We start from the raw sequence: 56043 nt of genomic DNA on the forward strand, positions 1-56043 counted from the left end.
CACCCTCGGCATGAGCTTTTTGAGCCACACCCGCCACCCCTGGGCCTCCCGATCGTACGAATGAGCGGAACGGACCCGCCAAGAAGGTAAGGAGCTTCTTCAGCTTGGGCTTCAGCGGAGATCTGCGCGATGGCCTGACCTGCGCAGTTGCTCCGGCAGTGTCACCCCGATCGGTGGGCGGGTTGAAGAGCTCAGTACTTCGCATCGATGTAATCGATGCCCGTCACCTCGACCTCCTCCAGCTGCTGGGCGCGGGCGCCGCGCTCCTGGAAGTACAGCTCTTTGGCAGCCTGGGCAAGGACCTCGTTCGGGCTCTCTCTGCTGCGTCCGGCCTGGGCGTCCAGCAGACGACCGGCCCACGCAGGGGGCAGGTGGAGGGTGAGCAGCCGGAAACGGGCTTCGTCGGCGGTGCCGACGGGGGCCTTGTAGCCGAAGGTGGCGCGGAACTCGACGGTCATGCCGGTCTGCGCGGCGGCGCGCTGCCGGGCCCGTTCCCGCACGCGGGGCTGCCAGCGGGAGCGGACGGCTTCGTTGATGCGGTCCTGCACCGGCTTGGGTGGGTGCTTGCGGGCCCCACGGCGGTAGCGGTTCACGCTGTCCGCGGTGACGCCGAGCTCGGCGGCGACCGCGCGGGCGGAGCCGAGCTGCCGCATCAGGTAGTTGATCGGGTCTGATGCAGGTTTGGGTGACAGGTTGAGTCACGCGGCCGGGAGGGCCGGTGTGGTCATGACGGTCTCGAATTCGACGGGGGTCAGTCGGCCGAGTGCGGCTTGCCGGCGACGGCGGTGGTAGGTCCGCTCGATCCAGGTCACGATGGCGATCCGTAGTTCCTCGCAGGTGGCCGCCCACTTCCTGCGGTCGAGGACGTTCTTCTGCAGCAGGCTGAAGAAGGACTCCATGGCTGCGTTGTCGCCGGCTGCCCCGACTCTTCCTATCGATCCGGCCATCCGGTGGCGGTCGAGCGTCCGGACGAACTTCCGGGACCTGAATTGCGAGCCGCGATCGGTGTGCAGGATGCAGCCGTCGACGTTTTCACGCCGGGTCACGGCGTTGTCCAGGGCGGTCACGGCCAGGCGGGACTTCATCCGCTCGTCGATGGAGTGGCCCACGATCCTGTTGCTGAAGGCGTCCTTGATCGCGCAGAGATAGAGCTTGCCGTTGCCGGTGGCGTGTTCGGTGATGTCTGCGAGCCAGAGCCGGTTCGGGCCGGCCGCGGTGAAGTCACGCCGGACGAGATCGTCGTGCACTGGCGGGCCGGCCTTCTTGCCCCGGCCGCGCTTCTTGCCGAACACGCTCCACCAGCGGTGGTCCCGGCAGATCCGCCACGCCGTCCGGTCCGCCATCGCGGCCCCGGTGCTGCGGGCCTCGTCGGCCAGGAAGCGGTAGCCGAACTCAGGGTCCTCACGGTGGGCACCGAACAACGCGTTCGCGCGATACGCCTCAGCGAGTACGGCGTCGGTCACCGGCTTGTCGAGCCAGTGGTAGTAGGGCTGTCTGGCGAGCTTCAGGACCCGGCACGTCACCGTGACGGGCACCCCGTCCCCGGCCAGCTCCTTCACGAGCGGGTAGATCCTTTTCCCGGCAGATGCGCCTGCGGCAGATAGGCCGCGGCCCGCCGCAGGACCTCGTTCTCCTGCTCCAGCAGCTTGATCCGCCGACGTGCTTCCCGCAGTTCCGCGCTCTCCTGGCTGGAGATTCCGGGCTTGGAACCGTCATCGATGCCCGCCCGACGCATCCACTTCCACAACGTCATCGGGCGAAACCCGAAATCGGTGGCCACCTGCTCGACCGTCACACCTGGGCCGCGGTTCCTCGCGACCCGCACGACGTCCTGGCGGAACTCTTCCGGATAGGGCTTGGGCACAGCGACATCCTTCCCACCTGCCCTACAGGGCAAGCCAGTTCAGATGTCACCCGATCGTGCGGCAGACCCGCCGATCCCGAGCAGAGACCCCGCTAGGAGGAGATCCACGCGAACCTGCTCGACCGGCTCCAGGAGGCCAAGGAACAAGGCTGGCTCGGCGAGATCGCCGCGATCGAGGCCAGCCTCGCCGCCGCCGAGCAGAAACTCGCCGCCATGCGCGACCTCGCTGCCCAGCACACCACCGTCCACCTGGGCATGCCAAATCTCCGTGGCGTCGTTGCGCGCATCGGCTCCGAGCAGCGAAACGAGGATGCGAAGGGGCAGTCCTGAGCACTACAACGAGAGGATGACCGTCTTCCTTTGTTCCAAGTGCGGCACCGCGATCACGCCGGAGTTGGCCGAGCTTGCCGCCATTCCTTACCTCTCAGACGACGAGCGCGACCGGGACAAGGAGACACGCCGGGCACCTTCCACCGTTCCGCAGGGCCACTACGCGATCGATCCCGAGCCCTGGGGACCTCCCTACGTCGTGCAGGACGATCAGGAGCACCCGAAGCCAGCTCAGTCGCGCGGACCCGTGGTCTGCCGTAAAGAAGGCTTCGTCATCTCGGCCGGCAGCCGACACACAGTGCTGGTGCACCCTGATGACGCCAGCGGCCTTCAGCCGCTGCCCAACTGGGAGAACAGCAATGGGTGCTGCGGACCGACAGGCGACGAGGGACTCAACCGGGCCTGCCCCTGCGGCGCTCCGGTCGCGACACTCGCGGCCGACTGTTTCGGGCCCTTCGAACTACACCTCGACCCCGTCCGGACCTACGCGTTCTCCCAGTAAGACCGCGAAGCCTGCTCCCGCAGGCTCACCAAATGAGATGACGTCTCAACGCCAACGGCTGTACCGCTGGTCCTACCACTCTCACACCCGGATCAGCGGGGCAGGATGCGCAGTACTGCCTCGTGTTCGCCGCTGAGCCGCAGGCCTTGCTGTACTGCGGCGCTCAGATCGAGGTCGCCGAGCAGGGTCGCGGCCAGCAGGTGCGGCGGTCCGGTCAGGGACGCGGTGGGGTGGTCGACCCGGCCGGCGTGGGTGTGCACCGAGCCGTCCTTGACTTCGATGACCAGGTCTTCGTTGCCGTCGGCGTGCAATTGCAGGGCGATTGCCGGCTGGTCGGGGCGGTGGTCGGTCAGTGCCCGGGCGGGCATGTCCAGCCAGTGGGTGCGGAAGGTGTCGCTGCTGGCCGGCTCACGCAACAGCGGAATTCCCCATCGGCTCAGTTCCTGCAGCACCGGCTCCAGCTCGCGGCCACGCTCGGTGAGGGAGAACAGGGTGGTGGCCACCGGCGGCGGGGCGGCCTCGCGGTGGATCAGGCCGACTTCCTCGAGTTCGCGGAGCCGGTCGACCAGCAGGTTGCTGGCGATCCCGGGCAGCCCGTTGCGCAGGTCGGTGTGCCGGCAAGGACCCAGGGCGAGCAGTTCGCGGACGATCAGCAGGGTCCATCGGTCGCCGATGGTGTCCAGTGCTTTCGCGATGCCGCAGTACTGCCCGTAGGTGCGCATGTCACCACCCTACATCGTGGCGTTGAGATTCAAAACTCTCTTGTTGACTTTCTCAACAACGTCGGTCTAGCGTCGCTGCCCATGACCACCACCCTTTCGGTGCGTCGGCTGGCCTGGGCCGGCGTCGAGATCCGTCTCGGCGACACCCGCCTGCTGATCGACCCGCTCGAGAACGTCGCTCCGCTGGCACCGGTGATGGGACCGCCGCACCGGCCGGTCGACCCGGTCGATACCCCGCCCGGCACCCACGCCCTCATCACCCACCTGCACCCCGACCACTACGACCACGACCTGATCGCCCGGATCGCGGCCACCGGCACGATCGGCTGCCACACCCCGAGCGCGGCCGGGCTGCGCGAGGCGGGCATCACCCCCGTTGCCCAGGACCTGGGCCAGTCACGGCGCATCGGAAAGCTGACCGTCACCCCGGTGACCTCGCTGGACTGGCGCGGCAACGACTGTGACCAGGTCGCCTGGGTCGTCGAAGGCACCGGCCGGCGGGTCATCCACTGTGGCGACACCCAGTGGCACGGCAGCTGGTGGCAGATCGCCCGCGACCACGGCCCGTTCGACGTCGCGTTCGTCCCGGTCAACGGCGTCATCGCCCACTTCGAGGGCTACGCGGCCAACGTCCCGGCGACCATGACCCCCGAGCAGGGCGTCGAGGCCGCCGTCGCACTCGGCGCCGGCACCGTCTGCGCCATGCACTACGGCCTGTTCCACAACCCGCCGTTCTACACCGAACAACCCGACATCGAGCAGCGCTTCCAGCACGCCGCCGACGAGCGGGGCATCACCGCGGCCATCGTCGCCGACGGCCAGCCGGTCCTCTGACCATCAGAAAAAAGGAGCAACACATGAAGATCGTCCTGTTTGGTGCCAGCGGCAACATCGGTCGGCCCACCACCGAGGAACTACTGCGGCGCGGCCACACCGTCACCGCGGTCACCCGAGCCGGCCACGTCGACGGCCTCGCGCACAAGGCCCTGACCGTGACCACCGGTGACGTCACCGACCCCGCGGCGGTCGCCGGCCTCGCCGCCTCCCACGACGCCGTGCTCTCGGCCGTCGGCCCCCGGATCGGCCAGGAAAGCGATCGCGCCACGATCGTCGGTGCCGCCCGTGCGCTGATCGACGGACTTCGCCGAGCCGGCGTCACCCGCCTGGTCACCATCGGCGGCGCCGGTAGCCTGCGCACGCCGACCGGCGCCCGGGTCATGGACGACCCGGACTTCCCCGCGCTGTGGAAGGCCAACGCCCAGGCCCAGTCCGAAGCGCTCGACCTCTACCGCGGCGTGCACGACCTCGACTGGACGTACGTGTCGCCCGCCGCGGTCATCGGAGCGGGCGAGCGGACCGGGGCCTACCGCAGCGCCGGGGACACCCTGCTCACCGACGACGACGGCAACAGCCGCATCTCGTACGCCGACTACGCGATCGCCTTGGCCGACACGATCGAGAGCGGCACCGCGATCCGCCGCCGCATCACCGTGGCGTACTGAGCCATGAGCAACGACGCCGCCGGCCGGCACACCCGATTCATCCTCCTGCTCGCAGCGCTCGTGGCCCTGGGACCACTGTCCATCGACGGCTACCTGCCCGGACTGCCGGACCTCGCCGACGACCTGCGCGCCAGCGCCGCGGCCACCCAGCTCACCATCACCGCCTGTCTGGCCGGGCTGGCCATCGGGCAGCTGATCGCCGGGCCGCTGAGCGACACCTACGGCCGGCGGCGTCCCTTGCTGGCGGGCCTCGCCCTCTACACGATCGCCAGCGCGCTCTGCGCGGTGGCGCCCGACGTCCGGACCTTCGTCGGCCTACGCCTGGTCCAGGGCATCGGCGGGGCGTTCGGCATCGTCATCGCCAACGCCATGGTCCGCGACCGCACCTCCGGAACCCGCACCGCACGTCTCTTCTCCGCACTGACCTTGATCACCGGCCTGGCGCCGGTGTTCGCGCCGGTCCTCGGCGGCCAGCTACTGCGCGTCACGGCCTGGCCTGGAATCTTCGTGGCCCTGGCCGTACTCGGCGCCGTGATGCTGGCGGCCTCCGCCGCAGGACTGCCGGAGACCCGGCCCTCCGCGTCACGCCAGCCGCTGCTGGCTGTCGTCGGGCAGCTGCTCAGCGACCGGGTCTTCACCGGGTACGTCCTGGCCAACGGCCTGGTCTTCGCGGCGATGTTCGCCTACATCTCCGGCTCGCCGTTCGTCCTGCAGGAAATCCACGGCCTGTCACCGCAGCAGTACAGCGCCGTGTTCGCCGTCAACGCCGCCGGACTCATTGCGGCCGCCCAGATCAGCGGCCGGCTGGTGGCCCGGGCCGGCGCCCGCGTGCTGCTGCTCGCCGGTCTGCTGGGCGCGACAGCCGGTGGCACCACGGTCCTGGGCGCGGTGCTGACACGGGCACCCCTGCCCGTGCTCCTGCTCGGCCTGTTCGTCCTGGTCTCCAGCGTGGGCCTGGTCATGCCGAACGCCGCGGCCCAGGCCCTGGCCGACCACGGCGGACACGCCGGGTCGGCCGCCGCTCTGCTCGGCTTCAGCCAGTTCATGTTCGGCGGGGCACTTGCTCCGCTGGCCGGCGCGGGTGGCGCCACCGACGCCTTGCCGATGGGAATCATCGTCGCCGTGCTGCCGGCGCTCGCTCTGCTCACACTCGGCGTCCTCACCCGGTCGATGCCCGGTGAGCGCACTCGCAGGCCGGCTCGCCAAGGATCTGCCGGACACCGGCGACCGCGCCGGCACATCGATCGCAGACGAGCCGGCATCCAGTGAATCGGGCCAGCGTCTGGCGAACAGGGTGATTCCGCGATCAGCGTGACAGACGTACGACGACGGTCGGGTGCGGCGACGCGTGGAACGCGAAAGATCGGCGTCCCGCCGCAACAAGGCAGGACCTCCGCGATCCGCCAGCTCGTCCTCCAAGCCCCGGCACCCATCATCGCGAAGGCCCTCGGCTACCACGACAAGACCGCCACCCGCCTGGTCACCGAAGCCGGAGGAACCTGGAGTCGATATGCACCTGGCGACCACACACGCTGACAGGAGCGACGTGGCTGCTCTGGTGAGCCAAGCTCCCGCGACCGGCCCGATGTCAGTGCCAGGTGGCAGGCTCTGCCTCCATGAACAAGCAGCACTTCTGGCAGCTCATTGAGGCAGCCCGCAATCAGGCGTCCAACCCGAACGACGGCGAAGCGGTCGCTCGCGAGGCGACCTCGCTGCTGGCCTCCCGGCCGGTCGAGGAGATCGTCGCAGCTGAGCAGGTTCTGTGGGACCTGATGGTTGACTCCTACAGCAATCCTCTCTGGGCCGCTGCTTACCTTGCCAACGGTGGGTGCTCTGACGACGGCTTCGACTACTTCCGCGGCTGGCTGATCGCTCAGGGCTGTGAAGTATTCGAGCGCGTAGTCGCTGATCCCGATGCCCTGGCAGAACTGCCCATCGTTCAAGCCTCCGCAGCCGACGGCGTCGACCTGGAGGGTGAGGACATGCTGGGCATCGCCTGGAACGCACACATCTCGGCGACCGGTGATCAGCTCCCAGCGAGCCCACCCACCATCCGCTACCGGGAGCTGGACCCCACCTGGAACTTCGATTTCGATGACCACGACGAAATGACCCGCCGACTGCCCCGCTTGGCAGCTCTCTATCTGGAGTAAGCGGACGTTCGCAGTCACAAGACGAGGTCCAACAGCAGAGAACGAGACTCCCGGATCACTGTCGGTCATCTCATCGGGCCATACACACGCCTCGGCTGACGAATACGCGACACCTCAACATGCGCGCCTACGCGGCCGACTGCCCCGCAGTCGATCACGGAGGCGCCCGCGGGCAGGTCACTGGGACTCAGATTACCTTCATCAGGAAGGCCGCAGACGGCAGGCCCATTGGCTCCCGCCGTGGCAGCCTAGGCGCTGCTAATGGTTCCTGAAAGTGCAGCCATAAGCGCAAAGGCCGTGGCGGATCTGCCTATTCTGACGCGATTATGTGCAGTCCTTCCACCACTGCGGAGCGGGATAGAACTACGCGACGTCTGGTTCCGGTACTCCGGTGACCACCCCTGGGTGTTGCGGGGCGTCAGCCTCACCATCCCGTACGGCGCGTCCGTCGCTCTTGTCGGTCTCAACGGAGCCGGCAAGTCCACCCTGGTCAAGCTGCTGTGCCGGTTCTACGACCCTACGCGCGGCACGATTCTGTGGGACGGCGTGGACATCCGCGACGTCGACCCCACCGAACTGCGGCGTCGCACCAGCGCCGTCTTCCAGGACTACATGCATTACGACATGACCGCAGCGGAGAACATCGCCCTCGGCGACATCGACGCCCTCCATGACGTCACGCGCCTCACTCGCGCCGCGGGCGGGAGTCCACGACAGCCTCAGCCAGCTGCCGCACGGCTACCAGACACTGCTGACCCGGATGTTCGTCACCGAGTGCGACCGAGACAATCCCGGCTCAGGTGTGGTGCTCTCCGGAGGTCAGTGGCAACGCGTCGCATTGGCACGCGCCTTCCTACGCGACCGACGCGAGCTGATGATTCTCGACGAGCCATCGGCAGGCCTCGACGCCGAGGCCGAGCACGAGATCCACGCCTCACTGCGGCGCCACCGCGCAGGCCTCGACTCGCTGCGGCTTCTGGGCCGTGCATCGAAATGCAGCTGCGAGTACGACCCGATGGATCTTGGTCGGAAGATAGTCGGTCTCCGGCACAAGCCACGCGGCACGCCGCCACGGCGGGCTGTCGGCGTGACCGCACGCTGCGGGCCTGCCGACGGTCTGGCCAGCGCACACGCGGTCATCCGCCCCGCCTCGACCGGCCCGCCGCACTGGGAGTGGGCGCATCGTTCTCAGCGACGCGGATGCCGACGGTTCGAACGAGGCCGTGGACCTCACCGGGCCGTTCTCGGCACCTGGAGGATCACCGAACGCTGGCATGCGGTGGCGCCGGGGACGACAGGTCGACTCCGCCGCCGGGAAATGGGGCTCGGCATGCCCGAGGAGTTCGATACGGAGGTCCACTGCCACGTGTGCGACGCTCTGCGGAGCGACCATGACGAGGTGCGCGAAGCAGCGCTCATCGCCACAACATGCCAGCCCTGGGACGAGTATGTGGATCCGGTCAGGCCTTTGATGCGGGAAGGACTGTATGACACCCTCGCCGAAACCGCACGGGTGGATCCTGGACGCGTTCGCAGCAGCCGACGCGTGCGCCGCGGCAGCCCGCGTCAACTCCGTCAGGATCCGGGGCACCTGGCCGTCGTCTGTGGTGGCGTTGACCGGCCCGGTCGTCACCAGTCGGGCCAGCGTGGTGGCGGCACCTCGACCACACCATCGGATCCGAGCCAGCGAGCCACGGCCGGAGTCGGTCGACGTCATCGAGGCACTCGCCCGCCGCGCGCTGAACGACGGCCGCCTTGCGGTCGTCGTGGGCAGGCGGCTCATCGGGTTCGTGGCGCTGATCGCCCTGGCCAACGGCTCCTTCGGGGTGGCGGGAAGCTGGTTCGGCATCGACGATGGGGTTCCAGCGGGTACGGGGCGTGGATCTTCGCGCCGGTGGCGTGGCTCGGCGGGGTGCCGTGGGACGAAGCCTCGGCGGTGGACAGCCTCCTCGGACAGAAGTCCGTCGTCGACGAGTTCGTCGCCTACGCCTCCTTCGACCCGCAGATCCATTCCCTCGAACCCAAGGCCGTGCTCAGCACCACCTTCACCCGCGCCGGCTTCGCCACCTCCGGATCCATCGCCATCCGGCTCGTCTCCTTCGACGCGCTGGCACCCGAGCGAGGGGCGATGTGGCCCGGTTCGGCCTTCTGGCCCTGCTCACGGGGACGCCGGCCGACCTCAGCAACGCGGCCATCTTCGGTATCGTCAGCTGATCCGTACGCCTCGTGGGGCCCGGGCTGGTGGCCATACCGCGCGGGGTGGCGCAGCGCGCCGGTGGGCATGACCGGCACGGGAGAAACGGAGGCGAGCGGTGCTCGGTGAAGTGCTGCCCCTGGCCGTGGTGATCGCCGTGTCACCGTTCACGGTGATCCCGGCCGTCTTCATGCAGTTCACCCCCCGCGCCCGCCCCACCAGCATTGCCTTCCTCACCGGGTGGATCATCGGGGTGGCCGTCCCTGCCGCACTATGCGCCGTTGCGGCCTCCGCGGTGGGATTCGCCTCGCACGACCGCCCCTGGACGGCGTGGGCCCGGATCGGGCTGGGTGTGTGTCTGATCGCGCTGGGGATCCGCCAGTGGTTGGTCCGGCACGGCAAGGCGCCCCCTCGGTGGATGCGGCTGCTCAGCGAGGCCAGTCCCAGCCGGGCGTTCCGGCTCGGCGTTCTGCTGGCCCTGGCCAATCCGAAGATCTTCCTGCTGTCGGCGGCGGCCGGGCTCGCCGTCGGCACGGCCGCTCCGTCGCTCGCGGGGGCGGTGGCCGGGCTGGCTGTTTTCACGGCAGTCGCGGCCAGTACCGTAGCCCTGCCGGTGCTGCTGCACACGGCGGTCGGTCCGAAAGCCCTAGGACCGCTGGCGCGGGCCAAGGAATGGCTGGAGACCCATGCGGCGGCGGTCATGGCCTGGGTGATCATCGCCATCGGCATGCTGCTGCTGGCGGAAGGGGTAGCGGGCATCTGATCCGTGCCGGAACACCCCGCCCACTGGATGCCGGCCAGCTCCTCCGATACCGCCCACATGCAGGCGGCGACCCCCGTTCAGACCACGGGCCAGGCACCCCGGCCCCTGCCCTGAACAGCAAGGCCACAGGAGTGCTATGTACCGTCGTGAGAGCGCTGGGCTGCCAGGGGGAGGCCGTGCCCCGTGGGCAGGCTCTTCTACGACCCAGCCGGGATGCGCAGCCACCTGAACGACCACCTGCCAGTCGGTGGCGGACCGAACTACCGCCTGCAACCTGGGCATCGGCTGACCGATGATCTCAAAGGACCAGCAGCGACGAAGTCCGCCGACCCCCACAGGACGCCGACTCCGCTGGCCAGGCAGCGGTCCGGGCGAGCAGCCCAGCCATGAGCCCCATACGCTCCCGGGTGGCGTCCAAGTCACTGCCAGCTGCACAAGCAACACCGGGAGCACAGCGCGGAGGCCTCGCCGACGCGCCACCCTTGCCCTTCCCCCGCCAGCCCGCACCGACCCGCCTCATCACTCCTTCTCCACCATGGCCAGGGAACAGAAGGACGCAGAGGGGGGTGTCGGCGAACCCACCACGCACTGTCCAAGGCGCCGCGCCGAGTGGTGGCGCTCCCCTGCGCACCTGGTGGGAGCAGGGCTTCCCGGGCCCTTCGCCTGCCGCAGCGGCGGGAAGCTCCCCCGCTGCATCAGCGACTCCTTGCCGACGCGCTCGGCGCCGGGGCGTCCTATGGCCTGGTCCTAACCCGACGGCGCCCACGAGGTGTCGCGCCTCAGCCGGTACCCGGACTTCGCCACCGCGCTGGGGTATTAGAGGTCATCTCTTTGGCGAGTCTGCGGTAGCAGATGAGGGTGCGGGCGGCAATGTTGGTCGCACCCGTTCAGCCAGTCGCAGTGTTCTCTGTCGCCTCGCGTGCCTCGGTGAGGGCTCGCTGCCTGAGGTTGCCGCCGAACAACTGAATCGTGGTGGCAGCCAGGATGTCTTCCCTGCCGATGGTCCGCCTGTCTCCCCTGCGGGCGGACAGAGACGGAAGGGCATCCTTGAGGAACGGGGGTGGGGCAGGTTCGCCCGAGATCGCCAGGGTGACCGTACCGAAGCGTTTGACCCCGCCCTCGCGGACAGCCATGGCGGCGTCCCGTGCGAGGTCCGTCAGGAACACGCTCGCGATTCCGTCCAGGTCGCGGACCATAGCCGGGACGGCCGTAGCCCCCCGGCTCCGTAGCAGCTTCTTGACCCCGGCCTCGAACCTGTGGGCGCCAACCACAGCACTCGGTTTCCGCGACCTGCTGCGCTTACGAGAAGGCACGATGACACCCTCGGCGTCGTACAGGACACCGGTCAGGCCTTGAAACGTCGGGCTGTGGTTGTACCACTTGTCACCCACCTCAAGCTCGACGTTCCGGTCTATCGCGGAGAGAAGGTCCCCGGGAATCAGCTTCCTCCGGGCCTCCTCCTCAGCCGCTCTCCTCGCGCCGTCGATGATCTCCGTCAGCACTGTGCGCGTCACCGACGCGGCGGCCCACGCGGCCGACCGAGAGACGTGCATCGGGGTCACGTCCCTGAACACCGCTTTGATGAGCGAAGGCTTGAACGGCGAGACATCCATGACCGAGGCGGTCTCGGGGCCGCTGCGCTCAGGGCGTCCGGGCTGTGCGGTCATCGGAAGAAACGCTCCTCGCCGTCGAAGTTGTCAAAGGCCCACGCTTCACCACGCAGACCCGCTCTCTTACCCCATCGTCCGTCAAGGTGACACCCGGTCAAGAGCCTGATGGGCACATCCCAACGACCGGCCGATGATTGGCCCCCCGGTAGGTGCGTCGGCACGCCTGAGTTCCTCGGATTCGTCCTGGTTGCCGCGGCTGCCGTCAGATGCGCAGCGGTGCGGCTCGTCGGCCGCGTTCGCGTTCGTCGCCTCCGGTTCGACGAGTCCGCTGATCTCGAATCGGTCCCGTTGACGTGGGTGGGAATCGGGTCGGCGGCGACGATGGCGACGTGATGTCCTGGTTCCCGGAGCCGACGATGGCGGTACCGCGGATCTCCACGCATGGTGGCGAGGCCGAGGACCGTGACGCCCCGCGAGTCAGGAGGAGCGAGATCCCCTGGCCTCGCGGGGCGGTGATCACCACCGGTCCCGAGGGCAGCACACGGAGGGGCACTGCGCGGCATACTGACCTTTCCTCAGTTCGGTGGGTGTGGTGGGACCCGGCTTCGACGACGGGCTGATCCGCATCGTTGCTGAACGCATCGTCAGCTGGGGGCGGTGAGGTGGGCAGTCGAGCGGAAGCCGCCGAGTGCCGGTGGGCCTTCGCTCACGAGGACGGCAGAAGGCCGCGGTCCGCCCCCGTCGGGACCGCGGCCTTCAGGATGCCGAAGCTGTTGCCGAGGACCCTGCCGTCAAGGGTCGGCACGTCCGGTGGTTCAGCCCCAGACGCTGGTGTAGTTGTACTGGCGGTCGTACAGGGGGGTCCACAGGCTCGGGTACGGCTCGCTGATGTTCCCGCACGGCCGCAGCTGGATCGCGCTGCGGCGACCGGTGTCGTGGAGGCACTTGCCGCTGGACGCCTCGACGATCTCCCAGTGGTCGTTGCCACGGTCGACCCAGCGGAAGTGCTGGCCGGGGCCCTGGCAGTAGCCCAGCACGATCGGGGTGCCGTCGGCGGTGGACGCGTTCTGGGCGCCGATGCAGTACTTCCCGTAAACGCCGATCATGAACAGACCGGGTGTGCCGGAGGGAGTGAAGTAGAAGCGCTGGTGGAGCCGGCCCTTGCAGTCGAAGCGCTGGATGACCGCGCCCGGGCTCTGCGACTCGCCGCGCACGTCCATGCACTGCCACGAGTACGAGGCCCGCATCTCGTAGATGGCGGCGTTGTCGATCCACGACGTGTAGCGGATGGGTGGGTCGGCCGCGCCGGCCATGCCGGGGAGCAGTACGACGAGCAGCGATGCCAGGACCGCGAGTATGCCCCCGCGGTGCACACTTCGAGCCACTTTGCCTCCTTGTTTGCCCGGATTCGGAGCGGCGCCGCGACCCGACGCAGTGGTCTGATGGCTCGCGTGTCCGGCGCCCGCTCCGAAACCTACGGGCGCCGACCGTGGGGCTGCACCGCCGGTTCAGGGGGGTTGCGTGACAGGGAGAGGCGTGCCGTGAGCCTGGGGTCGGGGCTCCAGCGGGCCCAAGGGTTCATGATCCTGGCCACCGGTCTGTACCGGGCCAGCCATCTGAGGCCGCCGTGCTCGTCGTGGTCCAGCACCAGCGGGCGAGTCCCGCTGCCTGGGCGGGACTCGCCGTCGCACTGGCGGTGAGCCTGCTGGCCTATGGCAGCGCCCGCGCACAGGGCTGGTTCGGCACCTGGCCAGCGCTGGCGGACGTGGTGCTCGCGGGGTGCGTGCTGCCGTTCGCGGTGTACGCGGGAGGAGTGCACGAACCGGCCGACCTCGCCTGGGTGATGCTGCTCGGCGGATCGGCGAGCGCGCTGGCCGCCGTCGCGTTCCGGAAGCCCGCCGCCGTGACCGGTGCGGTCACGGCACTGGTCGTGACGCACGCGGCGGCATACGTGCCGACCAGGGCGGGCGTCGCCGTGATCGCCGCACACCTCAACGCCGTCTTCTTCTCGGCCGTGCTCGCCCGCGTCTTCTGGTGGTACTTGCGGCGCCAGGGCAGGCTGCTGGACACAGCGACCGCGCAGGCGCTCGAAGCAGAAGCGGGCCGCGCCCGGTACGCGGAGCGGATCGCCCATCACCGGGCGCTCCACGACACCGTGCTGGCGACACTGACCGCGATCGCGAGCGGGCGGGCCGACGCGGGCGCGCCTCTGGTACGGGAACGCTGTGCCAGGGATGCGGCCTATCTGCGCCGCCTCATCCAGCAGCAGGGCCAGGAGGACGACGCCCCGGCAACGGCCGCGGCGATCGAGGGCGCCGTGCGTGCGGCGGAGAGCCTGGGCCTGCGGGTGAGCACCCAGTTCGACGGACTGGTCCAGCTGCCGGCTCATGCCGCCGCCGCTCTCGCCGACGCGGCCACCGAGGCGCTCAACAACGTGGCGTGCCACGCAGGCACCGGCCATGCGTACGTCACCGTCACGGGCGAAGGCAGCCGGGTGGTGGTGACCGTGGTCGACCGTGGTGTCGGCTTCGACCCGCGCACCGTCGACAAAGGGCTCGGACTGCGCTTCTCGGTGGGCGCGCGGATGCGCGAGAGCGGCGGCGCGGCCGACGTGGACAGTGCCCCGGGCGAGGGCACCCGTATCGAACTGCGCTGGCCCGCATGATCACGGTCGCCGTGGTGGACGACGACCGCATGCTGCTCGACGGGCTGCGGGTCTGGCTGGACGGCGTGCCGCAGGTACGGCTGGCGGCGGCCGCCCGCACCGTGGACGAACTCGTCACCAGGGCACGCGCCGCCAGCGGCGGGCTCCCGCCGCCGCTGCCCTTCGACGTCGTCCTGCTCGACCTGGTGCTGGGCGACGGCTCGCAGCCCGCGGAGAACATCCGGCGGTTGCGAGCCGCGGGGCCGCGCGTGCTCGTCATCAGCACCGTCGCCGACCGCCGGCGGATCGTCGCCGCGATCACGGCCGGTGCGGAAGGCTATCTGACGAAGGACCACGATCTGGCCACCCTGGTGAAGGCGGTCGAGGAGGTCGCCGCGGGCGGTACGCCGCACTCGGCGGAGCTGGCGTTCGCCTTGGCCCACGACGACGGTCCCGCACGTCCCCGGCTCGCCCCGAAGGAACTCCAGGTACTGCTCGAGTACGCCTCGGGCCTCACCCTCAAGGCCACGGCCCGGCGCGTGGGGGTGAGCCCGCACACCGCCAAGTACTACCTCGACCGGGTCAAGGACAAGTACCAGCAGGCCGGCCGCCCTGCCTACACCAAGATCGATCTGGCGGCGCGGGTCCGTGAAGACGGCTGGGCGCCGGACGGCTGAACCGCCCGCGCTCGACGAGGCGCTCGGGCGGGTCGGGCGTGCAGGGAAGTCGCCGCGCGGCGGGCTCGCACCGCCGGCACCAGCGACTGAGGGCTCAGGGTGAGTCAGGTGTGCCGTTCGCTGAGCGTGCCATCGGAACCTCTGCGGCCGCGGGACGGATGTGCTGTTCCTGGGGCACGCTTCCTCCAGCCGGTCCCGTGTCATCTGCTGGTGAGGCTCAGTACCCGCTTTGCTGCGGCGGGCGGGTGCCGTAGGCCGTTTCCAGGACGGCCAGCGACTCAGGGTGGACCACTGCCTGCGGCAAGCGCGGGTGGGGAGACAGGATCCCCGCGGCCTGCAGACGAGCGAGGGCCCGTTCCGGATCGTACGGGATCCGGCCGCGCAGCCATTGCGCCGATACCGCCGGGGAGGAGCGCAAGCAGGTGAGGACCGCCGTCGCGACGGTCTCGCCGCCCGCCTGGTGAATCGCAGAGTCGATCAGGCGGCCGTACTCCGTGACAGTGGTGATCCGTTGGCGGGCGGTCTCGGCGACCGCCCGCGCGAACACCTCACCCCACACTTCCCAGTGGCCCAGCGCCGCGGCGACCACGGCCTCGTCATGCTCGATTCGGTGGTGGTGAGTCCAGCCCTCCAGGTCGAGGAGCAACCCCGGCATCAGGTCGGCGGCCACCAGGTCGCACTGGGCGAGCAGACGTGCCGTCCGACCGTTGCCGTCAGGGAACGGATGGATCGTGAAGAGGCACAGCATGCTCAGCGCCGCCGCGTCCAGGGCCGGTGACGTGGTACGAGTCCCCCACTGATGCCAGCGCTCGACATGGTGGCGCAGAGGCCGGCCGGGGGCGACGTCGATCGCGAAGCAGCGCCCGTCGGCCCAGGTGACCTTGGCGGGGGCGTGGCGCAGACCGCCTCCCCCGGGGATGCTGGGATCGCCGTGGACGAGCAGGCGGTGCAGTTCAGCGAGAGCGTCCGGGGTGAAGCAGGGCCGCCGGTCCGGGTGTTCGAGTCGCTCGACGCGGACCGAGTGCACGGCCGCCAAGCCTGCCGCCGCCCGTTGTTCGGCCGCCGCAGCGATCCGCTCGACCTCCCGACCGCCGTGCGCGGCGTCGAGGTACCGGCTGTGGACCTTCGTACGGAAGCGGGGACGCTGGAAGAGGTCGGGATTGCCGAGGTGGCGCCCTACGGCCACGCTCAGCGCGGCCAGGGCGTCCAGTGCCGCCGTCCGGGCCCTAACGGGGATGGCCTCGGCGTCGATCGGCGGTACGACGGGGGAAATCCGTCGTACCGCCGGGCGAGTCGGGTTGAACGACATCAGCAGGAGCGCCCGGTCTGTACTCCGGTGGGTGCCGTCACGTTCACGTACTCGGTGTTGTAGCGGCCACCCGCGTCCGAAGTGGTGACGGCGTAGACGTTGGTCTGGTACTCGACGAACAGGCCCCAGCTCTCACCGGGGTTGAGAGTGACTTCCACGCCGTAGGTGCGGGTGGTGGTGGTGTTGAGCTCGGCGCCGAGGGTGGCGGAGAGCACCTCGCCCGCCGAGGCCGAGAGGTTTGCGCTCACCTTGAACGACACGCTGTAGCTGACGGTGTCCGACAGCTTCTGGGCGACGTTGGAGTTGTTGCGGTAGCAGTTCTGGGGCTCCTCCCACTTCCGACCCTTGCTGTGCACGGTGGCGCTGCGGCCTCCTCCGCCGCCTTCGCCGCCGCCCCAGCTGAAGCTGGGGATGTAGGGGTCTGTGGGCATGATCGGTGGCGGCGCGGCCTTCCCGACGATCACGACCGTGGGCAAGGTGGCTGTCACAGGGTCGCCGATCTGACCGGAGCTCACGTCGGGGTCGCCGCCGTCCGAGGCGCCTCCCCCACCGTCGTTGCCGCCGCCGTCGTCGTTGCCATCGTCGCCAGGGTCTCCCTCGCCGCCCGGGTCGTCCCAGTCACCGGGGTCGTGCTCGCCCTCGTCATCATCGTGCTCGTCGCAGGCGGATTGGGAGTCTTCCTCGCAGGCGTAGGCGGTGTAGGGAACGGTCGCGGCCGGCACGGTGGTGAGGACGGCGGCGCCGAGTGCGGCGGCCGCCGCCATGGATCTGAGTCTCACGGCTTCTCCAGATCGGACGGTGAGGAGCTGACGGCACCGGAGTCTTCCCGGGGCGGCCGGCGCCACACAGCCGTAGAACTACTGAATGCATTACGGAGTCTCGTGGCCGGCGCACTCTCCGAACAGCCGGACCGGCACACTCCAGGAGCCCGGCTGTTGGTACGGTCACCGCGGTCCCCCGCCCCTGGAAGGAAAGGCGGTGCCCGTGACGGCCCGCATTGAACTGGACACCGTCGACCGGACCTTGATCCGTCTGCTCCAGCAGGACGGTCGCGCCTCCTACACCGATCTCGGCAGAGAGGTGGGGCTGTCGGCCCCCGCCGTGCGGGCGCGGGTCGCACGGTTGACGGAGAACGGCCTGCTGCAGTTCGCAGCGGTGACGGACCCCCTGCGGCTCGGTCTGCCTGTCATGGCGTTGCTGGGCATCAAGGTGCATGGCCTTCCCCGCGAGGTCATCGCGGCGCTGGAGCGCATCCCAGGAGTGATCTACCTCGTCGCCACCGCGGGTTCCTTCGACCTGTTCGCCGAAGTCGTATGCCGCACCATGGACGAACTGTTCGTCATCATCAACGACGAGATCAGGACCCTTCCCGGTGTGCGAGAGGTCGAGTCGTTCCCGTACTTCGGCATCCATGTGCACCGGTTCACATGGGACGTGCCGGAGTGAACCCGGCCAGGCCTGGAGTAGCACTTTCGATTCGAAGTGCAAGTCGAGGAAGTAGTTCCGAAACTGCTGTGGAGTCGTTCGTGCGCTCTCGATAAGGTGGTCCCGGTCGCTGTCGGGTGGCCCTGTGCCGGATGGGCCGAAGCTCTCGGCCGAAGGGGAGGTGCTGTGTTCGTCGTGCCGTCGCCCGCCCCGGACGGTCCGCTGGCCGCGCGCGAAGCAGAGATCGGCCAACTCACGCACTCCGTCGCAGCCCTGGCCCAAGGTCATGGGGCCGTCGTGGAGATCGCCGGGGAACCGGGCACCGGCAAGACACGCCTCCTCTCGGCGCTGGCCCAACTAGCCGTGCACCGCGGCATTCCGGTGACCAGAACCTATTCCTTGCAGACCCCTCACACCCCCTTCCAGCTCTTCCACGACGCCCTGGGTGCCGCACGACCGCCGGACCAGGAGGCGTACCGGGACGGGCTCCGCGAACGGCTCGCACCCACCTTGCTGGTGCTCGACGACCTGCACGGGTGCGACCGGCCTTCCCTGGACCTGGTGCTGCGCCTGCTCCGCTCCCCGCTGCGCCGATTCCTCCTCGTCGTGGCGCACCGCCCCCGGCAGAGCCCGCCGGCCCTGCTGGCCGCTCTGGACCACGGAGTCCGGACAGGCACCGTGGCACGGCTGGAGCCCGGGCCGCTGGACGTCCGCGCGGTGGCGGCCCTTCTCAGGGCCTGGCGCACGCAGGGCAGTGCTCCGGAGAGGCCGGCCGATGGTGAACTCGACTCGCTCGCTGCCCGGTTGACCCTCGCGTCCGAGGGCAACCCTTGCTACCTGCGGCTGCTCGTCGCGGCCCGCTGGGACCCCGAAACCTGGCCGGAGCGTGCCGGGGCTGACAGCCAGGGCCTGCTCCGCGAGGCGGTGTCGGTGGTCGCCGAACTCGATGCGCTCACTCCGGAGGCGGCCACCGCCGCCAGAGCCTCGGCCGTCCTCGGCGGGGCGTTCCGGTTGGAGGACGTCGACCGGATCTCTGGGCTCGGCCCGCAACGCACCCTGGAGGCGTTCGCCGAACTGACCCGCGCGGACCTGATGCGCCCGGCGGGCCCAGGCGGGCGCCTGTCCTTCCGTCACCCGGTCATCGGACACGTCGCACACGACAGCGCCGACCTGTCTTCCCAACTGCGCGCCCACCGGCAGGCTCTGCGGATGGTGGAGGGACGCGGGGGCCGCGCGTGCGAACAGGCGCGGCACGCCGAGTACCTCGCCGGCACGGACGGTGCCGCTGCGTCGGGGATCCTGACACGGGGTGCTGCGGAGCTGGCCACTCGTGCGCCGGCGACCGCGGCTCGCTGGCTGCGCCTGGCTCTGGACTCCCTGCCCGACCGCGACCGTACGCCAGAGCGCCGAATGGACCTGGAAATCGCCCACTGCCGAGCGCTGATCGCCGCGGGACGCCTGGGAGTGGCCCGCGACCTCGCGCACGAACTACTCGCCGACCACCGCCCGCACCTGACACCGGCACAGCTCCTGAAGGCTCACGCGGTGTGCGCCGACGCCGAACGCCTGCTCTGCCGCTACGAGGAGGCCGAGGCCATCGCCCACAGCGGGATCGGCCTGCTGCCTCAGCCGCTTCCGACCGCCCTGTCCGCCGAGGCCGCCGAGCTCGTGTTCCAGTACGGCCTGGTGCACGTCCTGCGCGGCACCCACGACCAGGCGCGACCGCTGCTCCGGGCGGCGGCTCGGGCAAGGGTCGAGGCCGGGCCGACCGCCAGGGTCGCGTTGCGGGTCCTGAACGCCTTCTGCGACGTCTTCTCAGGTAACGTGACCGAGGGCTTGCCCGAGGTGGTGAGCTGTGCCCGGCTCCTGGACGCACTGCCCGACGGCGTCGCCGGACACACTCCTGACGTCCTCACCCTGCTCGGCTGCGCCGAGCTCTACCTCGAACGGTTCACCGACGCTCGCCGCCACCTCAGCAGAGGCCTGCACGGTGCGACGGGCGGCGCGCAGAAGCACATCCGCGCCCACCAGTTACTGGGTCTCACCATGATCGACCAGTGGGGCGGACGGCTCGATGACGCAGTACGAAGGGCTCAGGAGGCCGAGGAGCTGGCCCGTGCGGTCGGAGCGCCCGACGTGGTGAACCTGGCAACGGCAATGCGCGCCATGACGCTCGTCTGGGCGCGAGGGCGCCGGCATGCCGACGAGGCGGTGGCGCTCGCGGTCCGGGCGGTCGACACCGCTTCCCTCGGCCGCGGTTGGTGGGCCACGTCAGCGATCAGCCTGCTGGCACACGCCCAGCTGCTGGGCGGGGACCCCGCAGGATGTCTGCAGACCCTGCGGCAGGGTGGTGGCGGGGATGCGTTGCCGGAGGTCCAGCCGACCTTTCGGCCCTCATTGCTCGCCCTGATGGCGACGGCCACACTGGCGCAGGGCGACACCAAGGCGGCCCACCGGCTGCTGGACCGGGCGGACGCGGACGCGGCCCGGCTCGACCTGCCTCTCCAGTGGGCGTGCGTGCGGCGGGCGCGGGCCCAACTCCGCGCGGCACATGGAGAGCACGAACACGCCGTCGAACTGTTCGAGGCGGCCGCAGAGGGCTTCCGGGTGGCCGGACTTCCGCTGCAGCAGGCCTGGACCCTCGTCGCCGCAGCGCGTTCGACCCGTGCTGTCCGCAACGAGACAGCTGCCGTGCGGCAGTTGGAAGCGGCGGAGGCACTGGTCCGCCCCTACGGGGCGACCCTCGTCCAGGAAGAGGTCGAGCGCGTGAGCAGACAAATGTCAGCAGGCCCAGAGACGGCCGACTCCCGCTGCCTGCTCAGCGAGCGCGAACGGGAGATAGCCGAACTGGCTGCCGCGGGGCTGCGTTCCCGGCAGATCGCCGAGCGGCTCTTCCTCAGCCCCCGCACTGTCGACAGCCACCTGGCCCGGGTCTACCGCAAACTGGGCGTCTCCTCCCGCCTTGCCCTGGCCCACACACTCGCCCCGGGCACATGACCGCCGTCGTCCTGGCGTGGGCGCTAACGCCCGGGTGACCGCGGTGTGCTGGTGTATGGCGGCCACGGACCTCCCGGCCGGGGCACCGGCGCGGGGGAAACCGCCGCCGGTGCGAGCGGTACGAGACGCGGGGACGTCCGTATCGCCGCTGTGAACGCGAGGCCGAGCACTGCCTGGCCTTCGTCGGCATAGCCGCACCCCCGTCGGCTGCCGCCGCTTGAAGCGACGAAGCGCCTGTCACGAGCGCGAGAACACGGCCACGTCGTAGCGTTCGAGGACTGGCCGGGGCTTGTCCAGCGCCTCGCTCCGGGCCTCGGCCTCCAGTCGGACGAGGCCCTGGTGGACCTCCTCATCGGTGAGATAGGTGAACTTCGACTGAGGTCGGCCGATCAGCCTGGCGTGGTAATCCGCCAGGCTCGCTGCGACGGGCTGGGCGAAGGAGGTGACCTCGTCCCACGTGAACCCGGCAGAAACGAAGTCGGCGACCGCTTCCGCTTCGCCCGGGAAGCGGCGCTCGTCGATCGTCCGGAGCTGGGGCCCGGCAGTCGTACACCAGCGCATCCAGCCGTTCGCGGAACGTGGGGCGAACGACCACTCTCCCGCCGGGGCACTACGCGGACCAGCTCCCGTGCCGCTCGCGCGCGGTCGGGGATGTGATGGATGACGCGGACAGCAAGGCCAGGTCGAGGACGCCCGCATCGGCGGGCACCGCATCCGCCTCCCCCGGCAGACACCGCACCGCGGGATGCGGATGATGCCGTCGAACCTCGGCAAGCATCGCCTCGGACGCGTCGACGCCCGTCACCTCGCTTCCCTCGGTCCAGCGAGCCATCGCAGCGGAGAAGACACCCGTTCCCGACCCGATCTCGACGATGGAGGGCGCTGACCGCTGCGCATAGGAAGCGATCAGCTCGACCCAGGCCCGCAGCGAGGCTTCGGGCATCTCATTGTCACGCTCGTAGGCGCCGGCCAGTCGCTCATCGTCATAGACACGGCTCATGGGGCCAATCCTCACCCAGGGATCACACGTCGCCAAGGAGGCGGTGGCTGGCGCCGAGCCTTTGCTGTTGAGACGACCTCACGCCGTCGCAGCCCGAAGTCGTGCGCGAATAGCCAATTGAAGTCCGGAAGGTGAGGCCATACCCGCACGGAAGAACTGGTCGGGGAGGCGGTCCCGCATCCACACGGCTCTATTCAGACATGCAACTCACGTCATGCGCAGAATTGTTGAATGATACTCGATAACGCATCCGCAAAGGGGGCGCCGATGTCTCTTTCTGGTCGTTGACATGCCTCAAACAGCGGTGCGAGTGTGACGGCCGAACCGCGAGAGGTGCGGCATCGGGCCGCCCCTCGAGAGGAGGGAATTCCATGAGATCCATTCCGCTGTTCCGGTCGTTACCGGGCGGTCGTGTGAGCCTCGCAGTGATGATCGGCGTGAGTTCTCTGGCGCTGATGACTCCCACGTCGGCATCGGCGGCCGAAAGCGGAGCGTGGACTTATGTCAGCCCGCAGGAATGCACATTCAATAAAGGCGAGACAAACAGGTCTTCGACGGATCGGACCGTGGCATTCGGAAAGTCGGAGGTTCAGGCGTGGAAGGCTTCTGCGGCTGGCAGTTGCCGCCAGGTGAACAAGCTCCCCGCCGGATTCCTGCTCGCCTCCGCCGACCTGTACAAGTGGAATGACCAGCTGCGCGTATGGCAGCTCTGTCGTACCACCGGTCGCGTGACGAACAGCGCACCCGAAGACCGGCTGGAAGCGACCGTCCGCCTCACCGCCGATCTGATGCCTTGCGGCAGCGGTTGGTACGGCACCGTGGCCGGAGGCTGGCAGTACAGCCCCTCGAAGCGGGCGTGGGTGGGCGGCAGCGTCTGGTCCGGACATCAGCGCTTCGCTGCGACCTCGCAGTCGGAGACACCGCCGTCGCCGACCTGGGTCGGTGCCGACGGGGTGGTGGACTCCGGCACCGAGACCGCGGCGGTGACCGGCTAGCAGCCGGTCCCACCCATCCCGGCGAGGGCCGGGCGGCATGCAGCCCGGCCCTCTGCCTGCTCCGCGCAGGCGGGGGTGAGGTCCCGGTCAGGCCTCAGCGGAACGCTCCCGGCGACAGGGCCGGAAGCACACCACGGCCGGGTCTCCAGCCCGAGACGGGACCCGGCCGCCGCGAACAGCCGCGCTCAGCGGTCTTCCGCGCGCTTCGCAGAAGGTGGAAGGGCCATGTCGAGCAGGCTGTCGATGGTCTCGCCGTCCAGTTCGCTGTCCAGATGAAGCGAACCGCCGGAGCAGGCTACCGACCTGTCGGGGTGCCAGATCGAGACGCGTAACGGGCGATCAGCAGGATCTCGCCGAACAGCCGCGGTGTGGCGTCAGGGTCCCGCTGGATGTACCAGTTCAGGAGCTTGACCACGTCAGTCCTGATGTCCCCGAAGAGGGCTCATCCTTCCCCCGCCTCCCGGCCCTTGCCGCATCATCGGCGAGCCCGCCGACCACGGCCTCGATCAGATCGTGCGCATGGCTGAGACCGGGAAGAGGCTTCCGGGACCCTCCGTGAGAGCGACCGCAGGCCACCATGCGAGGGTCGCGGCGGCCTCATCGATGCTCTTCTCGCCGGTCCTGGCGAATCGCCGCTTGCTGCTCTTGGCGTCCTCGTCGTCGAGGCTGTCCTTGATGATCCCGGTCAGGAGGTTGTGGTCCGCGACGAGTCCGCGGGGGTGGGAGGTGCCGAACGACGTGGAGGCGGCGAGGAGGGCTGCTGGGCCGTCTGCGCTAGGGCGGCACTCAGCCCAGTCGCGGGCGACGGGTTCCAACCAGCGAGGACCGTCGGATGCCTCGGCCTGGGGCGGAGGCAGACGCCGCCGTCCCCGTTCCGGATGAGGAAGGTCTTCGAGGCCGATACCCGCGATCTCCGCCAGGCCGGTCCGGTCGACGAGGCGGGCCGGCTCCAGACCGGCGCTCGCAAGTCGACGACGCACTGATCGAGCGGGAAGGAGTCCGGCGTGCCGTGGCGCCGCTGGGCCCACAGGGCAAGGTGATCGCGCCAGTCGTGCGACAGCGGCTTCGAAGCGGTGAAGTCAGCGATCTTCGCGACGCGGACGCCGTCCGGTCTGGCGGGCTGCGCCAGGAGGTCGGCGGCGGTGACTGTGCTGGCGTCGCGGACCCGGCGGGGGTCGTAGCACTCGAAGGCACGGTCGAGGACCTGGCCGGGCCTGTGCCAGGCCGTGCCGTTCCACCAGTAGCCGCCGTGTCGGTAGAGGAATCCGCTGTTCCCGAACATCCACTCGTGGTGGAGGTCGCTCATGTCCTGGTCGCGGATCAGCAGGACGGTACGGCCGAAGTCGGGATGACGGTGCACGGCCCAGGCGTACGCACGGTTCTTCGGCTCGAGGTGAACGCCACCCAGCCGCCGTCCCCCAAGGAGTCTGTTCGCCCCCACAGGCCTTCGCCCTGGTTGCGCCCGGTGCGCTCGATCGCGTCCGGGTTGTCCAGCGGCAACCGCTCGTCGTTGATGAACGGCAAGGCGGCGCAGCACGCCCAGTCAAACACGGTCACAGAGACGAGGAATGACGTCCGTGGACACTCGGCCAGGGAACACAGCGCTCGGCCAGGTCGCGCCGGGGTGTCCGGGTCCGCAACCGCCGGAAGCGGGCGGCTCCGAGCGGTGTGGCGGCGCGGCGCGGACGAGGTTTCCCGAGGCGGCACTACCGTTACGGGGATGACGGGAATCGACCCCGACCGGCATTGGTCCGAGTCCATGCCGGCGGCCTATGAGCAGTACCTGGTGCCGGTGCTCTTCCGGCCCTTCGCCGAGGACCTGGCCGCCCGAGCGGTGGCACTCCGCCCTCGGCGGATCCTCGAACTTGCCGCAGGAACCGGCGTGTTGACTTCGGAGCTGCTCGCGACGGCGCCGTCGGCCGAGCTGACGGCCACTGACCTCAACGAAGGCATGGTCGCCCTGGGGTCGGGACTCGCCCCAGGCGCGGTCTGGAGCCAGGCCGACGCGCAGCGGCTGCCGTTCCCGGACGGAGGCTTCGACCTGGTGATCTGCCAGTTCGGCGTGATGTTCTTCCCCGACCGGGTCGCGGCCTTCACCGAAGTCCGCCGGGTACTGGCACCGGGCGGCCGGTTCCTCTTCAACACCTGGGGCCCGCTCGACGCGCATGCCTTCACAGCCGCAGTGCAAGCCGGACTCGAGCGGGCCTTCCCGACCGACCCGCCGCAGTTCCTCCCGACGGTCCCGCACGGCTACGCCGACCCCGCAGTCGTTGCCGCCGACCTGGCGGCCGCGGGGTTCACCATGGAGGAAGAACAGGAGCTGACGCTGGAGGGCCGCGCCGCGTCGGCCGCCGACGTCGCCATCGGGTTCCTCACCGGCACTCCGGTGTCCGCGGCCGTCGAGGAACGCGGCGACGGGCCGACCGTCCGAGCCACCGTCATCGAAGAGATGACGGCCCGTCTGGGCTCAGGGCCGGTAGCCGCCCCCATGACGGCGTACATCTTCCGCAGCACAGCCTGAACCCAGGAAGCCAGCACGCCGAGGGCGGAGTCCAGGCGTCGTCCTTACTCCGGGCTCGGACTCACCCTCTCCCCCCGACGGGATCAGCACGTCCCCACCCCTGCCGGGTTCATTTGCCACGGCCCGACCGGGGGAATCATGTTCTCGGTGAAGCCGCTGCGCACCGGCGTCCAGATGGAGCCCATGGCCACACCGTACGCGTGCGCACTGATGTCAACGGCGGGTGACGGCGCATCCCCGCGGCGTCAACGGTGCGGGACCAAAGTCGCGGTAGGTGGGGGGCGGGGAGTTCGGCGGCCTGGCGCAAGACGGACCATCGGCGAGCCGAGCCTCAGCAGCCGTTACCGCGCGTCGGGCGCCGCCTTGGAACCTCGCGACTCAGGGCGAGCCGTGCGAACGCATGGCCCACGGCACCCGAGAAGAACCAGAGGACCTGTACCCATGGCGTCAACCACGCGATCGGCATCGTCAGCCCCCAATAGCCTGTGACGACCCAGCAGGCGGTGCGCTCGAGGCGCTGAGCCGGCGTGTCATCGGACAGCGCGCCCGAGCGCGCCGCCGCGCTCTGGACGCCCGACCGGCAGAGCATGAGGAGGAACACAACCACGCCGAAGAGCAAGGTCGCCAGCGGGTTGCCGGGATGATGCCCCATGATCGCGGTGGCGAACGGCAGGAAACCCGCCAGGAGCAACAGGGGAAAGTGAAGCACCATCATGAGGCTGGGGACGTAGCTGAGTCGGTCGAGTACCGTGTGGTGCTGGCGCCAGACGATCCACAGCACGAAGAAGGCCAGGACGTAGGAGTAGAAGGCGCCGGCCTCGTGGACGAGGAACTGCCACAGGTGCGAAGCTGCCTGCGTGCCCGAAGTGTCGGGACCGAGGTCGAAGTAACTGCCTTCCGGCCGCGGAATCTCGATGACCAGCAACGTCATCGCGATGGCCAATACCGCATCGGTGAGAAAGCCCAGCCGCTCGGATGACTGTCCCGCTCGCGTTTGCTCCACCGTTTCGTCCTTCTCCTCGTGTCGGCAGCGTGGCTCGAGACTCCGGCACGGCGATGTCCACTCTCCAGGGCGTACGGGGACGGGGGCTGTCCAGCGCTGTCCGCTCCTGTCCGGTCTCCGTCGACCGGTATGCCGGCCTTCTGGAACGCGGGTCTTCCGGGCAGGTGTCAGAATCCAGAAGGTGAAGAAGGCCGCCTCGTTCGCGGACAGGCGTCCCGAGACCGCCGCCGAGCTCTACGCCACCGATGCCTTCGGCATGGCACGCCCCACCGACAAACAAGCCGGACCACCCAGGCCACGGCGGCCACAGGTGAACCCGGCACCCTCACCACTTGCGGTACGGACACCGCTTGCGTCAGCTCGCGCGGGGCTGCTCGCATGCGTGGCGGGCCTGCTCCAGCACATTGCGCCAGGAAGCGACGCCGGGTCGGCGACGCAGTAGTGCTCCACGCTCGCGTTCCGTCATACCGCCCCACACACCGAACTCGAGCCGGTTGTCGAGCGCCTCGACCAAGCACTCGGTGCGTACCAGGCACCCAGCGCAGAGAGTCGTAGCACGCCTCTGCTCAACAGCATCCGCGAACAAGTCTTCCGAGTCAGCCGCCCGAGCCTCAAGGTGAACCTCCCTTGGGAAGGGGCATGTAGTAACGCACCGTATGGTCCCAGTGTGGACGGTTACGTGATGCGGCTCTGGCGCTGATCTTGTGACGCTGCCGGTGTCAGTGGTGGTTGTGATCATGGCTCGCGTGTCCTTCGCGGAGTTTCGAGGTGGTGTTCCCTCATCTGGCCGACGTCGCGGTGGAGTTGGTCGAGCGGGCTGTGGCCGGGGTAGTCACGATGCATGCGCGGGCTCGCTCGGCGGGTGCGGAATGCCCGCACTGCGGTAGTACGTCAGGCCGGGTGCACGGCCGGTACATACGACGTCTCGCGGATGCCGCGGTCGGTGGCGCCAGAGTGGTGATCGAGCTGCTGGTGCGTCGGTTCAAGTGCCCGAGTCGCGCGTGCCGGGCAGTGACGTTCGCCGAGCAGATCGCGGGGCTGACAAGCCCGCATGCCCGCTACACACCACTGGTGCGTGAGCGGTTGACCTCGATCGCCCTCGCCCTGGCCGGCCGCGCGGGAGCCCGCCTGGCCGCGGCGCTGGGCCTGCGCGTCGCCAATGACACCCTGTTACGACTGGTCCGCGCCACGCCGGAAGAATTCGTCGGACAGATTCGCGTGCCCGGTGTCGACGATTTCGCGCTGCGGAGCGCCATGCGGCCAGCGGTTCGGCGTCCCGGCCGGGCAGCACGTCCACCGGGCGCCGTCTCTCCAGGTCCACCAGGATCGTGGCGTACGAGTCAAGGCCGCCACCGCCACGCCACCCGCACGCCGCCCTGTGTGCCACGACCGCGTCGTATCGTCCGCTGGATCATGACCGACGCCGGAAACCTGACCGCCCATGACGCCGCACACCTCAAGGAGATCCGGACCAGCTGCCCCGAGCTCGACGCCGTCACCCACCACGTCCGCGACTTCGCCGCCATGATGCGTGACCTGCGGGGCGACCAACTGCCCGCCTGGATGGAGCGCGTCCTCGCCGACGACCTGCCCGCTCTCCACTCCCTGATCAACGGACTGAGCCGCGACATCGACGCCGTCACCGCCAGACTCTCCACCCCCTGGAGCTCCGGCCGGGTCGAAGGGCAGGCCACAAGGACGCAACTACTCAAAGGCAAGGATATGGACGTCGAACCTCGACTTCCTCCGCAAGCGCGGACTCCTCACGCCCTGAAGCTGCCCAATCAGGTCAAGACGGCCCCTTGATACCAGGTTAGGCGGCGCGGTGAAGCCGGCTCAATAGCGGTGGTTGGGCCAGTGCGGGTCCTCCCAGCGGGCGGGGCCGTTAAGTCCGATGAGTCGTATGCGGTGAAGCAGTTCCTCGGGAGCGTCCTGGGCTTGAAGCCGCGCAGGGGCATGCCGGACCAACCAGGCCGCGAGCTCGGTGCGCAGGTCATCTGCGTTGTCCCACGCGTCCCATGGAAGTTTGTCGCCCAGAAGGTCATACTCCCAGTGGGCAGCCGCTTCGGCCAGGTGCCGGTCGGCAACGCGGACTTCGAGTGCCTCCCAGGTGTTGAGCCAAGGGCTGAGCGTGGCAGATGCCTCGGCGCACAGCGCGAGGACCTCATACACGGGGACGACCGGATCCGATTCGGCGAGGGTGTGAGCCCACCAGGCACGCAGGAACTCCCACACCGCCGCGCTCTGGTGCGCAGGCCACTGCCGCCAGTCGCCGCGAATGAACGAACGTCCGACCTCGTCCATGCCAAACATGGGCTCCACGAGGCCACTGACCAGCGCCCTGGCGAATTGAGGCAGGATACGGCGCAGCACCGCGCCATGGTCGTTCCAGTCGGGGGCATCCCAGGTGCGACGCAGAAGGTCCGGGTCGAGCACCACGTCCGGGACCTTCAATTGCGCAAGCTCTTCTTCGCTGCCCCAGTGGCAGTCACACTGGGTCTCGTCGCCGCGGGCGGTCATTCCGCGAAAGGTGACGTCCAAGCAGTCCAGAGCACGGTCGAGTCGGAGCCGTGCGGGAGTGTCGTCGGGGTTCATCGTGTCGGCACAGCCTCAGGGGGACTCCGGGTGGCTTCCGCCAACCGAAGATCACAACCCTACCGGGGCCCGTCAGCCATCGTCACGGCAGTTACCCAGTTTCCCAGCCGCTTAGGATGGCCGGGCAACCAAGGCCGGAGGGCGACCGCCAGCGCGTCCTCACCGCAGACGGTGACCAACCTGGCCTGACGGCTGCGAGCATGTCGACGTGCCGCTCCTCGACGCAGCGACCGAACGTCGGCCAGCTCTCCGAATCGTGGCAGCACCTTGAGGACCTACTCGGGCCCCGGCCGAGCCGTGGGCCACCTCCGGGTCCGGCTTGCGGACCGATGTCCTCTTCGCGATGCTCCACGACGGCACCTTCCACGAACACCAACCCGCCCCATCGGCTTGACCAAACCCATAGGGCCCCCGCCAGCACCCGCGCGTACAAGCCGCTGCTGACCGGAGCGGTACGGAGGCGCGGCGGCGGGCCAGCAGCATTGGGGGGGGAGGCAGCCAGGAGGCCGTCAGGACCTTCGTGTTCTGCATTCTCGGCAGACTCGGGCTTCGCGACCGCGTTCAGGGTGGTCGTGTAAGCCTACCGCTGGGGGCTAGTGATCTTGTGCGGGTCCGCACAGCGGCCGGCCGTGCGGCATCAAGGTGGTCGCGTGGACGTACGGGTGGCGGCCGGTCGGCGTCGACTACGACGCTCCGCGCATGGCCAGCGCGGTTCGCGCCAGCCCGCGCAGCCAGGCGTGAGCGTGGTCGGTGTCGTAGCGCTGATGCCACGACAGGTATACCGGTGCCGACGGCAGTTCGAGCGGGAGGGGGAGCACGACCAGGCCGCGGTCGGCGACTGCTGACTGCGTGGTGGCTTCGGGGACGCTGATCAGGAGATCGGTGCCGCGCGCGAACTCCAGCGCGGCCGCTTCCGTGGGCGCGGTCGCCACCACACGGCGGGTGAGGCCGAGCCGCGCCAGGGCGTCGTCGAGGGCATTGCTGAGGTTTCCACGTCGTGAGACGGTGACGTGCTCAGCGGCGGCGTATCGCTTTGCGGTGACGGTACTGACGCGGGTGAGGGGGTGCCCCCGCCTCACGACGAGGACGAGGCGGGTCTCGCCCACCTTCTCGGCGCGGATGTCCGGTGCGCTCGGGCGGTTGGCGTTCGCCTCCAGGTCGACCTCGCCGCGCCGCAACTCGGGTGTGTCCATGCTCGATTCCGCGACGAAGCGCAAACGCACGCCCGGCGCCTCTCCGCGCACGGCCGCGAGCAGTGCGGGGCCGCTCAAGGCGACCAGGGAATCGTGCCAGCGAAGTGTGAAAGTCCGCTCCAATGTTGCCAGATCGAGTTCACGGCTCGGTGCCAGCACCCCCTGGACCTGGTGCAGCAGCTCGTGCACCTGTTCCCGGACGGCGATCGCATACGGCGTCGGGGTCATCGTGCGGCCGGTGCGCACCAGGATCTGATCCCCGGTCGTGCGCCGGATTCGGCCCAGACTCCGGCTCATCGCAGGGGCGGTGACGTGCAGGCGCGCGGCCGCCCCGGCCACACTTCCCTCCTCCAGCAGCGCGTCGAGCGCGGCGAGCAGGTTCAAGTCCAATTGCATATGAGTAATCCTAGACGTGCTTGACATGCATTTGAAGTCAATTAAAGAGCTGTCTACCTTCGAGACGAGAGTGCAAGACGGAACGCACGGCTTGGCTCGACCGGCTTCATCCCCCCTCCTCACACGGGAGTACCACCATGTCCGAAACGCTTCAGACCACTGACGCCTCCGCCTCCGACGCCGAGCTGCTCGGCCAGACCGCGATCGCCGTGCGCGCTGCCGGTTCGGCGCTGAGTGAGCGCTTCGGCGAGGTGGTCCGCTACCAGACCCGCGAAGAGCTGATGCGCGCGCTCGCCGCCAACGACGACACGGCCCTCGACATCCTGCGCCCCCGCCTCACGCGCTTGCGTCCGGAGGCCGGTTGGGTGGAGGACGAACTGGACGGCGGGGCCCTGCCGCCCGGCGAGTGGTGGGTCGTGGATCCGGCCGAAGGGAACGTCAACCACCTGCACGGCCTGCCGGAGTGGGCGGTGACAGCCACCCTCGTGCGTGATAACCAGCCGGTGATCACCGCGGTCCACCTGCCGTTGACGGGCGAGACCTACACCGCGCTCACCGGCGCGGGCGCCTACCTCGACGGCCGGCCGCTGCACGTCTCACAGACCGCGGACCTCGGACTGAGCATGGTGGCCACCAGCCAGGCCCGGCCGGACGAGGACGAGACGGTCGTGCGGCGCGTCGGCTCCTCGATCACCGCGATGCTCTTCGACGCGCTGGTCGTCCGCACCGCAGTGCCCGCCACCCTGCACTTGCTGAACGTGGCCGCCGGCCGGATCGACGCCTTCTGGCAGTTCGCCGGCGCCCGCGCGGACCTGCTGCCCGGGGCTCTGCTCGTCACCGAGGCCGGCGGACAGATCTCCGACGCCGAGGGCCGCCCCTGGACGCCGCAGAGCGAGAGCTTCCTCGCCGCCGCGCCCGGCGTCCACGCCGAGGCCGTCGCCACGCTCTCACGCTGACCGCACACCACAACCTGCACGCACGGAAGGACCAGATCATCATGACCACGATCGCAGTTCTCGGAAACGGCCGCGTTGGCGGCAACCTGGCCACAGCCCTCACCCGGGCAGGACATGAGGTGACCGTGGCGGACCGCACGCCGGGCGCCGCCGCCGACGCTGCCCGGACAGCCCAGATCGTCATCAACGCCACCCCGGGCGCTGGCACCCTGGACCGCCTCGTCGCCCTGCGCGAGGAACTGCGCGACAAGATCCTCGTCGACGTCTCCAACGCCACCGTCGACGGACCGGACGGACTGCCCGCCGACCTGATCTACCCCGGTTCGAGCCTCGCCGAGCAACTCCAGGAAGCACTCCCCGAAACGCGCGTGGTCAAGACACTCAACACCATGCTCTTCCCGGTGATGACCGCGCCAGCCACGCTCACCCAGGCACCCGACGCCTTCCTCTCCGGCGAGGACCCACAGGCCAAGCAGACCGTCCGTGAACTGCTCATCAACCTTGGCTGGAGCAAGGAGTGGATCACTGATCTCGGCGGGATCCAGACCGCCCGCGCCACGGAGGCCGCGATACTGTTCGTGCCGCACGTGATTCGGTCCAGCGGATTCGTGCCCTTCGCGATCTCGATCGCCCGCTGATCCGCACAGTGCACCGCCCCCGGCGGGCCCGCACGGACCTGTCAGGCGTGACCGTCATGGACTCCGTCTGCCTCAACATGCCGCTCCGCCTGCGCTCCCGCGCCGAGGCTGAGGGCAGCGTCCTGACTGTCTGCCACCGCCCGTAGCGTTCCGGCAGGTCACGCCACGGAGCACCGGTCCGCAACCGCACAGCATCCCGTTGATCACCTGCCGGTGATCCCGCCACGGCCGTCCACGCCCATCAACGCCAGGTAACAGGGGTGCTAGCCGCGCCCACGCCACATCCGTCAGCTCGCCACGACCCACCCCAAGATCAATGATCGGGCTGTTCACCACTGGGTTCGCACGCGGGGGCAGGAACGAACAAACTCAACCGGTACGTGGTCGACTGCATCAGGCGTCCACAGAAGGTGTCGACCCGAGTCATACCCCAGTCGATCCGCTCCGGCCCGGCACGCAGACGACGCAGGTGAGCGTGCCACTCCGACTCATCCTGCGTCTCGAAGAGCACCACCCAGCGGCCTGCATCGAGGCCATTGCGAACCGCAACTTGCTGCTGACGTCTTCTCTTTCGCTGCCCTGGCACCGGCTCAGCATCACTGGCTCGACACCACCGAGGCAAGGCCATTGATCACGATCGCCAGACAGTCGGATGGCGATCATTTGTCAGACAAGACCTAGTGACCTGGGTCAGAGACTCGTCGGCAGTAGGCGGCGACTTTGTCGAGGATCTCGTCGGCTGACTTCCTCCAGACGAACGGTCTGGGTTGCTCGTTCCAGTCGGCGAGCCAGGCCCGGATGTCGCGTTCGGGGGCTTGGGCGGAGCGGTGGACGCCGCACTTGAGCCTTTTCTGGGTCAGCCCGGCGAACCACCGCTCGACCAGGTTCAGCCTGGACACGCTGGTCGGCGTGAAGTGCAGGTGGAACCGCGGGTAGGCCAGCAGCCACCGCTTGATGTCGGGCGTCTTGTGGGTCGCGAAGTTGTCCAGGATGAGATGAACCTGCAGATCAGCCGGGACTTCCTTGTCCACATTCGCGAGGAATCTCTTGAACTCCGCTGCCCGGTGGCGGCGGTGGAGGGAGCCGATGACCTTGCCGGTGGCGGCCTCGAGGGCGGCGAAGAGGGTCGTGGTGCCGGCCCGGACGTAGTCGTGGCTGCGGCGTTCGGGAACGCCGGGCACCATCGCCAGAACCGGCTGAGACCGGTCCAGTGCCTGGATTGTTCCAGAAGAAGGAAGACGGCGCGCCGTCAAGGTGCTCTTCACCCCATAGAGCAGACCAGCCCGCGCTGCGCAGCGTGCCTGCCGAGCGCGATGCGGCCCCCGACACGCCGATCACATCCTGGAGAGCATTGAGGAACACCACGCCGTCGTGTGGATGCTCTCCGAGCTCAAGGACTTGGATCCCTCCGACGAGCGCTTCAAAGCCAAGATGAGCGTCCTGATGGAGAACGTGCGCCATCACGTCGAGCAGGAGGAAAAGGAGTGGTTCCCCGACGTCCGCGAGGCCATGGGACGCAATCGGCTCACCGAGGCCGGGGAGCAGCTGGAGGCCGGGAAGAGCAAGGCTCCCCGCAAGCCTCTCGCGGTGCCGAGCGCAGCCAGCAAGTGACGACCGTTGCCCCGTCCTGGGGCATGCGGTTCGGCGCTGGCCCGGCCCTGATGGCCTCTGGCCGCAGCCGCTGGGGTGCTGTGCGCGTGCGGGGCCACCGAACCTCGCTGGACGGCGCGCGCCGAGCGGCCACCGCCTTCGAGGAGACGCTCGCCCGTGCCGACTTCGCCAGGGCAGAGGACAGGCCGCGGGCCCAGGAGCGCAGCTTCCCGATCCCGCCCATCGCCGTCACCTGCACCGCCGCCAGAACCGCACGGCGCCGGGACCCCCATCCTGACGGACGTGTTCCATGACGCGGGCTTACGTCTTTCACAGGACGGTCACCCTCGCCGCGATCAGGCTGTGCCTCCGGTGTTGTCCTCGGCTTCAGGGAGGGAGCGGCCCTTCATGGCCCCCACGACCACGGAAGCCCAAGGAGCCGGTGTGCCCGCCCGCACCTGCGTGAACCAATCGGGCTGCGTGCCGCGTCCTCCTGATGCGCGGCTCGTGCCGGGTGGGCTCTGCGCGAGGGAGAGCAGGGGACGTATGACGGGTGAAACGATCGGCCTCGGGCTGGCCGTATTGGTGGGCCTGGTGAGTCTGTGGGCCGGTGCGCGGGAGGCACGGCTGCAGATGCGGCTGAGTCGGCACGGGCTGCATGCGGAGGGGGTGGTGGTGGACCAGGAGCATCAGCCGGGGGACGATTGTTCAACGCCCGTCATCGAGTTCACCGACCGGCAGGGCCGACCCGTCAGATTCCGGCCCGTCGCGACGGGGCTGGGACTGGGACTGGCCCTCGGAGCCAACGTGCCGGTCGTCTACCTACCCGAAAAGCCGGAAAGCGCAAGGGTATTCACCCGGAAGCACCGCCCATCTCTGATCGTCGGCCTGTTCGCCGGAGCCATGATCTTCCTCGGCGTCGTGGCTGGGGTCGTGCTCACGCGCTGAGCTTGCCCTCTCCTCCGCGGCCCGCAGTTCCGTAGGTGACAACAAGCCGGCAACTGCTGCCTGTCATGCCTACGATGCAGGGCAGGGTTCTTTCCTTGCCGCAGCGGCGCGAAGTGGGCCTCGATCGGGTTGGCCCAGGAGGCGTAGGCTCGGGGTGAAGCACAACTCGACGCGATTCTTCTTCGCCCAGCGGCGGATCGTCTCGCCCTTTTGGGCGGACAGGTTGTCCAGGATCACGTAGATGGGTGCGCCGTCGGGACGGGCCGCCCGGATCGACTTCAGCGCGGTCAGGGTGTTCGCGGCGCCCTTCTTGCGGCGGTTATGCCCCAGAGAGTGTCGTCGCCGACTGAGTAGCAGCCGTGGAAGTACCTGACGCCGTTGGTGCGGTGGTACGTGGCCGGGTGCCATTCGGGGTGGCCGACGGCGGCCCAGCCCGAGCCCATCGTGGGGCGAATGCCGAGGGGGCCGAACTCGTCGAAGGCGAAGACCCGGTCCGGGAAGAGGTCCAAGACCTCCTCGATCCGGTACAGCTTGGCGTCGCGGTCGGGGTCCGGGGACTCCTTCCATGTCTTGGTGCCCAGCTGGGCGATCACCGGGACGCGGTTCCCGCCAGCTGAGGCAAGGAGCATCGTCGCGCGGCGGTAGCGCACGGAGTTGGTGCTGCCCCGGCGCACGACGTCCGACGGCTCGTAGCCCTTGCTGATCTCCGCGTAGGAGACCTCCGCGCCGTCCAGCTCGCAGATCTTCTTACAGCGGATCGGGCTCATGTCCGCGGTGTGGACCTGCCGGAACCGCACACTGCGATCCTCGGACGCAGGCAGCATCTTCACCGGGATCGTCACCAGCCCGAAGCTGATCGCACCGGACCACACGGGGCTCCCGACCGTCGCTCCGTCACCGCTACCGACATCAGCCGCCGCCGTTGTGCCTGCCATGAACAATGACACCTTCGAGGCGCCCGGACTGATCCGGATCGACATCACCGCACGCACGACGGACGCCGCCGCCCTCGTGGTCGAACAACTCGGTGGACTCTGACTGACAAGCACCTCCACACCAACCCAGACACCCGTCCGGACGTCTCCCACCTCCCCGAAGAAGGGCGGCTACGCCTTCCCCGCCTGGAAGCACCTCAGCGATGATTGGGCCTGTCCGATGGGATGAATGCGCTGAGCTCGGCTGAGGTTGACGAGGGGTGCCGCCGGGGTCTGCAGCCCCCGGCAGGCGGATCCGCCGGTCAGCTCAGCCGGGCGTCAGCGTAGAAGACCATCGCATCTCGCTGGTAGTCAGCCAGCCCGTCGGCGATCTTGTTGAAGTTCGCGCGGAACTGGGGGTCATCGACGAAGTGCTGGCCCATGCCCTTGTAAGCGGCCGCGTTCGGTGTCCAGAACCGGCACACGGACTGGTAATGGGCGTCCACCGCGGCCTGCACAGCTGGGTCGGCAACCGGTGTGCCGGCCGCCATGAACTCCGCCATGCGGATCATCTGCGACGTCGCCTCGCGCTGCCAGTGCTCCGTGTCCTCGGCGGTCATCATCTCGACGGCTCGCCGGGACTGCTCCCACGCCTGCGGCCACCGCTCCCGGACCTCGGCATCGTTCTCGAAGCTGGGGGGCTCGAAGCCCTCGAACAGGTTCTCCGGCCTGTTGATCTTCACCATGTCGTTGTTGTCTTTGCCTTCCTCCAGTTCGGCGATGGTGCGGCCGACCGTGTGGGCGAGCGTCTCCAGCCGGTCCCGTTCCGCGAGCAGCCGTTGGTGGTGCTCGCGGAGTACGGCCACCTGGTCTACCTGGCTCTCCAGGACCGCCCGGATCTCGCGCAGCCCCACGTCCAGCTCACGCATCAGCAGGATCTGCTGCAACCGCAGCAGATCGGCCTCCTCGTAGTAGCGGTGCCCGTTGCTTCCGATCCATGCCGGCGGCAGCAAGCCGACCTCGTCGTAGTGCCGCAGTGTTCGGGACGTCACCCCGGACATCCGGGCCACGTCCGCGATCGACCAGGCCATTGCCCTACCTTCCATCGCCGGGCCGGTCTCTCCGGCCCACAGAAGACCGTAGGAGTTGACGCAGCGGAAAGCGCAAGCCGGAAATGGCGGCAGGCACCCGGTCATGCACGGTCTTCCACGCGCCGAACCGTCGGCTTTCGCGGTCCTTCTGCATCGCCGCGTCCGTCGTCTGGTGCTTCTTCGACACGTACTCTCCCGGGTGATCGCAGCTTCCGTCGTGGAGGTGGACGCAGGGGCATCGAAGTGGATTGCGCAAGCGAGTGTTGTCGCGCATCGGGGTTTCCGGCCGGCCGACGGAACAGGGTGGGGTGCGTCCTGGGCGACCGGGCTGCACCTGACTGTGGGTGGGGACTGGGCTCGGCCGCGACGCCCGCACCGGCACCCACCCGGGCTGGTACGCAACCCGCCTTGCATAGGATCCCAGGATGGCAATCACTGGTGATCGTCATCATCCTCGAAGACCAGCTCGAAGAAGCTCAGCGCATCAACACCGAGTACCGCCACGCCGCCGAAACAGGAAAGCCCACGGCCCCGGACTGAGGCGGCCCCCTTCGCCGGGCAGCGGCGGGCCTGCGCACCACTATCGGCCAGAGGGCTAGAGTCTCCCCTGGTGACAGGGCGTGTGGGCGTGTAACGTCTGCGTTAGCTGTCGTGGTTCGGAAGTTCCCCTTTGCCCACGCCTTCGGTGTGGGTGTTTTGCTGTGGTGCCGCAGGGACCAGGGCGATCACCTCCGTCCTCCACATACGTGGCGGGCGTTCATCGACTGGAAGGCTGAGACATGGCTACGGGAACTGTGAAGTGGTTCAACGCGGAGAAGGGCTTCGGCTTCATCGCCCAGGAAGGTGGCGGCCCGGATGTGTTCGCCCACTACTCGGCGATCAACTCCTCGGGCTTCCGTGAGCTCCAGGAGGGCCAGGCCGTGACTTTCGACGTCACTCAGGGCCCCAAGGGCCCCCAGGCGGAGAACATCACCCCGGCCTGACCGCCACCCCGTCGCCGCCGACAGAGCGGCGACCCGGACAACCCACGGGCCACTTCGCTCCCTCGGGCGGCTGGGCTCTTCGACGGCTCGTGCCGGAGACCGCGCAGGACAGGCCCCGGCCCCCGTCAACTCGGGACGCAGTACAGCTGGGGCCGCCCCATACAGCAGCCGCCCACTCCGACCTGAGGGCGGCGGGGCTGAGTTCTGCGGCCGCTGGTACCGATGGTGACCTGGCCGTCGCACCACGCCCCTTGGGGCCCTACCAGTGTCGGTGGGGCCCCAAGGCGCGTCTGAAAGAGGCACAGACGGGGCTGAAACTGACGGTGTCTCAAAGCGACTGTGGGGTACGCGCAAGGTGGCCGGGGGTGGGACGGGCTACGCGCACGGAACCTGCGCCCCTTCCTGCCGCGTCACCGCCCCCGGCCGGCCTTCAACCATTCCCGACGCGGTCACAGATGCGGGGCCTCCCCGAAGCCACGGCCGTGCGGACCCGCTCCCAGGCGCTGGTTGCGCTCTCTTCCGGGGCGAGGGTGCCGTTTCGGTTTGTCGGCGGGGCCTGAAACGATCTCCTTTGCGATGGCCACCAGCAGACGGTGTGGAGGATATCGACCGCGATTGCTCCACGGCTTCGTCGTCGCCGGCATCAACCGTTTCCGCGATGCCCTCACCGCCGACCCCACCCTGCCTGTCGACAAACGATGTCGCTGAGTGAACGTAGCCGAGCCAGAGCCAGCGCCCGGCGGTCACGATCCTTCTCAGCCACAGCCGCCAGTGACCTGAACGGCAATGTCATGTCTTCGCAGGGAGGAACGGATGTGGGGCCGGGAGGCCAGCGGCCCCATTGCAGGACTGCGAAGAGCACGGGAATCGGGGGCCGCGGCCGGGGCGTTGTTGGATACATGGGTGATGCATCCCGATACGGCCATGACGAGCGTAGTGCGTCCACCTCGGCTACCGCCCTCGCGCGTCTCGCGGCCGACCGCGCCGACACTCTCGAACTGATGGCTGCGCTGGCCCGCGACTTCGACGCGATCGTTGCGGCGAACGCCCTGGTGGCGGTCGACGACGAGCACGACCCCGACGGGGGCAGCACGGCCTTCGAGCGGGCCCACGTGGCTGCCCTGATGGCGCGGGCGCGCGAGCACCTGGAAGAACTGGATCAGGCGCTGGGACGCCTCGAACGTGGTGAGTACGGGCGGTGCGAAAACTGCGGTAGAACGATCCCGCCCGAGCGCCTGGAGGTCCGGCCGGCGGCGACCACCTGTGTCCGATGCGCCCCGACCGACCGGCGCCGACCGCCGCGCTCCGCCTGAGTCCGTCCTTGGCGGTTGGCGGAGTTCCGGTTATCCACAAGCATCCGACAGATCACGACGCTGAACCCCGCCCATACCCAGACCAAAGAGCCACCAACGAGCCAGTCACATGATCGGCCGGACAGCTCCTCATAGAACTCGGCCGGCCTGTGCGACCCGGACGATTTTGCCTAAGAGCCCGTGTGCAGCCGCTGGCGAGGGGCTGGGGGACGGGGCGTGGCATAAGTGTGGCGCTGCCCTGGCCCCTGGGGCGTGTTGAGGGCGGGGCAGCCGGGCCGTCCCTACGGTGCTCGTGATTCCCTCGCCTCTGGAGACACCATGAGAATCGTTGCGAGAGCGGGCGGTGCCTGCGCTCTGTTGGCCTTGGGCCTCGTCGTCGTACCGGCCACGTCCGCGCAGGCCGACCCTTTCAGGTCGTCCAACGCCATCGCCTGTGTTGCCGCGGCTCTCAAGGACGCCATCGACGCCGCCAACACCGCTGGGGGCGGCACCATCCGGCTGGCCCCCAGGTGTACCTACACGCTCACCGCGGTGGACAACACCGGCCCCAGCGGCGACCCCAACGGCCTGCCGCTGATCACCACCCCCATCACTCTCATCGGCGGCCCAGACACCGTCATCGAACGCTCCGCCACCGCACCCGAGTTCCGCATCTTCGAGGTCACCGGTCCCGCTGGGGCCCTGACCCTCGATGGCACAGGGCGCGAACGGCAATACGACAACGGCCGGGACCATTACCCGGGCAGGGACCACCGCCCGGGCCGCGGTGACGGCTGGGACGACGGCCGTGACCACCGCCCCGGCAGGGGCGACGGTGACGGCTGGGGCCTGGCAACCGCGCTCCTCAGCGGCTTGGACAGCTACGACCGCGACCGCAGTTGCCGGGACGGCTCGGGGCTGACCGTCCGCGGCGGCAGCAGCACAGACGACGGGGGCGCCGTCTTCGTCGACGACGACCGCAGCCTCACCCTTGAATGCACCACCCTGACCGGCAATCACGCCGACACCGACGGCGGCGCAATCAAGGCGCTGAACAGCGCCAGCATCACCACCACCTCCAGCCGAATCAACAGCAACACCGCTACCCGCAACGGCGGCGGCATCAGCATCGTTCTCACCCTCGAGGACGGCGCCTTCAGCATGAGCCTGAAGAACAGCGAAGTGAACGACAACACCGCCGACGGTGACGGCGGCGGCATCAGTACCACTGCCGGCATTGACGGCCAGGGCACCGTCAACATCAGCCTGAGGAACACCAAGGTCAACGGCAACACCGCCGACGACGGCAGCGGCATCAACACCGTTGCCGGCATCCAAGACGGCGGCACCTTCAGCATGAACCTGAAAAGCAGCGAAGTCAGCGACAACACCGCCGTCGACGACGGCGGCGGCATGTTCACCGTCGTCGGCGTCATCGACGGCACCTTCACCACGAACCTGGCGGACACCAAGGTCAACGCAAACACCGCCGGCGGTAACGGCGGCGGCATCAACACCTCCGCCGGCGTCGAGGACGGTGGAACCGTCAGCACCAATCTGAAGAACAGCGAAGTGAACAACAACACCGCCGGCGAGGACGGCGGTGGCTTGTACACCGTCGCCAGCGCCCAAAGCGGCAGCACTTTCCACACCAGCCTCGAGGGCACCGAGGTGAACAACAACACGGCCAGCGACGGCGACGGCGGCGGCCTGTACACCCTCGCTGCCTCCGACATTGGCAGCACCCTCGGCATCCGCCTCGAGGACTCCGAAGTGAACGACAACACCGCCGTCGGCGATGGCGGTGGCGTGTTCAACCTCACCAGCAACGGCGTCCTCGATATCGACAGCACCACCCTGACGGGCAACCAGGCGGGGTCCCTGGGCGGCGGCCTGTTCCACGACAGCGGAACTGCCACGCTGACCGATTCCACAGTCACCCTCAACCAGGCCACCGACGGCGGCGGCATCTACGAAGCCGGAGGCGACGTCATCCTCAACCAGACCGCCGTCATGAACAACATCCCCAACAACTGCGCACCGCCCGGTGCCGTACCCGGCTGCGTCGGCTGACGCCGCCGCACTCCTGACCGGATCCCCCCACCCCGGCCGGTACGGGCTGCCTCCAGGCCGCCCGTGCCGGCCGAGCTGCACCTCCCGCAAAGTCGCCAGGCGTGGGCCCGGCACCGACGAGGCACCGTAGCGTCAGTGGTTCCATGACCTCAGCAATTCCGCCCATGCGAAATGCGAGCGTGAACCACGGATGTACGCGATTGAGATCTACTGCGGGCAGGCCTGGGTCTCTGGGCGTCACACCACCGACTGCTGCAAGGGCTGGACGACAGATGTGTGATTCGTGTCGTGCCGATGGCGGGCCGTATTGAGCGGGTCCGAGAAGGAGCCTGGCTAAGCGCTGTCCGGGCGATCACGGCCAAGGCGACGTCACGCTTCTTCGACTGCTGGCCCTGTGGCAGCAGACCGCCTCCGTGGCAGGAGAGCAGGTCTTCGAGATGCGACCGACGCGATTCAGGCGAAACTGGTGAGTAGGACCGGCATCGAGGGAGGGTGCCGGGCCGCCCAGGAGCGGAAATTCTCGAACTGTAGGCGGCCGGTCCTGCCCGAACGAGCAGGGCCAGGTGCCCCCTACGTTCCGCTCCCGAAATCGGCCCCAGCGCGATCGCTGGCCCATTGACAGCGGTGGTGCGCTGCGGGCCGGGCGATTCCTGAGGGAACGATGAAGGTGACGTGCATGGATGATCAGACCAAGATGGCTCTCGCCGCGGCCATAGCCGGCGGATACGTACTGGGCCGTACGAAGAAGGGCAAGCTCGCCCTGAGCGTGGGGACGTATCTGGCGGGCCGGCGGTTCGGTCTCGAGCCGCGACAGCTCGCTGCCGAGGGAATGCGCAGGCTGGGGCAGATCCCGCAGGTCGCCGAACTACAGGACCAGCTGAAAGGTGAGTTCCTCGACGCGGGCCGTAAGGCAGTGACAGCTGCTGCGACCCGCGGCATGGGCACTCTCGCGGAAACGCTACGTGACCGGACTGCCGACCTCGGCAAGCAGGAAGAGGAAGAGCCGGACGAGGAGTTCGAGGAAGAAGAGGAGTCGGAACCCGACCGCCGGCAGCGGAGAAGCTCCCGGAAGCAGGATCGACCTGAGAGGGGTACCTCGTCCAGGCGTGAGAGAAGCCCGTCTGCTCGGAGGAAGAAGACCTCCGCGACGAAGCCGACAGCGAGGAAGGCAGCCCCTGCCAAGGCGTCAGCCACCAGTAAGCGTTCTTCCGGGCAGGCCGGACAAACGGCGTCTTCAGGCCGGGCGGCGAAGAAGGCGTCCAAGCGCCCCGACCGTCGGAGGTAGCCATCATGGCCGCGAAGGATACGAAGCAGCCGGAGCGGGACTCGGGGGTGGGGGGGCTGGGTGAAGCCCTTTCGGGGTTCCTCGGGGCACAGGTCGAGCGGCTTGCGGAGAAGGCCGGTGACAAGCTCACGGACGTCACTGATCAACTCACCGACGTCGCCGACAACGGCGGGTCACTGCTCAAGGTCGGCTCGCGGATCCTCGGGGGCGAGTCTCCCGTGAAGGCTTTTTTGTCCGAGAAGGCCACAGGCATCAAGGACAGCGTCGTCGACAAGGCCAAGGAGGTCTTTGGCGGCGGCAAGGGCAAGTCCGGTAGCAGTGGCAAGAGTATGAACATCATCGAGGTCCTCGACGTGGGTGTGCCGCTTCGCACGGCCTACGACTACTGGTCCCAGTACGAGGAGTTCAGCAGCTTCACCAAGGGCGTTCACGGCGTCTCGAAGAACGACGAGATGACCAGTGACTGGAAGGTCAAGGTCGGCCTATCCTCGCGCAGCTTCAAGGCGACCGTTCAGGAGCAGATACCGGACGATCGGATCGTTTGGACTTCCGAAGGTGCGAAGGGGTCGACCAAGGGCGCTGTCAGTTTCCACGAACTCACGCCGACACTGACGCGCATCGTCCTGGTTGTGGAGTACTACCCGTCCGGGTTCTTCGAGAAAACCGGCAATCTGTGGCGGGTGCAGGGCCGCCGAATGAGGCTGGACTTCAAGCATTTCCAGAGGTACGTCACTTTCGCGGAGGAAGAGCCCGAAGGCTGGCGCGGTGAAATTCGGGACGGCGAAGTCGTCATGTCGCACGAAGAGGCGCTGGAAGAGGAGGAAGCGCAGGCCGAGTACTCCGAGAGTGACGACGAGTACGACGACGAGGGCGCGGACGAGGAAGAGGAAGAGGACGCGGAGGAAGACGAAGAAGGCGAATGGGACGACGAGGAAGCCGATGACGACCGGGAGAAATGATCCCGGGGAGCCGCTCAGGCCTGGTGGCGAGCGTCCCGGATCGGGGCCCCGGCTTCATGGAGACTCTTGAGGGCTTGCCGGTAGGAGGCGACAAGACCGGTCTCTGTGTAGGGGATGTCGAGTTCCTTGCAGTACCGGCGGACGATGGGGCACGCGAGGCGTAGTTGCGGGGTGGGCATGCTGGGGAACAGATGGTGCTCGATCTGGTGGTTGAGACCGCCGAGTGCCACGTCCGTGAACCGTCCGCCCCGTACGTTCCGCGAGGTGAGCACCTGACGGTGAAGGAAGTCGGGCCGGTCCCCGCCGGTCAGAATGGGCATGCCTTTGTGGTTCGGCGCGAAGATGGAGCCGAGGTAGATGCCGAACAGGCACTGGTGAACGGCGAGGAAGGCGATCGCCATACCGGGCGGCAGTACCAGGAACAGTGCACTGAGATAGAGCCCGAAGTGGGCGAAGAGCAGGGTTCCTTCTTGAGCGCGGTTCCTCATCGACCGCTTAGCCAGGGACTTCACCCCCATCACATGCAGGTTGAACCCCTCCAGCGTGAGCAGAGGAAAGAAGAGGCACGCCTGCGAGCGCCCGATCAGCCTAGGAAGTCCCTTCGCCGCGCGGGCCTGGCGCTGCGACCAGACCAGCACGTCGGGGATGAGGTCGGGGTCGAGCGTTTCGTGGTTCGGATTGGCGTGGTGGCGTGTGTGCTTGTCCTGCCACCAGCCGTAGCCCATCCCAATGCCCGCGTTCCCGGCAATTCTGCCGAATCGTTCGCTTGCCTTGCGGAGCCGGAACACCTGCCTGTGGGCCACGTCGTGGGCGAGGAGGGCGACCTGGCCGAAAACGACAGCGAGGAAAGTAGCTATGGCCAATGACCACCAGTTGGAGCCGACGAGTGCGAAAGCGGTCCAGCCGCCCGCGTAGAGCGCTGCCACCGCCGTGATGCGGACCGTGTAGTAGCCGGGCCGACGACGCATGAGCCCGGCTTCGGCGACATCCCTCGACAGCCTGGCGAAGTCACTGCCGGGTGCCTGCGGGCACGGGAGACGTACCGGCGTATGAGTTGCCATCCGTAACCAGGCATTCCGTCAGCTGGGACTGTGGCTCGGTGGGACGGTTTCACAGCGTGACTTAGCAAAACCTCACCGATACTGGCGCCCGATTCGTGCCGCCGGGAACGTGTGCCGGCGGCGCGCATCGAGCGCTTTGGCCGCACCGGCTACGCGTCCCCTACCAGTAATGCCGTCGGCCGCCGACCGCGTGCCCGACCGCCCCCAGAATCCACAGGAGAACCCCGATCGCGACCAGGATGATTCCGATGGTCCAGAGAATACTGATGCCGGCCAAGAAGCCGATAATGAGCAGAATAACTCCGAGGATGATCATTGCGACCTCCGGTGACGACACCCTTATCTACGGCCGCCCCCTCTTCTGACAGCTCCCCGGCCTCGTGTCCGGTAAACCCCCGGGTCCCGCTCATGGCGCCATTCGCCCAGGGCGCACGACACGGTGCCATTTGCTGGACAAGCCCCCACTACGCCTGCCTCGGCGCAGGTCCGTCTCCAAGCAGCCACTCCCCAAGACCGCTCCCGCGGCTCTCACCCTGCGGCAACGGGCCGCCGGCACGGTCTTGCTCGCCCCGACCACTGGCACGTCCGCACCCGCCGGCACCCGGAAGGGCCCCTCACCACCAAGGGGTCAGCGGCGCACGCCCCGCACACGCACAGCACCACCCGAGGGCGGAGAAGGATCGCGAAGGGCATCGTGACCGTGCTGCGTACTCTGGGCAATGGGCGAACGGAAACCTGGCTCAGAGCCTCGGCACCGTGGCCGAACGCCACCGCGTTGAGCACAACATCCACCACGTCGCATCCGACCTGGAGAGATGGCCCATCGAGCACACACAGCGTCTGGCGGGCTTCGCCCATGCCCGCAGACTGGACCTCACCGGGGGCCGCTGGCCCTCTGTGTCTTGGTCCCTCTCTGGCAGCAGACCGACGAGACCGGCAGGCACCGCCCCGAACCGGGCCTCCTACTGGTGCAGGACCTTTCGCGCTCCACCTCGGCGCAACAGAAGTCTCCCTCGTGTGGGAGGCACCGGCCCGAGCCCCACAAGCCACGTCGGCCCTCGTCGTCGGCCCAGTCGGTGCCGGTGAGGCGGTCGCGCAGGTCGTCGAGGCGGTATTCGTCCCGGCTGTCGGGCCCGCTGCCCTGTACGCCGCAGCCAACGGATCGGTCTACGACGTACCGGCCGCCTGCCTCCGTTCGAAAGTCAATCAGGGGTTTGCCGACCCGCTCCACGGACAGATGGAGCCCCCGGAGTCGAAACCGGGATGCGCGGGCACCCCGACGAGCACCTATGGAGGGCGACCATGCTTGAGCACATGTGGCACTACGCGCCGACAGCGGGCCACACCCCCGATGCCGATCTGACCGGCTATGCGGTGGAGGCGGCGGACGGACACATCGGCAAGGTCGACAAGCACTCCAGCGACGTCGGATCGCAGTACATCATCGTCGACACCGGCGTATGGATCTTCGGCAAGGAGGTCCTGCTCCCGGCAGCGACGATCACCGCCATTGACCACGAGGCGAGGAACATCAGCGTCGCCCGCTCCAAGGAGCAGATCAAGAGCGCACCGGAATTCGACAAGAACAAGCACCTGGGCGACCGGGCCTACCGAGACCAGATCAGCGGCCACTACGCAACCGGCGGACCCGGACACTGACCCCACCAGCTGACTTCGCAGGCGGTGCCGATGCAACTTTGCCGAGCACCAGTGGGAGAAGCGGCCGCGTTCCTGCCAACTTGACCGGTCCTGAAGGGCCGGGTTGGGAGGCAGCGCCCAGCTGGGTGGGCTCCTCCGTCCAGACACCCTTTTTGGGGTGGCAGGGACGCGTGAATCGCCCCGCCTTTGTCATGCGCTCCACCACCGCCGGCAGTGGCCGCGGTCGCTGGTACCGGTGGTGAGCTGAGTCAGTGCACACACCTTCGCAGGGCTCGACCATGGTTGGTCGAGCCCTGCGACGTGTTCCTGCCGGCGGGGCACTGGCTGCATCCGCTTGGGGCGAAGACATGCAAGAGGTGGATGGCGGGACGAGGAAGGAACCCGCGCATTCTCCTGTCGTGCCCCGCCCCCGGCCACGTCCAAGCCGACCATTCAACGGTCACGTTTCCGGAGGTGAGGTGTACGCATTCAGCCCAACAGACCTCTTCGGAGCACCCTGCGAAGCCGCTACTCCGTCTGGTTGAACGGCTGGACTCGCGCGTGTCTTGTATCGCCGCTGGCGGCTCGGGCGTAGCGGACGCGTCAAGATTGATGCCCGCGGCCAACACCGCACCGCAGGCTACTTCGACAGGAGACGTACGTGCGCGTCGGGCGGTGGGCTGGACGGCGAGACCGACCGAGGACGCCCATGACGCAGACGCCGTGCGGCCCCGACGGCAAGGACAACTGGGCTCACCGGGTGCACACACTCCCGCTTCCCCATCGCAGTCGCTGTGAACGGGAGCGGGACGCCGTCGCCGTTGGGTGCTCGAAACGGCCTATTGCGGCGGCACGTCCGTGCACAAGCATGCGGCAGCTCGACCCGCTCTCCGCCCTGACCGAAGTCCGCCGACAGGTGCGCGATGAGGTGACACTCCGCCATGAGCCACATCCAGCTGGGCCACTGGGGTGAGCCCACCCCACGGGCGACCGCACGCAGGGCAGAGATGTGCGCATCCGTGTGAGGGCACTCAGCGGACGGGCGGGGTGTGCAGGTGAGCGAGAGCGAGAGAGGGGTGCGCATGCTTGGACTGCGGCCCACGGTGGCCGAACCGGCGGGCCCGGAGGATTCCGCGCTGACCGCCCTGGGGGCCATAAACGCCGTGGACGTCATCCTCAAACGGGTGCTCGATGTCCGATTGCGGCAGGCCCACGAGGCGGATCCGGTGTTCGCCGACGGGATGGCAGACCGCGTGGCCGCGTTCGTACTGCGCGGTGGCAAGCGGTTGCGTACGGCATTCGCGTGGTGCGGATGGCGGGCCGCGGGTGGGTCGGGCGACACCGAGGGCATCCTGCACATGGGGGCCGCCCTTGAGCTGCTCCAGGCATGCGCCCTCATACACGACGACGTGATGGACGGATCACTGCTGCGCCGGGGTGCTCCGGCGATGCACGTCGAGATGGCCCGCAGGCACTCGGCAGCGCGGATGGCCGGATCCGCTGAGTCGTTCGGAACTTCCGCTGCGGTGCTCGCCGGTGACCTGGCGTTGGCTTGGGCGGACGATCTGCTGACGGAGACGGCACTCGGTTCGCCGCAAGGCTCGAGGCTGTACGGCGAGTGGCGAGCCATGCGGACCGAGATGGTCGCCGGGCAGTACCGCGACCTCCACGCGCAGGCAAGCGGCTCGTCCGGCGTCGACGAGGCTCTGACCACAGCCATCCTCAAGAGCGCCTTGTACACGGTCGCGCGGCCGATGGCGCTGGGCGCGTCGCTGACCGGCGCGGACGAAGCCACTCTCGGCGCGCTGCGTGCCGCCGGCCGGTGCGCGGGGCTGGCCTTCCAGCTTCGTGACGACCTTTGCGGGGCCTTCGGCGACCCGGCGCTGACAGGGAAACCAGCCGGTGACGACCTTCGCTCACGCAAGCTCACGTATCTTCTCGCCGTCGGTCTCCGGCTCGCCGACGCCACCGGAGCCCAGGACGCCGCCGTGCTCGCCCCTGGTGGGGACGCACGCTCGGAGCACGCCGTCGAGCGGATGCGGACGGCGCTCGAACGGACGGGAGCCCGGGCCGAGGTGGAGACGAAGATCGCAGAGCTGGCGACCAGCAGTCTGCGGCATTTCGAGGCCGTCGGCGCCGAGCCCGCCGTGCGGCGGGAGTTCGCCGCACTGGTCGAGCGGGCGGCTGGTACGGCCCCTCAGGACTCCGGGGAGCTCGTGTGAGAACAGTGACGGGACGGACCGATCATGTCGTCGTGGTGGGCGCCGGGCTGTCCGGTCTGGCGTGTGCCCTCCACCTGCTGGGCGCCGGCCGCCGGGTGACGCTCGTCGAACGGGAAGCCGGTCCGGGCGGCCGGGCCGGCCGCCTACGGCTCGGCGGGTACCAATTGGATACAGGCCCCACCGTGCTGACCATGCCGCACTTGGCCGACGAGGCGTTCGGGGCCGTCGGCGACAGCCTGTACCGTCACGTCGAGCTGACGGCCCTGCATCCCGCCTACCGGGCCGGCTTCGCGGACGGGTCCTGGCTCGACGTGCACACCGACGGTGATGCCATGGAGGCCGAGGTGCGGCGCTTCGCCGGGCCGGCCGAGGCGGCGGGCTACCGCAGACTGCGGCAGTGGCTGGAGCAGCTTTACCGGGCGCAGATGCGGCGCTTCATCGACACCAACTTCGACTCGCCCTTCCAGCTGGCGCACCCGGACCTGGCTCGTCTGGCGCTGCTCGGCGGCTTCGGGCGGCTGGACGGCCGGATCGGACGCTTCCTCTCCGACCCGCGCCTGCGCCGGGTGTTCTCATTCCAGGCTCTGTACGCCGGAGTCGCGCCTGCCAGGGCCCTCGCAGCCTACGCGGTGATCGCCTACATGGACACCGTGGCCGGCGTCTGGTTCCCCAAGGGCGGCATGTATGCGCTCCCCCGCGCGATGGCCGACGCAGCCACCGGTGCCGGTGCCGACCTCCGGTATTCGACCGAAGTGACTCTCCTGGAACGCTCGGCGGGCCGCGTGCGTGCCGTCCACCTCGCCTCAGGTGAGCGGATTCCGTGCGACGCGGTGGTGCTCACATGCGAGCTGTCCACCGCGCACAAACTCCTCGGGCGGGCGCCCTGGCGCCCGGTCCCGCTGCGTCACTCACCGTCCGCGGTGATCCTCCACGCCGGCACCGACCGTACCTGGCCCCGACTCGCCCATCACACGTTGTACTTCGGCGCCGCGTGGGAGCGCACCTTCGACGAACTGACTCGCACCGGAGCGCTGATGAGCGATCCTTCCCTGCTGATCACCCGGCCCACGACGCACGATGATTCCCTGGCGCCACCCGGACGCCACCTCCATTACGTCTTGGCGCCCTGCCCGAACACCACCGTCGGCCCCTCCGCCGCAGCCTGGAAGGGCTTGGGCCCGCGCTACCGCGACAGCCTGGTCGCCGAGCTGGAACACCGCGGTCTCGACGGGTTCGCGGACAGCATCGAAGAGGAACTCCTGGTGACCCCGCTCGACTGGACGGCACAGGGCCACGCGGCGGGCAGCCCCTTCTCCGTCTCCCACACGTTCGCCCAGACCGGCCCTTTCCGCCCACGCAACCTGGTACGCGGGCTGGACAATGCGGTACTCGCCGGCTGTGGCACCACACCCGGTGTGGGTGTCCCGACCGTGCTCATCAGCGGCAAGCTTGCCGCCGCCCGCGTCACCGGCGCCACTCGTCGCCGCCCTCAGGGCCGGCCGCGCCCGGCCACCGACAGCCTCCCGTTCGCCCCGAGCACTGCAGGTACTCATGACTCGTCGTGAACTGGACGCCGCCGGGATCACCGATCCTGGCCTGCGTGCCGCCTACACCAGGTGCCGACAGCTCAACGCCCGCCACGGACGTACCTACTTCCTGGCCACCCGTCTGCTGCCACTGGAACGCCGTTCGGCGGTTCACGCGCTGTACGGCTTCGCCCGCTGGGCCGACGACATCGTCGACGACCTGGACCGCCACCGGTCGCCCGACGAGCGCGACCGGCTGCTGAAGCGGCTCGAGAGGGATGTCGCCCACGGACTGCGTATCGGCGGCGGAGAGGCACCAGTGGTCCGGGCCTTGGCCGACACCGCCGCCCGGCACGGCATCGAGGCCACGCTGTTCGCCGATTTCCTCGCCTCGATGCGCGCCGACCTGACCGTCACGGACTACCCGACCTATGCCGATCTCAAGGACTACATGCACGGCTCGGCCGCCGTGATCGGCCTGCAGATGCTCCCCGTGCTCGGAACGGTCGTCCCCCGCGAGGAGGCGGCGCCGCACGCGGCGGCTCTCGGAGTGGCGTTCCAGCTCACCAACTTCCTGCGGGACGTGGGCGAGGACCTGGACCGCGGCCGCGTATACCTGCCCACAGATCTGCTCGCCGCCCACGGCGTGGACCGGCCGCTCTTGGAGTGGAGCCGTCTCACGAGGCGCCGCGACTCGCGGATCCGGGCGGCACTCGTCTCGGCCGAGGCCATGACCAGGGACGTGTACCGGACGGCGGAACCGGGCATCGCCATACTCGACCCGAGGGTGCGCCCCTGCATTCGCACCGCGTTCGCTCTGTACAGCGGCATCCTCGACGCGATCGCGCGGCACGACTACACCGTGCTGCATCGGCGTGCGGTGGTCTCCCGCGGCCGGCGTGCGGCCACCGCCTCGGCCGGTGTCCTGCGTGTGGCCGGTGCGCGCTGGCGCGCCGCGAGAGGTGGCACGGCACTTGAGTGGAACGGACCCGTGCAATGAATGACCGAGCGGGCAAGGCGCGATGGACATCACCGCTTCGGCGGCGCCGTGGCCCGGAGTGGGCGAAGCAGACGCCGACCTGGAGCCAGGCGCGGCCAATGCTGATCGCCGACGCGCTCAAACGGGCGTCGGCACGACCGTCCGGCAATTGGTTCGTGGTCGGCGCCTCGCGGGACGTACGCCCCAGTGGGCGACCTCTCGGCAGGACGGTGAGCGGCATCGAGATCGTAGTGTGGCGCTCGGAGACTGGCCAACCACACGCGGGCCCGGGTGCCTGCCCGCACCTCGGTGCTCCGCTGCGGGACAGCCGGGTGGTGTGCGGCAGGCTGGTGTGCCACTGGCATGGGCTGGCGCTGGACGGCTCCGCGTTCGCCGGCTGGCAGCCGTACCCCGTGTACGACGACGGAGTGCTGCTGTGGGTGAGGCTGGACGCGGTCGGCGGCGAGGAGCCCTCAGAGCAGCCGGTGGTGCCGGTGCGGCCAGCGGCGGGCAGCGGGGTGGATGCCGTGTTCACGGCGGTGGGCGTTTGCGAACCGGAGGACGTGGTGGCCAACCGGCTCGACCCGTGGCACGGGTCCTGGTACCACCCGTACTCGTTCGTCGACCTGACGGTGGTGCAGGAGCCGCAGGAATCAGAGCACGACGCCTTCGTCGTCGATGTCTCCTTCCGGGTGGCGGGTCGGCTCGTCGTCCCTGTCCGGGCAGAGTTCAGCGCCCCGGAGCCGCGGACCGTCGTCATGCATATCGCCGACGGGGAGGGTGCCTCCTCTGTGGTGGAGACGCATGCCACGCCACTGACCGGCGTGGCCGACGAACACCCGCGGACAGCTGTGGTCGAGGCGGTCGTCGCCACCTCGGAGCGGCGCGGATTCGCCCTGGCCCGCGCCGCAGCCCCCGTCCTGCGCCCGTTGATGCGGCGCGCGGCCGGGCGGTTGTGGCGTGATGACCTGGCCTACGCCGAGAGGCGCTGGATGCTGCGCAGCACCGGACGGTTCCCGGATTGACCAGGCCCTGCGAGCCTGTCCCGGTGCTCACGGCCCGCCCTACGGGGCGTCACCGGTGCCCTCGACGTCCCGCGAGCGAGCTGAGTGCCCGGAGCACGGACGAGCGGCCCGCCCGGGGAACGGTCCACAGCACTTGGCCGCGGACACCCCAGCGGGCGAGCAGGGCGTTGGCCGCGAGGAAGCCGGTGGTGGCGGCACGTTCCATCAGTGCCACCGGTAGGTCGCAGCGGAGCGCGTCACCGGCCAGCACCAGCCAGGAATGAGGGGTTCGCACGGTGGGACGCCGGTGGTGTGTGCCGACCGGGAAGAGCGGGCAGTCCGAGCGCCACTCGTGCCTGGCATCGATGATGCGAGCTTCACGGGTCTCTGAGTACACCTGCCGCAGTTGTTCGCGAAGTCCGTTCTGTGCCTTGTCCATGTCCGTAGTGGTGGCGACAGCGTAGGCGTGCAGTTCCACCACCGAACCGGTGTTCCGTGCGGCCCATCGGGCGGCCTCACCCTCGTACCGCTCCAGGACGCTGATGTTGTCCAGGTCTCCGTACCCGCTGGTGCCGAGAAAGCCGGGACGGTCAGCGCGGACCGGCCGGTCGAGCCAGAGCCGGGAAACGAGGAACGGCGGTGCACTGCGCAGGGCGGCGATGCCGTCGCGCCAGGCGGCGGTGCCCAGGCCCGGTGAGGCGGCGACGACCTGCCTCAGTCCTCCGGGGTCGAGGGCGAGCACCACCGCCTGGTGACGGTGGGCGCCGGTGTCGGTGCGTACCTCGGCTCCTCCGTCGTCGCCAGGGTGGACGCCGCGCACGGTGGTGCCGTTGCGGATGACCGCACCAAGGCGCTGGAGGTACGCACCGAGTGGTTCCCACAGTGCCTGCGGGAAGGGTTCGTTGGGTACGTCGAAGAGCAGGCCTTCTGACGAGCCGAGGAAGTAGATGTGGAACATCAGCAGCAGTTCCGCGGCGGAGAGTTCGCGCGGGTCGGCGAAGAAGCTGCGCGAGAACACCTCGAACGCCAGGTGGTGCGCGGCATCGGGGAAGCGGACCTGTTCCAGGAACCGGGTCGCGCTGAGCTGGTCGAAGCGTTCGTACACGTCCGGCACGCGCACGTCGAGGAGCGGGAGTGCCGCCCGGGCGTCCATGGTGGGAAGGTCGCGCCAGCGGAAGGTGGGGCTCAGGGCGACGAACCCCAGGGCGCTGAACGGTGGTGTGCGCGGGACGCGGGCAAAGCTGTCGACCAAGCCGCTGCTGTGCCTGAGGGGGTAGTCGGGTAGCGGGGTGAGGCGTGTCAGGGCGGGGTCGGTCCGCCTCAGCAGGCCGCGCAGGTTGTAGTACTGACGGAAGAAGGCGTGGAATCCTCGGCTCATGGTCGCGACGGAGCCGTCCGCCAGTCGGGTGCGATGGCCGGCGAGACGGCCGCCGAGGGACGCCTCCCGCTCGTAGAGGGTCACCCGGGCGCCGCGTTCGGCCAGCCCGGTGGCTGCGGCGAGGCCGGCGATTCCGCCGCCCACCACAGCGACGGACGGTGCGTCTTCGCGTGCGAAACGGTCCCTGCCTGGCGTGGGCATCAGGACCTCCGACTTGCGGTCGCGGCCGGGTCGGATGATGGCACGGTCGCCCCTGGTGCTCATCGGCCGGCGTCCGCTGTCGTGGCGGTGGCGGTGCAGGGGTGGGCGACGAACGTGTGCACGATGCCGGTCTGCCAACCCGCCACGGGAAGAGCGCGCGCATCGGTGAAGCCGGTTCGCGTCAGTCGTTCGGTGAAGGCGGGAGCGGTGTCGAAGGCGAGGACGCTGTGCCACAGGTGGTTGTACAGGGCTCGGTCACCGGTGAGGGTGCCGACCGGGATGATCACGCCCTGGCATACGGCCGACCAAAGCGCGCGATGCATAGGTGAGCTGCCGAGGGTGTACTCGTGGATGGCCAGGCGTCCATCCGGTCGCAGCAGGGCCCGCACCGTCTGGAGAACTCCGTCCGGGTCGGTGACGTTGCGGAACAGGTAGGCGGCGAAGACCGCGTCGAACGGTCCTTCACCCGACCCTGCCAGCTCTTCGGCGCTCAGGTGCAGGAAGCGCACGCGGGCAGGCCACGGCTTGGTCAGCGCACGTCGCAGCATCCCCCGGGAGGCGTCCACGGCGGTGATCCGGGCACGAGGCGCGGCCCGCAGCAGGGCCCGGGTGGAAGCGCCGGTACCGCAGCCGAGATCGAGGATGTGCAGACCCGCACCGTCCAGCGGCAGCCGGAGACGGCGCGCCGAACGCAGCAGTTCGGTGCGGTAGCCGGGGTTGAGGGCGGTGAGGCGGTCGTAGGTGCGGGACGCGTGGTCGAAGGCGCGGGCCAGGTCGTGGTCGCGCAGCAGTGTCATCAGCTGCTCTCTCCGGTTCGTGGCATGGGGTGGGGGCGGCGGGGCAGGAACGGCAGTTCGACGGCGGTGCGGAGCATCGCGCCGACTGGGGTTCGCAGTCCGATGCTCCACTCCTCCCGGATCGAGGTGGCGCCGTCGAGGAAGCGCAAAAGGCGCTGCGTCGGTGTGCGGCGGAACAAGTCGGTGAAGAACGCGGGGCCGTCGATCCGTCCGGTGTCCAGGGCTCGCAGGAGCACCGCGTCCATGGCGAGGGCCCGGCGCCGATGAGGTGGGGGCACGGTGCCGCGACCATCCCGCAGCGCGGCGGCGATGGCCTGGCTCTGCCGCTGTACCGCGGCGAAGGTGTAGCCGGTGGCAGGGCGCGTCGCACCGCCCGCAGTCCCGATCCGGAAGACGGCCGGCCCCACCCGCCGGGGAAAGCGGGCGTCGGTCATGGGGATGACGCCCTGCTCGGCCGTCTCCACGGTGAACGCGCCCAGGCCCAGAATCTCGCGGGTGTAATGACCGAGCATCGCTTCGTACGCCGCGGTGGTCAGCGGGGTGCGGGAGAACTCCGTGTACTCGATCAGCGCCCGGTCCGCAGCAAGTGGAAGAACGTAGCCGAAAGCGAGTCCGTGTCGCGGCTGAGGCACCCGGAAGTCCATCAACTCGGCGACCGCGGTATCGAACCGATGGGTGTCGGTGCGCACGAACCAGCCGCGGAAGTGCTGGAGGAGCCGTGTCCTGGCCGGGGGCAGGGCGCGCAGGGGCCGCGAGTCGTACACGTGCCGGGCGCGGAGTGTCAGCGTCCGACCGTCGGGTGTGGTGCAACGGACCTCGGCTCCTCCGGGCACGTTGCGTACCGTGTCCGCCGTGGCACGCAGGAGCTGCCCGCCGGGCGTGCGGGCGAGACGGGCGTGCATCATGCGTTCGAACGTTGCGGAGCGCACCATGCGGTAGCTCAACGGGGCGGGATCGAGGGTGACCGCACTGTTGTCGGGGCCGTGCACGCGCAGCAGGGGCCAGGAGGCCGCGACGGCTTCGTCGAAGTCACCGGCACCGTGGTCCCAGTAGCACCAGGTCCGCTGCGGCGGACGCAGGGGGCCCTCCGGTGGTTCCACGACCGTCACGGTCGCGGCGCCGGTGGCGACCAGCCGGTGGGCGAGGCTGAGGCCGGCGGCTCCGCCCCCGACAACCACGACGTCGGACGGTGGCACCGGCCACCAGGACACGCGCGCCATTCATGTCCACCTTTCCTTCCGGGCCGTGGGGTCGACGACTCTGATCCGTTCGATCACCACTTCGGGCCGTCGACCCTGGACGTGCGGCCGACAGGGCTGATGTGGCGTCAACTCGACGCCTGGTCGGTGAGTACCTCTCGTGCGGCACGTGTTCCCGATGCCAGCGCTCCCTGCACGGATCCGGTCGCCCGATGATCCCCGCATACGTACCTGCCGGGCCCGAAACGGGTCGTGCGGCTCAACGGCCAGGGCGGCAGCATCGCGGGCAGCGCACCCTCGATCGTGTAGACGGCCACCTGCTGCCAGGCGCTCGTGTCGGTGTCGTACAGCTCGGCCAGATGCCCGAGCACCGCGTCAGCCGCGCCGGGCCGGTCCGCACCCAGCACGGATGTGGAGATCAGCGCTGTACCGGGCGGAGCGTAGGTGGGGGCGACCTCGCTGAGCACGCACGTATTCAGAACCGCCCCGGTGCAGTCCACCACCAGGGTCGGTTCCGCCAGCGGGGTGCTGTCGGCTGCGTGATAGTACGTGGTGACCGTACGTCCGTCCGGCACCGCAAGGCCTGGTAGCAGACGGGCTGCCGTGGTGGCGTCCGTGGCCACCACGATGACGGTGGCCGGCACCTCATTTCCGTCCGCGAGCAGCACTCCCGAGTCGGTGATCTCGGCGACGGTCGTCTCAAGCCGCAGGACACCGTCCGGCAGGCCGTCGGCCAACTGGGTGGGTACGGCGCTGATGCCGGCAGCCGGAAGACCGAGGGTCCCTCGGATCAAGCTTCGCCAGACCAGGTGGAAGAAGCGGGCGGAGGTTTCCATCCGGTCCTCCAGGAATACGCCGGACAGGAACGGCCGCACAACGCGGTCGATCGCCGCCTCCGACAGCCCCGCTCGGGA

The 56043-nt window shown here is 69.0% G+C and carries 52 protein-coding genes and 5 pseudogenes (1 of these 57 only partly in view); 32 read left to right on the top strand and 25 right to left on the bottom strand.

The window, feature by feature from the left end; genetic code table 11:
- Positions 1 to 191: 191 nt before the first annotated feature.
- From tpg to ACFV6V_RS16010, 3 genes are all read right to left on the bottom strand, one after another.
- Positions 192 to 692, bottom strand: a complete 501-nt coding sequence (gene tpg, locus ACFV6V_RS16000; protein WP_385565018.1) for a telomere-protecting terminal protein Tpg — start codon at positions 690 to 692, stop codon at positions 192 to 194.
- Positions 693 to 698: 6 nt separating this feature from the next.
- A protein-coding gene (locus ACFV6V_RS16005) for an IS3 family transposase (RefSeq protein WP_385564806.1) occupies positions 699 to 1864 on the bottom strand; the annotation gives its coding sequence in 2 pieces (ribosomal slippage) (positions 699 to 1577 and positions 1580 to 1864; 1164 coding nt in all).
- Positions 1865 to 1903: 39 nt separating this feature from the next.
- Complete coding sequence (locus tag ACFV6V_RS16010; RefSeq protein ID WP_385564809.1) at positions 1904 to 2113, bottom strand: hypothetical protein; 210 nt, start codon at positions 2111 to 2113, stop codon at positions 1904 to 1906.
- A gap of 97 nt (positions 2114 to 2210) precedes the next feature.
- Between ACFV6V_RS16010 and ACFV6V_RS16015 the strand changes: the two genes are divergently transcribed.
- The gene (locus tag ACFV6V_RS16015; protein ID WP_385564811.1) at positions 2211 to 2696 is read left to right on the top strand and encodes a hypothetical protein; all 486 of its coding nucleotides are present in this window, start codon (positions 2211 to 2213) and stop codon (positions 2694 to 2696) included.
- A gap of 92 nt (positions 2697 to 2788) precedes the next feature.
- On the opposite strand, the gene ACFV6V_RS16020 is transcribed toward ACFV6V_RS16015, so the two are convergent.
- Positions 2789 to 3418: a winged helix-turn-helix transcriptional regulator gene (locus tag ACFV6V_RS16020; protein ID WP_385564814.1), complete on the bottom strand. Its 630-nt coding sequence runs from the start codon at positions 3416 to 3418 to the stop codon at positions 2789 to 2791.
- Positions 3419 to 3499: 81 nt separating this feature from the next.
- Between ACFV6V_RS16020 and ACFV6V_RS16025 the strand changes: the two genes are divergently transcribed.
- The 7 genes and pseudogenes from ACFV6V_RS16025 (at position 3500) to ACFV6V_RS16055 (ending at position 10030) form a co-directional block, all read left to right on the top strand.
- The gene (locus tag ACFV6V_RS16025) at positions 3500 to 4252 is read left to right on the top strand and encodes an MBL fold metallo-hydrolase (RefSeq protein WP_385564817.1); all 753 of its coding nucleotides are present in this window, start codon (positions 3500 to 3502) and stop codon (positions 4250 to 4252) included.
- 23 nt (positions 4253 to 4275) lie between these two features.
- Complete coding sequence (locus ACFV6V_RS16030) at positions 4276 to 4920, top strand: NAD(P)-dependent oxidoreductase (RefSeq protein ID WP_385564819.1); 645 nt, start codon at positions 4276 to 4278, stop codon at positions 4918 to 4920.
- Positions 4921 to 4923: 3 nt separating this feature from the next.
- The gene (locus tag ACFV6V_RS16035) at positions 4924 to 6189 is read left to right on the top strand and encodes a multidrug effflux MFS transporter (RefSeq protein ID WP_385564822.1); all 1266 of its coding nucleotides are present in this window, start codon (positions 4924 to 4926) and stop codon (positions 6187 to 6189) included.
- A gap of 347 nt (positions 6190 to 6536) precedes the next feature.
- Positions 6537 to 7073, top strand: coding sequence for a DUF4240 domain-containing protein (locus ACFV6V_RS16040; RefSeq protein WP_385564823.1), 537 nt, complete (start codon positions 6537 to 6539; stop codon positions 7071 to 7073).
- A gap of 336 nt (positions 7074 to 7409) precedes the next feature.
- Positions 7410 to 8058: pseudogene (locus tag ACFV6V_RS16045) on the top strand (ATP-binding cassette domain-containing protein); the annotation flags it as partial.
- Between the two features lie 30 nt (positions 8059 to 8088).
- Positions 8089 to 9396, top strand: a complete 1308-nt coding sequence (locus ACFV6V_RS16050; protein WP_385565021.1) for a nucleoside transporter C-terminal domain-containing protein — start codon at positions 8089 to 8091, stop codon at positions 9394 to 9396.
- On the top strand, positions 9386 to 10030 hold the full coding sequence (locus tag ACFV6V_RS16055; RefSeq protein ID WP_385564826.1) for a GAP family protein: 645 nt from the start codon (positions 9386 to 9388) through the stop codon (positions 10028 to 10030). The genes ACFV6V_RS16050 and ACFV6V_RS16055 overlap by 11 nt, the downstream gene beginning before the upstream one ends.
- An 887-nt stretch (positions 10031 to 10917) precedes the next feature.
- Here the strand turns inward: ACFV6V_RS16055 and ACFV6V_RS16060 are convergent.
- Together ACFV6V_RS16060 and ACFV6V_RS16065 are read right to left on the bottom strand one after the other, a co-directional pair.
- Positions 10918 to 11697 (bottom strand): hypothetical protein, encoded by a 780-nt coding sequence (locus ACFV6V_RS16060; protein ID WP_385564829.1) that lies wholly within the window; start codon positions 11695 to 11697, stop codon positions 10918 to 10920.
- Between the two features lie 758 nt (positions 11698 to 12455).
- The gene (locus tag ACFV6V_RS16065; protein WP_385564832.1) at positions 12456 to 13025 is read right to left on the bottom strand and encodes an RICIN domain-containing protein; all 570 of its coding nucleotides are present in this window, start codon (positions 13023 to 13025) and stop codon (positions 12456 to 12458) included.
- Between the two features lie 242 nt (positions 13026 to 13267).
- On the opposite strand from ACFV6V_RS16065, the gene ACFV6V_RS16070 reads away from it, so the two are divergent.
- Together ACFV6V_RS16070 and ACFV6V_RS16075 are read left to right on the top strand one after the other, a co-directional pair.
- Positions 13268 to 14305: an ATP-binding protein gene (locus tag ACFV6V_RS16070; protein WP_385564834.1), complete on the top strand. Its 1038-nt coding sequence runs from the start codon at positions 13268 to 13270 to the stop codon at positions 14303 to 14305.
- Positions 14302 to 14961, top strand: a complete 660-nt coding sequence (locus tag ACFV6V_RS16075) for a response regulator (RefSeq protein ID WP_385564837.1) — start codon at positions 14302 to 14304, stop codon at positions 14959 to 14961. Before ACFV6V_RS16070 ends, ACFV6V_RS16075 begins: the two co-directional genes overlap by 4 nt.
- A 217-nt stretch (positions 14962 to 15178) precedes the next feature.
- Here ACFV6V_RS16075 and ACFV6V_RS16080 read toward each other — a convergent pair whose 3' ends face one another.
- Together ACFV6V_RS16080 and ACFV6V_RS16085 are read right to left on the bottom strand one after the other, a co-directional pair.
- Positions 15179 to 16270 carry a Fic family protein gene (locus ACFV6V_RS16080; RefSeq protein ID WP_385564839.1) on the bottom strand — a complete coding sequence of 364 codons (1092 nt, stop codon included), beginning with the start codon at positions 16268 to 16270 and terminating at the stop codon, positions 15179 to 15181.
- Positions 16270 to 17049 (bottom strand): DUF6426 family protein, encoded by a 780-nt coding sequence (locus tag ACFV6V_RS16085; RefSeq protein ID WP_385564842.1) that lies wholly within the window; start codon positions 17047 to 17049, stop codon positions 16270 to 16272. Before ACFV6V_RS16085 ends, ACFV6V_RS16080 begins: the two co-directional genes overlap by 1 nt.
- Positions 17050 to 17254: 205 nt before the next feature.
- Between ACFV6V_RS16085 and ACFV6V_RS16090 the strand changes: the two genes are divergently transcribed.
- Complete coding sequence (locus ACFV6V_RS16090) at positions 17255 to 17716, top strand: Lrp/AsnC family transcriptional regulator (RefSeq protein ID WP_385564845.1); 462 nt, start codon at positions 17255 to 17257, stop codon at positions 17714 to 17716.
- Positions 17717 to 17881: 165 nt separating this feature from the next.
- The gene (locus ACFV6V_RS16095) at positions 17882 to 20692 is read left to right on the top strand and encodes a LuxR C-terminal-related transcriptional regulator (RefSeq protein WP_385564848.1); all 2811 of its coding nucleotides are present in this window, start codon (positions 17882 to 17884) and stop codon (positions 20690 to 20692) included.
- A 237-nt stretch (positions 20693 to 20929) separates the two neighbouring features.
- On the opposite strand, the gene ACFV6V_RS16100 is transcribed toward ACFV6V_RS16095, so the two are convergent.
- Complete coding sequence (locus tag ACFV6V_RS16100) at positions 20930 to 21253, bottom strand: hypothetical protein (protein ID WP_385564851.1); 324 nt, start codon at positions 21251 to 21253, stop codon at positions 20930 to 20932.
- A 49-nt stretch (positions 21254 to 21302) separates the two neighbouring features.
- The gene (locus tag ACFV6V_RS16105; RefSeq protein WP_385564854.1) at positions 21303 to 21692 is read right to left on the bottom strand and encodes a class I SAM-dependent methyltransferase; all 390 of its coding nucleotides are present in this window, start codon (positions 21690 to 21692) and stop codon (positions 21303 to 21305) included.
- A gap of 371 nt (positions 21693 to 22063) precedes the next feature.
- Here ACFV6V_RS16105 and ACFV6V_RS16110 point away from each other — a divergent pair, with 371 nt between their 5' ends.
- Positions 22064 to 22687, top strand: a complete 624-nt coding sequence (locus ACFV6V_RS16110) for a hypothetical protein (RefSeq protein WP_385564857.1) — start codon at positions 22064 to 22066, stop codon at positions 22685 to 22687.
- A 506-nt stretch (positions 22688 to 23193) separates the two neighbouring features.
- Here the strand turns inward: ACFV6V_RS16110 and ACFV6V_RS16115 are convergent.
- Positions 23194 to 23667, bottom strand: a complete 474-nt coding sequence (locus ACFV6V_RS16115; protein WP_385564860.1) for a hypothetical protein — start codon at positions 23665 to 23667, stop codon at positions 23194 to 23196.
- Between the two features lie 740 nt (positions 23668 to 24407).
- On the opposite strand from ACFV6V_RS16115, the gene ACFV6V_RS16120 reads away from it, so the two are divergent.
- Positions 24408 to 25208: a class I SAM-dependent methyltransferase gene (locus tag ACFV6V_RS16120; protein ID WP_385564862.1), complete on the top strand. Its 801-nt coding sequence runs from the start codon at positions 24408 to 24410 to the stop codon at positions 25206 to 25208.
- Positions 25209 to 25539: 331 nt separating this feature from the next.
- Here the strand turns inward: ACFV6V_RS16120 and ACFV6V_RS16125 are convergent, their stop codons facing one another.
- Both ACFV6V_RS16125 and ACFV6V_RS16130 read right to left on the bottom strand, forming a co-directional pair.
- Entirely contained in the window at positions 25540 to 26211 is a 672-nt protein-coding gene (locus tag ACFV6V_RS16125) for a TMEM175 family protein (RefSeq protein WP_385564863.1), read from the bottom strand.
- 355 nt (positions 26212 to 26566) lie between these two features.
- Positions 26567 to 26869 (bottom strand): WhiB family transcriptional regulator, encoded by a 303-nt coding sequence (locus ACFV6V_RS16130; RefSeq protein WP_385565025.1) that lies wholly within the window; start codon positions 26867 to 26869, stop codon positions 26567 to 26569.
- A gap of 179 nt (positions 26870 to 27048) precedes the next feature.
- On the opposite strand from ACFV6V_RS16130, the gene ACFV6V_RS16135 reads away from it, so the two are divergent.
- Complete coding sequence (locus ACFV6V_RS16135; RefSeq protein WP_385565028.1) at positions 27049 to 28017, top strand: transposase family protein; 969 nt, start codon at positions 27049 to 27051, stop codon at positions 28015 to 28017.
- 30 nt (positions 28018 to 28047) lie between these two features.
- On the opposite strand, the gene ACFV6V_RS16140 is transcribed toward ACFV6V_RS16135, so the two are convergent.
- Together ACFV6V_RS16140 and ACFV6V_RS16145 are read right to left on the bottom strand one after the other, a co-directional pair.
- Positions 28048 to 28806, bottom strand: coding sequence for a hypothetical protein (locus tag ACFV6V_RS16140; RefSeq protein WP_385564865.1), 759 nt, complete (start codon positions 28804 to 28806; stop codon positions 28048 to 28050).
- A gap of 683 nt (positions 28807 to 29489) precedes the next feature.
- Positions 29490 to 30395: a LysR family transcriptional regulator gene (locus ACFV6V_RS16145; protein WP_385564867.1), complete on the bottom strand. Its 906-nt coding sequence runs from the start codon at positions 30393 to 30395 to the stop codon at positions 29490 to 29492.
- Between the two features lie 137 nt (positions 30396 to 30532).
- Here ACFV6V_RS16145 and ACFV6V_RS16150 point away from each other — a divergent pair, with 137 nt between their 5' ends.
- From ACFV6V_RS16150 to ACFV6V_RS16160, 3 genes are read left to right on the top strand one after another with little or no spacing between them, the layout of a single operon-like run.
- The gene (locus ACFV6V_RS16150) at positions 30533 to 31351 is read left to right on the top strand and encodes an inositol monophosphatase family protein (protein WP_385564868.1); all 819 of its coding nucleotides are present in this window, start codon (positions 30533 to 30535) and stop codon (positions 31349 to 31351) included.
- Positions 31352 to 31392: 41 nt separating this feature from the next.
- On the top strand, positions 31393 to 31989 hold the full coding sequence (locus tag ACFV6V_RS16155) for an NADPH-dependent F420 reductase (RefSeq protein ID WP_385564869.1): 597 nt from the start codon (positions 31393 to 31395) through the stop codon (positions 31987 to 31989).
- Between the two features lie 8 nt (positions 31990 to 31997).
- Positions 31998 to 32135, top strand: coding sequence for an STAS domain-containing protein (locus ACFV6V_RS16160; protein ID WP_385564872.1), 138 nt, complete (start codon positions 31998 to 32000; stop codon positions 32133 to 32135).
- On the opposite strand, the pseudogene ACFV6V_RS16165 reads toward ACFV6V_RS16160, so the two are convergent.
- Both ACFV6V_RS16165 and ACFV6V_RS16170 read right to left on the bottom strand, forming a co-directional pair.
- A pseudogene (locus tag ACFV6V_RS16165) lies at positions 32114 to 32295 on the bottom strand (transposase); the annotation flags it as partial. The gene ACFV6V_RS16160 and the pseudogene ACFV6V_RS16165 overlap by 22 nt on opposite strands.
- 371 nt (positions 32296 to 32666) lie before the next feature.
- Positions 32667 to 33209, bottom strand: a pseudogene (locus ACFV6V_RS16170) (IS630 family transposase); the annotation flags it as partial.
- Between the two features lie 157 nt (positions 33210 to 33366).
- On the opposite strand from ACFV6V_RS16170, the gene ACFV6V_RS16175 reads away from it, so the two are divergent.
- The 3 genes from ACFV6V_RS16175 (at position 33367) to ACFV6V_RS16185 (ending at position 34527) form a co-directional block, all read left to right on the top strand.
- Positions 33367 to 33600 (top strand): hemerythrin HHE cation-binding protein, encoded by a 234-nt coding sequence (locus ACFV6V_RS16175; RefSeq protein ID WP_385565031.1) that lies wholly within the window; start codon positions 33367 to 33369, stop codon positions 33598 to 33600.
- Between the two features lie 86 nt (positions 33601 to 33686).
- On the top strand, positions 33687 to 33893 hold the full coding sequence (locus ACFV6V_RS16180) for a hypothetical protein (protein WP_385564875.1): 207 nt from the start codon (positions 33687 to 33689) through the stop codon (positions 33891 to 33893).
- A 232-nt stretch (positions 33894 to 34125) separates the two neighbouring features.
- The gene (locus ACFV6V_RS16185; RefSeq protein ID WP_385564878.1) at positions 34126 to 34527 is read left to right on the top strand and encodes a DUF3592 domain-containing protein; all 402 of its coding nucleotides are present in this window, start codon (positions 34126 to 34128) and stop codon (positions 34525 to 34527) included.
- A gap of 95 nt (positions 34528 to 34622) precedes the next feature.
- Here the strand turns inward: ACFV6V_RS16185 and ACFV6V_RS16190 are convergent.
- Together ACFV6V_RS16190 and ACFV6V_RS16195 are read right to left on the bottom strand one after the other, a co-directional pair.
- A pseudogene (locus tag ACFV6V_RS16190) lies at positions 34623 to 35462 on the bottom strand (transposase); the annotation flags it as partial.
- Positions 35463 to 35764: 302 nt separating this feature from the next.
- Complete coding sequence (locus tag ACFV6V_RS16195) at positions 35765 to 36532, bottom strand: MerR family transcriptional regulator (RefSeq protein WP_385564880.1); 768 nt, start codon at positions 36530 to 36532, stop codon at positions 35765 to 35767.
- 444 nt (positions 36533 to 36976) lie between these two features.
- Here ACFV6V_RS16195 and ACFV6V_RS16200 point away from each other — a divergent pair.
- From ACFV6V_RS16200 to ACFV6V_RS16225, 6 genes and pseudogenes are all read left to right on the top strand, one after another.
- Positions 36977 to 37072, top strand: a pseudogene (locus ACFV6V_RS16200) (MerR family transcriptional regulator); the annotation flags it as partial.
- A 239-nt stretch (positions 37073 to 37311) separates the two neighbouring features.
- The gene (locus ACFV6V_RS16205) at positions 37312 to 37515 is read left to right on the top strand and encodes a cold-shock protein (protein ID WP_385564883.1); all 204 of its coding nucleotides are present in this window, start codon (positions 37312 to 37314) and stop codon (positions 37513 to 37515) included.
- 1001 nt (positions 37516 to 38516) lie between these two features.
- A complete protein-coding gene (locus ACFV6V_RS16210) occupies positions 38517 to 38828 on the top strand; it encodes a TraR/DksA family transcriptional regulator (RefSeq protein ID WP_385565034.1) in 312 nt (103 codons plus the stop codon).
- Positions 38829 to 39359: 531 nt separating this feature from the next.
- Entirely contained in the window at positions 39360 to 40880 is a 1521-nt protein-coding gene (locus ACFV6V_RS16215; RefSeq protein ID WP_385564886.1) for a hypothetical protein, read from the top strand.
- A gap of 676 nt (positions 40881 to 41556) precedes the next feature.
- Positions 41557 to 42165: a hypothetical protein gene (locus ACFV6V_RS16220; protein WP_385564889.1), complete on the top strand. Its 609-nt coding sequence runs from the start codon at positions 41557 to 41559 to the stop codon at positions 42163 to 42165.
- Between the two features lie 5 nt (positions 42166 to 42170).
- Entirely contained in the window at positions 42171 to 43124 is a 954-nt protein-coding gene (locus ACFV6V_RS16225) for an SRPBCC family protein (protein ID WP_385564892.1), read from the top strand.
- A gap of 14 nt (positions 43125 to 43138) precedes the next feature.
- On the opposite strand, the gene ACFV6V_RS16230 is transcribed toward ACFV6V_RS16225, so the two are convergent.
- A complete protein-coding gene (locus ACFV6V_RS16230; protein ID WP_385564894.1) occupies positions 43139 to 44185 on the bottom strand; it encodes a fatty acid desaturase family protein in 1047 nt (348 codons plus the stop codon).
- A 160-nt stretch (positions 44186 to 44345) separates the two neighbouring features.
- The gene (locus tag ACFV6V_RS16235) at positions 44346 to 44501 is read right to left on the bottom strand and encodes a DUF6131 family protein (RefSeq protein WP_385564896.1); all 156 of its coding nucleotides are present in this window, start codon (positions 44499 to 44501) and stop codon (positions 44346 to 44348) included.
- A 986-nt stretch (positions 44502 to 45487) separates the two neighbouring features.
- Here ACFV6V_RS16235 and ACFV6V_RS16240 point away from each other — a divergent pair.
- From ACFV6V_RS16240 to ACFV6V_RS16260, 5 genes are all read left to right on the top strand, one after another.
- The gene (locus ACFV6V_RS16240) at positions 45488 to 45844 is read left to right on the top strand and encodes a PRC-barrel domain containing protein (protein WP_385564899.1); all 357 of its coding nucleotides are present in this window, start codon (positions 45488 to 45490) and stop codon (positions 45842 to 45844) included.
- Positions 45845 to 46905: 1061 nt separating this feature from the next.
- Positions 46906 to 48045, top strand: coding sequence for a polyprenyl synthetase family protein (locus ACFV6V_RS16245; RefSeq protein WP_385564902.1), 1140 nt, complete (start codon positions 46906 to 46908; stop codon positions 48043 to 48045).
- On the top strand, positions 48042 to 49610 hold the full coding sequence (gene crtI, locus ACFV6V_RS16250) for a phytoene desaturase family protein (protein WP_385564905.1): 1569 nt from the start codon (positions 48042 to 48044) through the stop codon (positions 49608 to 49610). The genes ACFV6V_RS16245 and crtI overlap by 4 nt, the downstream gene beginning before the upstream one ends.
- Positions 49597 to 50571: a phytoene/squalene synthase family protein gene (locus tag ACFV6V_RS16255; RefSeq protein WP_385564908.1), complete on the top strand. Its 975-nt coding sequence runs from the start codon at positions 49597 to 49599 to the stop codon at positions 50569 to 50571. Before crtI ends, ACFV6V_RS16255 begins: the two co-directional genes overlap by 14 nt.
- On the top strand, positions 50568 to 51575 hold the full coding sequence (locus tag ACFV6V_RS16260; RefSeq protein ID WP_385564911.1) for a DUF5914 domain-containing protein: 1008 nt from the start codon (positions 50568 to 50570) through the stop codon (positions 51573 to 51575). The genes ACFV6V_RS16255 and ACFV6V_RS16260 overlap by 4 nt, the downstream gene beginning before the upstream one ends.
- A gap of 49 nt (positions 51576 to 51624) precedes the next feature.
- Here ACFV6V_RS16260 and ACFV6V_RS16265 read toward each other — a convergent pair whose 3' ends face one another.
- The 4 genes from ACFV6V_RS16265 to ACFV6V_RS16280 form a co-directional block, all read right to left on the bottom strand.
- Positions 51625 to 53196, bottom strand: a complete 1572-nt coding sequence (locus ACFV6V_RS16265; protein WP_385564914.1) for an FAD-dependent oxidoreductase — start codon at positions 53194 to 53196, stop codon at positions 51625 to 51627.
- Positions 53193 to 53930, bottom strand: coding sequence for a methyltransferase domain-containing protein (locus ACFV6V_RS16270; protein ID WP_385564917.1), 738 nt, complete (start codon positions 53928 to 53930; stop codon positions 53193 to 53195). Before ACFV6V_RS16270 ends, ACFV6V_RS16265 begins: the two co-directional genes overlap by 4 nt.
- Positions 53930 to 55150, bottom strand: a complete 1221-nt coding sequence (locus ACFV6V_RS16275) for a lycopene cyclase family protein (RefSeq protein ID WP_385564920.1) — start codon at positions 55148 to 55150, stop codon at positions 53930 to 53932. The genes ACFV6V_RS16270 and ACFV6V_RS16275 overlap by 1 nt, the downstream gene beginning before the upstream one ends.
- A 107-nt stretch (positions 55151 to 55257) precedes the next feature.
- Positions 55258 to 56043 carry the 3' portion of an NAD(P)/FAD-dependent oxidoreductase gene (locus ACFV6V_RS16280; RefSeq protein ID WP_385564923.1) on the bottom strand. It continues 462 nt past the right edge of the window, so 786 of the gene's 1248 nt are visible here — the last part of the coding sequence; the start codon falls outside the window, past its right edge — the gene reads right to left on this strand; its stop codon occupies positions 55258 to 55260.

It is taken from the genome of Streptomyces sp. NPDC059828, assembly GCF_042731955.1.
Classification (GTDB): domain Bacteria; phylum Actinomycetota; class Actinomycetes; order Streptomycetales; family Streptomycetaceae; genus Streptomyces.

Coding starts and splice junctions, on each gene's coding strand:
- ACFV6V_RS16015 (WP_385564811.1), top strand. CDS start 2,211: ATGACCGTCTTCCTTTGTTCCAAGTGCGGCACCGCGATCACGCCGGAG.
- ACFV6V_RS16020 (WP_385564814.1), bottom strand. CDS start 3,418: ATGCGCACCTACGGGCAGTACTGCGGCATCGCGAAAGCACTGGACACC.
- ACFV6V_RS16025 (WP_385564817.1), top strand. CDS start 3,500: ATGACCACCACCCTTTCGGTGCGTCGGCTGGCCTGGGCCGGCGTCGAG.
- ACFV6V_RS16030 (WP_385564819.1), top strand. CDS start 4,276: ATGAAGATCGTCCTGTTTGGTGCCAGCGGCAACATCGGTCGGCCCACC.
- ACFV6V_RS16035 (WP_385564822.1), top strand. CDS start 4,924: ATGAGCAACGACGCCGCCGGCCGGCACACCCGATTCATCCTCCTGCTC.
- ACFV6V_RS16040 (WP_385564823.1), top strand. CDS start 6,537: ATGAACAAGCAGCACTTCTGGCAGCTCATTGAGGCAGCCCGCAATCAG.
- ACFV6V_RS16050 (WP_385565021.1), top strand. CDS start 8,089: ATGGATCTTGGTCGGAAGATAGTCGGTCTCCGGCACAAGCCACGCGGC.
- ACFV6V_RS16060 (WP_385564829.1), bottom strand. CDS start 11,697: ATGACCGCACAGCCCGGACGCCCTGAGCGCAGCGGCCCCGAGACCGCC.
- ACFV6V_RS16075 (WP_385564837.1), top strand. CDS start 14,302: ATGATCACGGTCGCCGTGGTGGACGACGACCGCATGCTGCTCGACGGG.
- ACFV6V_RS16080 (WP_385564839.1), bottom strand. CDS start 16,270: ATGTCGTTCAACCCGACTCGCCCGGCGGTACGACGGATTTCCCCCGTC.
- ACFV6V_RS16100 (WP_385564851.1), bottom strand. CDS start 21,253: ATGCGCTGGTGTACGACTGCCGGGCCCCAGCTCCGGACGATCGACGAG.
- ACFV6V_RS16105 (WP_385564854.1), bottom strand. CDS start 21,692: ATGAGCCGTGTCTATGACGATGAGCGACTGGCCGGCGCCTACGAGCGT.
- ACFV6V_RS16110 (WP_385564857.1), top strand. CDS start 22,064: ATGAGATCCATTCCGCTGTTCCGGTCGTTACCGGGCGGTCGTGTGAGC.
- ACFV6V_RS16120 (WP_385564862.1), top strand. CDS start 24,408: ATGACGGGAATCGACCCCGACCGGCATTGGTCCGAGTCCATGCCGGCG.
- ACFV6V_RS16135 (WP_385565028.1), top strand. CDS start 27,049: ATGCATGCGCGGGCTCGCTCGGCGGGTGCGGAATGCCCGCACTGCGGT.
- ACFV6V_RS16140 (WP_385564865.1), bottom strand. CDS start 28,806: ATGAACCCCGACGACACTCCCGCACGGCTCCGACTCGACCGTGCTCTG.
- ACFV6V_RS16145 (WP_385564867.1), bottom strand. CDS start 30,395: ATGCAATTGGACTTGAACCTGCTCGCCGCGCTCGACGCGCTGCTGGAG.
- ACFV6V_RS16150 (WP_385564868.1), top strand. CDS start 30,533: ATGTCCGAAACGCTTCAGACCACTGACGCCTCCGCCTCCGACGCCGAG.
- ACFV6V_RS16155 (WP_385564869.1), top strand. CDS start 31,393: ATGACCACGATCGCAGTTCTCGGAAACGGCCGCGTTGGCGGCAACCTG.
- ACFV6V_RS16175 (WP_385565031.1), top strand. CDS start 33,367: ATGCTCTCCGAGCTCAAGGACTTGGATCCCTCCGACGAGCGCTTCAAA.
- ACFV6V_RS16185 (WP_385564878.1), top strand. CDS start 34,126: ATGACGGGTGAAACGATCGGCCTCGGGCTGGCCGTATTGGTGGGCCTG.
- ACFV6V_RS16195 (WP_385564880.1), bottom strand. CDS start 36,532: ATGGCCTGGTCGATCGCGGACGTGGCCCGGATGTCCGGGGTGACGTCC.
- ACFV6V_RS16205 (WP_385564883.1), top strand. CDS start 37,312: ATGGCTACGGGAACTGTGAAGTGGTTCAACGCGGAGAAGGGCTTCGGC.
- ACFV6V_RS16210 (WP_385565034.1), top strand. CDS start 38,517: ATGGCTGCGCTGGCCCGCGACTTCGACGCGATCGTTGCGGCGAACGCC.
- ACFV6V_RS16220 (WP_385564889.1), top strand. CDS start 41,557: ATGGATGATCAGACCAAGATGGCTCTCGCCGCGGCCATAGCCGGCGGA.
- ACFV6V_RS16225 (WP_385564892.1), top strand. CDS start 42,171: ATGGCCGCGAAGGATACGAAGCAGCCGGAGCGGGACTCGGGGGTGGGG.
- ACFV6V_RS16230 (WP_385564894.1), bottom strand. CDS start 44,185: ATGGCAACTCATACGCCGGTACGTCTCCCGTGCCCGCAGGCACCCGGC.
- ACFV6V_RS16235 (WP_385564896.1), bottom strand. CDS start 44,501: ATGATCATCCTCGGAGTTATTCTGCTCATTATCGGCTTCTTGGCCGGC.
- ACFV6V_RS16240 (WP_385564899.1), top strand. CDS start 45,488: ATGCTTGAGCACATGTGGCACTACGCGCCGACAGCGGGCCACACCCCC.
- ACFV6V_RS16245 (WP_385564902.1), top strand. CDS start 46,906: ATGCTTGGACTGCGGCCCACGGTGGCCGAACCGGCGGGCCCGGAGGAT.
- ACFV6V_RS16255 (WP_385564908.1), top strand. CDS start 49,597: ATGACTCGTCGTGAACTGGACGCCGCCGGGATCACCGATCCTGGCCTG.
- ACFV6V_RS16260 (WP_385564911.1), top strand. CDS start 50,568: ATGAATGACCGAGCGGGCAAGGCGCGATGGACATCACCGCTTCGGCGG.
- ACFV6V_RS16265 (WP_385564914.1), bottom strand. CDS start 53,196: ATGAGCACCAGGGGCGACCGTGCCATCATCCGACCCGGCCGCGACCGC.
- ACFV6V_RS16270 (WP_385564917.1), bottom strand. CDS start 53,930: ATGACACTGCTGCGCGACCACGACCTGGCCCGCGCCTTCGACCACGCG.
- ACFV6V_RS16275 (WP_385564920.1), bottom strand. CDS start 55,150: ATGGCGCGCGTGTCCTGGTGGCCGGTGCCACCGTCCGACGTCGTGGTT.